Source organism: Pseudomonas mucidolens (genome assembly GCF_900106045.1).
Lineage (GTDB): Bacteria > Pseudomonadota > Gammaproteobacteria > Pseudomonadales > Pseudomonadaceae > Aquipseudomonas > Aquipseudomonas mucidolens.
This window is the reverse complement of the sequence record NZ_LT629802.1, coordinates 2115882-2173552: the sequence shown is the minus strand read 5'-3', so window position 1 is coordinate 2173552 and position 57671 is coordinate 2115882. Positions and strand designations below refer to the sequence as shown.

Sequence of the window (57671 nt, the reverse complement as noted above, 5' to 3'; positions counted from 1 at the left end):
CAGCCTCGGCGATGACGCCTGGCGCTGGATGCTCGCCTCGTCAGCAATCCCGGCAGGTCTGATCCTGATCGCCCGCATCGGCACACCCGAGTCGCCGCGCTGGCTGGTCAATCAAGGCCGGATCGCGGAAGCGCGGGCCATTGTCAAAAAGCACCTGGGCGCCCACGTCGAGCTCGACGAAACGCCCGCCACCGAAACCCGCTCTGGCTACGCGGTGCTGTTCAGCCGTGAATACCGCAAGCGCACGGCGTTCAACTGCCTGTTCTTTGTTTGCATCGTGATGCCGTATTTCGCCATTTACACTTTTTTGCCTTCGATCCTGCAAAAACTCGGATTGGCGGAAGGTTTCGGTACTGAACTGATGCTCAACATGCTGCTGATCCTCGGCGCGTTGTTCCTGCTGGCGGTGCTGCCGAGCAGTGCGGCGTGGTTGATGGTGGCGGTGTTCGGGCTGTTCACCCTGGTGTTGTCGGCAGTGAGCAATCTGGTCGGGGTGTTTCCAGCCGAGAGTTTCCCGACAGACGTTCGCGCGAGCGGCATCGGGTTGGCGACCGCGGTGAGTCGTTTAGGGTCAGCCGTCAGCACCTTTCTACTGCCGATAAGCGTGGCGGGAATAGGGTTGAGCCCCACGATGGGCATTCTCGCGGCGATATTGGCACTGGGCGCGCTGCTGTCCTGGGCATGGGCGCCGGAGACCAAATCGTTGACACTGAGCCAGGCGTGCAAGGTGCAGAGTCCGGTGAAAGCGAGCGCAGAGGTAGCGGTGAACAACCCGGCGGTGATCTGAAGGATCGCCGGGATCAACCGTGAGAGCGAGCCTGCTCGCGAAGGTGGAGGCGCAGTCAATATTCACGTTGGCTGCACTGGCCTCTTCGCGAGCAGGCTCGTTCCCACAAGGAATACTGCTGTATCAGGGCTTGCTCACCAACCCCAGCCATTGCGTAAACAGGCGCACCTTCGACAAACCCTGTTTGTCCTTCGCCACTTCCAGCCAGTAGCCATACGGCCCGATGACTTCCATCGGCGTGATCGGTAACAAACTGCCGTTGGCCAGTTCCTTTTCGATCATCTGCCGGTCAATCACCGCCAATCCACCGCCCGCCAGTGCGGTGTGGATCACTTGATCCAATGTGCTGAATTCGAGCCCTTGTTCCGCATCGACATCATTACGACCCACGGCCGCCAGCCAATTTTCCCAGACCCTCAAGCGTTTGCCCTCGTGCAGAATGTGCAGCAATGGAAAGTGCCGTAGGTCAGGCGGCAGACCGTTCTCGAACAACTCCGCACTGGCCACGGCGATGTGCCGCTCCATCACCAGCAGCTGACTATTGCAATGGGTGGAGCCTTCAACGCCGAAGCGGATGTGGCAGTCGACATCGGCGAGGCTGTCGTGGTGAGCCTGATGGCTCACACTCAGGCTGATGTCCGGGTAGCGCTGACAGAACACGCGCAGGTGCGCGGACAACCAGCGCGTCGCCCAGGTCGGTGGCGCCAGAATGCGCAGTCGCTGGCGCAGATTGGGCACACGCACGGCTTGCAACGCGCGTTCGATATGGTCGAACGCCTGCGCCAGATGGGGGGAGAGGGCGAGGCCAGTTTCGGTCAGCGACAGGCCTTGAGGAGTGCGAATGAATAGCGCAGCGCCGAGATAGTCTTCAAGCTGCTTGATCTGACGGCTGACCGCGCCCTGAGTGACGTTCAGACCTAGCGCAGCCTGGCTGAAACTGCGATGCCGGGCGACCTCCTCGAAGACGCGCAGCATATTGAGCGAGGGCAGTTGTCGCATGTCGGACTCATTATTGTTTTGGGTATTGGAGTGTCCATCTGACTATTGGCAAAGAACGGATGCAAGTGTGGTCTGGGTGGACGCCATCGCGGGCACGGCCACTCCCACAGGTTCGGTGATTGCTGTGGGAGCGGGTTTGCCCGCGATGGCGTCCTTGCCGGCGACCAAAAGATCCGGTCAGAAGTAATACGCCACGTTCACATACACCTGATTTTCCCAATGATCGGTCCCGCCAGCCCCCAGGCTCTGGGCGTAACTGCTGCCACCGATGTACGGGTCATTCTTGCCGAACATCCACTCCGTCGCGACGTACAACTGACTGACCATGAAGGAACTGCCGAGGATCATCCGTTCCGAGGTCTTGAACGCCTTGGCGGATTTGTCGAAGGCGCTGTAGTTGGCGTACAGCTTGACCCCGCTGACCTGGTTGAACAGGTATTTGCCGGTGACGTCGTAGCTCAGGTCCGCGACGTACAGGTTGCCCCGACTGGCGACGTTATAGGTGCCGTCATAACCGCCCAGCGTGACCAGTTCGTCGGTGCCGGGATTGCGCGGCGACATCTGTTGTCGTGCCACTTGCAACTGCACGCCCCACGGCCCGTTCTTGCCCAGGTAATGCACAGCGACGGCGTTGCGCCGGCCGTCGTTGTTGGTGTCACGGTTTTCCAGCGATGAACTGAGCCCGGAGACGCCGACCTCCGATTTCCAGAGGCCCAGGTCCAGTGCCTTGGCGACCCGCAGCACCACGGTGTTGCGCTCCTGGTTGTCGCTGCCATCGGCGACGTAGCTGTCGGCTTCAGACACTACGCTGGAGAAGGTCACGCCGTTGGTGGTGCCTTTGCCTTGCCAGGCCGGACGCAGGTAGTAACCGGCCTGAATGTTCCAGTCGCCGCTTTGCTGGATGTACTTGACGCCAACCTGTTGCAGGTCTTCCAGGCCGATGACGTTACCCAGGGTTTCGTAAAAGGTGCTGCCGAAATAGGGCTGCAGGCCAAAGGGCACGGTGTTCAAGCCTACCTGCACTTGTTGCTCGGGGTTGAACTTGTAGCCCACCCACGCCAGTTTGGCGAACTGGATGTCGCCATAGTTCTTGGTGTACCGGTAGGGATAGGAGCGTCCGTAGAAACGGTATTGGGCCTCACCGATCCACGTGTCGGATGTGTATTTGGCGCTCAGCCAGAACGTGTCGAGACCGAAATTCTGGATGTTGCGGTCGGGGTCGTAGTCCCAGCGCCCGCGAATGGCGCCGCCAAGGTCAAGGTTGTCGGTGACTTGCACCGCCATGGCGGGCTCGGCAAAGATGCAGAACAAAGCGGCCAGGGACAATGTGAAGCGCGAGGTAGCAGGTAACGGCATGGGGCGGCTCTCGGTTATTTTTATTAGAGATGCCGTTCAGTCTTGCGATCAGCGCTGTCTTGAACAAACGATAAAAACTGACAGTGAACCTTCGCCAAATGCATGTTACTGGCTGAAACCTGTAGAACAATGTACCTCAAGCATGGGATGCTTGGCGCCCCAGCCCTTCATTCGAGAGCCCCTGATGAAACGCAAAATGCCCGGCCTCAACGCGCTCAAAGCCTTTGAAGTGGCCGGCAGCACGGGCAGCTTCACGCGCGCCGCAGAGTTGCTGAATGTCACCCAGAGCGCCGTCAGCCGCCAGGTGCGGCAGCTCGAGGAACAGCTCGACGAGACTTTGCTGGAGCGTCGTCATCACCATCTCGAATTGACCAGCGCCGGGCGGATCCTGCTGCGGGCGTTGCATCAATCGTTCGACAAGATCGAGCTGACGGTGCGCAGCATTCAGCAGAAAACCCACTCCAATCGCTTGCACCTCAACGCGCCGCCGACGTTCACCAATCGCTGGTTGATGCCCCGGCTCGGGCGCCTGCGCGAAAAGCACCCGGAACTGGAGTTGAGCATTACCACGCGTTTGCAGGACAGCCTGGCGGAAACCAGCACGCTCGATTGCGCGATCCGCTTCGGTGATGGCGAATGGGACGGGCTGGACAGCTCACTGCTGATTCAGGAGCGGCACATCGCCGTGTGCGCCCCAACCTTGTATGCCCGCGAGTTGAGCGAGCAGGGCATCGATCTCAATCGCCTGACATTGCTGCACGTGCTGGCGCGGGAAGACCAGCGTTACCTGACCTGGAAGCACTGGCTTGACGCGGCGAAGATCAGCGGCGTCGACACCCAGGGCGGTTATGAATTCGACCTGCTCGACTTGGCGATTCGCGCGGCGACCGATGGCCTCGGCATCACGATCGCGGACTGGCACATGGTCGCCCCGGAACTGTCCAGCGGACTGTTGACCCAGGTTCTGAACGTGCATGTCGAAGGGCATCAGTCCTACTGGCTGGTGACCCGGCCCGAGCAGATGCAGCTGCCGCAGTTGCAGGTCTTCAGCCAGTGGCTGCAGGAGGAAATATGGTTGGCGCAACGGCAACTTGAGCCTTCGACCGCAGCGGTCTGACCACCTTCACTGCCGCAGGGAACATCGGGGGTCTTCAGCAGTAATCTTCATTTTTCGAATGTTACAGCGCTTAATAAATCGTTTGTTCAACGCCCATCAGACGCCAAGACTGCGAGCACTGGATAAAAACAACGATGGGCGATGCACATGCGAATCGAGCGAAATTTTGTCAACGGTCACTTCACTGAACCTGCCAGCGACGCCATGATCGCCGTCTACAACCCGGCGACGGAACACCTGCTGGGACACGTTTCAGCGGCAACCGCCGCTGAAGCGACAGCCGCTGTCGAAGCCGCCGCTGCCGCGCAAAAAACCTGGGGTAAACTCACCAGCATCGAACGCGCTGATCACCTGCGTTCGTTCGCCGATGCCCTCGACACCTGCGCGGAACACATCGGCGCGGCGCTGGCTGCCGAATCCGGCAAGAGCGTTGCCGATGCCAGCAACGAAGCGCGCTACGCCGCGGATATCACCCGTTATCATGCGGAGTGGGCGCGGCGCATCGAGGGCGAGATCATCCCCAGCGACAGCCCTGACGAAAACCTGTTTCTGCACCGCGAGCCGATAGGCGTGGTGGCTTGCCTGATTCCATTCAACTATCCGGTCTACACCCTGTTGCGCAAAATCGCCCCGGCCTTGATTGCCGGCAATACCGTCGTGGTACGCCCGAGTAACAACACGCCGACCTCGGCCTTCGAGATCGCCAAGGCGGTTCAGTTGTCCGGTTTGCCCGCCGGCGTCATCAACATTCTGACCATGGACCATGCCACCGCCGCGGCGGTATGCACGCACCCATCGGTGGGTTTGATCACCCTGACCGGCAGTGTCAACGCCGGGCGCATCGTGCTCGACTATTGCAAAGCCAACATTGCCAAACCTTCGCTGGAACTGGGCGGCAAGACTCCGGCGATCATTGAAGCCGACGCGGATCTGGAGGCCGCCGCCAGCGCGATCGTCGCCTCCAAGACCACGCATTGCGGCCAGTTGTGCACCGCGGTCGAACGGGTCTACGTGCAGGAAAGCGTCTATGAGGCCTTTCTCGCCTTGCTCAAAAGCAAGATCAGCATGGTGAAGTTCGGCGATCGCGCGACCGACGCCAGCCTGATGGGCCCGCTGGTCAATGCCAGTTCGCGGCAGAACATCCACGCTATGGTCGAGCATGCAGTCGCGGCCGGAGCGGTACTCGAAACCGGCGGATTCATTCCCCAAGGCAAAGGGCATTTCTATCCCCCAACCTTACTCAGCGGCTGCCGGCAGGACATGGAAATCATCCAGGAAGAAATTTTCGGCCCGGTGCTGCCCGTGCTCAAGTACCGCGATATCGATGAAGCCCTGGCCATGGCCAACGATCATCAGTTCGGTCTGTCGTCAGTCCTCTATACCGAAAACTACCGCACCATAATGAAAGTCGCCAACGCCATCGAAGCCGGTGAGTTGTACGTCAATCGTACGCCTGCGGATCCCTACCAGGGTTTCCATGCCGGCTGGAAGCGCTCGGGCCTGGGCGGCGATGACGGCAAACACGGCATGCTCGAATTCACCCAGACCCGCCTGGTGGTCATGAAGTACTGATTCACCGCTGACACGTTTCGCGCTGCACCCATAAAAACAATTATCAGGGGCACCCGGCCCACCGGGTTGCCCGAGGTCCCCCAGATGTCCAAGCATGCCTCCAACGCTGCCGCTGTTCAGGGTTCGAACACGGCTTCAATAAGTCACAGTGACAAGGGAAGTCGCTATCTGCAGTTGATGCTGCTGGTACTCGCCGCCGGCGCGATCTACCCGATCCTTTACCTGCGTCAGGTCTACCAGACCACCATGCTCGAGGTGTTCCAGATCAACCACAGCGAGCTGGGTTATCTGTACTCGATGCTCGGCACGATTTTCCTCCTGAGTTATTTGCCCAGCGGCTGGCTGGCCGACCGCATTGCTCCGCGTTTTCTGATTTTCTTTTCGCTGGTTGCCACTGGCGTTCTGGGGCTTTGGTACTCGACGGCACCGTCGATGACAGGGTTGATGATCATCTTCGGTTGTTGGGGGCTGACCACCGGCCTGACCTTCTGGGCCTCGGTGCTCAAGCGCGTGAAAATGATCGCCCATCATACCGAGCAAGGCCGTTTCTTCGGCATCCTCGATGGCGGACGCGGGCTGGTTGAAGCCTTGCTGGCTACCGTCGCCCTCGGTCTTTTCGCCTTCGCTACCGAAACCCGTGGCGAATCCACCGCCGAAGGGTTCACACACGTGGTCTACCTCTACGCCTTCACCTGTATCGCCATCGGCTGTGTGCTGGTGCTGATCAAAGACCCGAAGTCCATGGAGGACACGGCGGCGGTAGAGCAGGGTAAATACAACCTGATCAGCGACCTGGCGACGCTGGTGAAAATCCCCGAGCTGTGGCTGGTGACGGCCATCGTGTTTTGCGGCTATCACATCTTCTGGGCCACTTACAGTTTCTCCGATTACCTGCAGGGCGGCGGCATGACCGCAGTCATGGCCGGCACCATCACCACCATTAAATTGTGGATGCGCCCGATCGGCGGCATCTGCGGTGGCTGGCTGGGTGACAAGTTCTCGAACATCTCGGTGTTGATCGTGGCGTTATTCCTGGCGACGTTGGCGATGGTTGGGCTGATTGTCTTTCCTGCACTCAACAGCATGGGGCTGCTGATTGGCACTGTGATCTTCATTGGCCTGATGACCTACGCCATTCGCGGCCTGTACTGGGCGATTCTCGACACTTGCCGTATTCCCCTGCGCATCACCGGCCTGGCGATCGGCATTGTCTCGGTGGTGGGTTACTTGCCCGACGCCTTCATTCCCTTGATCAACGGCTACCTGACCGAGCATTACCCCGGTGCCTATGGCTACAAGCTCTATTTCGGTTACATCGCCTGCGTCGGCCTGCTGGGAACCCTGGCGGCCCTGACCCTGCGCGCGCGAATCAAGCGTCAATCCTTGAACACGTCCACTTTGAACCCGACAGGTGCCTGAGATGAAAATCGTCGCCCTTGAAACCCACATCGTCGCCGTACCGCCCCCGCACATCGGCGGCATGTACTGGCTGTTCGTCAAGCTCAAGACCGATTGCGGCATCGAGGGCGTGGGCGAGATCTACGCCGCGACCTTTGGTCCTAAAGCCATGCTGCCGATCATCGAAGATGTGTTCGAGCGCTACCTGCTCAACCACGACCCCCACCACATCGAGCGCTTTTTCCGCCAGGCGTATTCGAGCGGTTTTACCCAGCGTCCGGACCTGACCATGATGGGTGTGGTCAGCGGCCTTGAAATGGCTTGCTGGGACATCATCGGCAAAGCGGCGAACAAGCCGGTGTACGAATTGCTTGGCGGTAAAGTCAACGAGCGCCTGCGGTCCTACACCTACCTGTATCCGGTCAACAGCCGTGGTGAATACGACTACGACGACCCCGACCTGGCCGCCGAATGCGCCATCGACAACATGAACAAGGGCTTCACCGCTGTGAAGTTCGACCCGGCCGGTCCCTACACCGCGTACTCCGGTCACCAGATTTCGCTAGAGGTGCTGGAACGCTGCGAAACCTTCTGCCGCAAGATTCGCGAAGCCGTTGGCGACAAGTGCGACCTGCTGTTCGGCACCCATGGGCAGATGGTGCCGTCTTCGGCTATCCGCCTGGCCAAGCGCCTGGAAAAATACGACCCGCTGTGGTTTGAAGAACCGGTGCCGCCAGGTCAGGAAGACGCCATGGCGCAAGTCGCGGCCAAGACCAGCATACCGATTGCCACGGGCGAGCGGCTGACCACCAAGTACGAATTCTTCAAGTTGCTGCAGGCGGGCGGCGCGTCGATTCTGCAAATGAACGTTGCCCGCTGTGGCGGCCTGCTGGAGGCAAAAAAGATCGCCAGCATGGCCGAGGCCTACTACGCACAGATCGCGCCGCATCTCTACAACGGGCCGATTGGCGCGGCCGCCAGTTTTCAGTTGGCCACCTGCACACCGAACTTCCTGATCCAGGAAAGCATCATGACTTGGGGTGGGTTCCACGCCGACATCCTGACCAAACCGCTTCAGTGGGAGGACGGCTACATCATTCCGTCCAGTGAACCTGGGCTTGGCGTTGAGTTGAACATGGACGTTGTGCGCCAGCATTCGCCTTATACCGGCGAGCGCCTGCACCTGCAGATGGCGTCCGCCCCGGCCGACGTCAAAGACACATCGCCGGCCCGAGGCTGACGAAGGGGCCGCTGCCACAGTGACGGCGTTACGTCCTGGGTGAACAGTACAGGGCGGTTTTTTTTGAACAACGACTTACGCGGTAACCGTGCATGACATACGACTACATCATCGCTGGCGCTGGCGCCGCAGGTTGCATCCTTGCCAACAGGCTCTCGGCGTCGGGCAAGTACTCGGTGCTGCTGCTGGAGGCGGGCGGCAAGGACAATTCGCTGTGGTTCAGGATCCCGGTCGGCTTCGCCAAAATGTATTACAACCCGACCTTCAACTGGATGTATTACAGTAAGCCGCAAAAGCAACTCAATGACCGCGAGATCTACGCGCCGCGCGGCAAAGTGCAGGGCGGCTCGGGCTCGATCAATGCCATGATCTACGTGCGTGGACAGGCCCATGACTTCGATGACTGGGCGGCCAATGGCAATGAGGGGTGGAGTTTCAAAGACGTCCTGCCGTATTTTCGCAAACTGGAAAATCACCCGTTGGGCGACACTGAATACCACGGTGGCAGCGGCCCGATCAGCATCACACCGATGAAGGGCCAGACACATCCGATCTGCGACGTGTTCCTCAAAGGCTGCGATGAACTCGGTTACCCGCACAGTGAAGACTTCAATGGACCTAAATTCGAAGGCTCGGGCCTCTACGACGTCAACACCAAGAACGGTCAGCGCTGTTCCAGCAGCTTTGCGCATTTGCACCCGGCACTTGGCCGGCCGAACCTCACGGTCGAGCACTACGCACTGGTAGATCGGGTGGTGTTCGAGGATGGCCGGGCGACCGGCGTGTGTGTCACCCAGCACGGTGTGGTGCACACGTTCACCGCGAGCAAGGAAGTCATCCTGTGCGCGGGTGCCGTGGACACGCCGAAACTCCTGCAATTGTCCGGCGTGGCTGATCAGGCCCTGTTGGCCCGACACAACATTGCGTTGGTCAAACACCTGCCGGCCGTCGGCAAGAATCTGCAAGACCACTTATGCGCCAGCTACTACTACAAGGCCAATATTCCGACGCTCAATGATCAACTGAGTTCGTTGTTCGGCCAGTTCAAACTGGGGCTCAAGTACCTGTTTACGCGCAAGGGCGCATTGGCCATGAGCGTGAATCAGGCTGGCGGATTCTTTCGCGGCAACGAACAGCAGGCCCACCCGAATCTGCAGCTCTATTTCAACCCGCTGTCTTACCAGATCCCGAAGAACAACAAGGCCAGCCTCAAGCCGGAGCCGTACTCAGGCTTTCTGCTGTGCTTCAACCCGTGCCGCCCGACCAGTCGCGGCACGATTGAAATTGCGTCAAAAAATCCGCGCGACGCCGCGCTGATCGACCCTAATTACCTGAGTACGCAAAAGGATATCGATGAAGTGATTCAGGGCAGTCGCCTGATGCGCAAGATCATGCAGGCGCCAGCATTGAAAAGTATCACTGTCGAAGAAGTGCTGCCGGGCCCGGCCGTCGACACCGATGAAAAGATGTTGCAGTATTTTCGTGAGAACAGCGGGTCGATCTATCACCTGTGCGGGTCGTGCTCGATGGGCTCGGACGAAGAGCATTCGGTCGTCGATAATCGTCTGAAAGTGCACGGCATCGATGGATTGCGGATCGTTGATGCATCCATTTTTCCAAACGTAACTTCCGGCAATACTCACGCTGCAGTATTGATGGTGGCGGAGAAGGGGGCCGACCTGATTCTGCAAGATGGCTGAGAGAAACTTTCAACCTGAGCGCCTGGGTTGCTCTGGCGGCCAGTTCGGTATCAGTCGCTGCCAAAGGCAGTTGTAGCGTGCTCGAGAACTTTTGCGTATTGAAAGGCTATAGCGCTCTGGAGACCATTGAGTCGGTCAATGGACTCAATGGAGACGGCTGAGAGTTTCGTGGGAAAAGTATCGAATTTCCGCAGTCGTGAGATCAGTGATTTGTGAAGCTTATCAACATATCTGACATGCGTTACTGGGGGGTAATGCTAATCACAAAGTACCCTTTACGATGATGCGTGCTGCGAACGCGCTAGGCGTGAGTGTCTATCGTCCAAATTTCCGAGGAATAGGGGAATCATCAGGTAAATATGATGGTGGAGTTCTTGAAACTCAGGACATCATAGATCTGACCAAACTGCTGCGCGAAAGGGAGGGGCGGCTACCCTTCATTTTGATGGGGTTTTCCTTTGGTGCCTTTATTGCTGCACGGGTAGAACAGGCCTTGACGCAGGAATCTCTACCCAGTCATGACGTCATTCTCTGTGGCCTTCCGAGTGGCGAGGTACCAGGCAAGCGACAATACGCAACCCCGGTAGTCAATGGAGCATGCTTGATACACGGGGAGTTGGACGAGAACGCTCCACTGTCGCAAGCTTTTCGGTGGGCTGAGCGGAGTAACGCGTCGATTAGAGTTGTACCTGGTGCGGATCATTTTTTCACTGGACGGCTGGATATGCTTGCAGCGTTGGTCTCGGAAAGGATCAGGTCAAAGATGTAAGCGTCACTGAGCTTATGAATGTGGTCAGCTTTTCAAGTTTAAAACAGGTCATATGCGCTCGGCTCTGCCTCTGCGAGCTGGGTACATAAGACCGGATACTTAAGAAAATCTCGTCTTTATCGATGAGCATTTGGATTAATTGGAGCCGTGGCGAGTATCCGCTGTGCACGGATTAACACTGGCGCGTCGACCATCTGCCCATCGATTTGAAAGGCGCCGCGACCGTGTGTGCTGGCATCAACGACCCGTTGTGCCCAAGCCATCATTTCCGCAGTCGGAGCCATTGCCCGATGGATCACTGAGATTTGCTTGGGGTGGATACACATAGCGCCAGCGAAGCCCATGTCATAGGCGTGGCAGATAGCTTCGTGCAAACCCTCGAAGTCATCGATGCTTGGGTAAACACCGTCCAGCGGCGCTAGCAATTTGGATTCCCGTGAATGGAGCAACAGATCAACGCGTGCTTGGTCGAGTACGAACTGAGCTGAGGGTGAGTCAATCTTGAGGTTCAGATCCAACCCATAATCCAATGCACCAAACGCCAATCGTTGAACGCACTGTCCTGCAGCAATTTCAGCGAGTTTTAAAATCCCGCGCGCACTTTCGATGATCGGCCATATCGGTTTGTCTATGACGGCAACCGCGGCGACCTGCGCCCCACTTTCGGCCTTCGGCAGCAAAACTCCGGCGACGCCCGATTGCTGCTGACAAAAGGCGATGTCAGCGGCATGTTCAGAGTGCTCCGGAGCATTAATACGCACCCAGACTGATGCTTGTGTTTCGGTTTGCAGAAATGCGACGAGATTATCCCTTGCCTGACGCTTGAGGGACTCTTCGACGGCGTCTTCAAAATCAACGATAACTACATCGGCACCCGCGGCCAATGCTTTGGAAAAACGTTCAGGGCGGCTGCCAGGCACAAAGAGTGCGGAACGAATGGTGGAACCGGACATGGAAGGCTTCCTTTTTTTGTCATTTAGCGGTTGGATTGCTTCATCGGCCTCTGTTACCAACTCGTTGGCGAGGTTTCATCGGACACACCGCGTCTGCCTTTTCGCCAACAAGTTGACTGCTAAAAGAGATCGTCGTAGAGCTGTTCTCAGATAACCCCAGCTGCCTGCAATCGCGCCTGATCGTCGTCAGAGAAGCCCAACTCAGCGAGTATGGCCGTGTTGTGTTCTCCCAACCCCGGCACCGAGTCCATGCGCGGGCTGAAGGACGTATTCCGCCCAGGTGGTAAGAGCGCGGGTAATCTGCCGGCGGGGCTATCGATTTCACGCCAGCTGTCGCGAGCTTTGAGTTGAGGGTGATCCCATACGCCTTGCATATCGTTGACCCGGGCGCTGGCGATTTGGGCGGTTTCCAATCTGGCCACCACCTCATCGACTGTCAGTTGTGAAAAACCCTGAACAATAATCCGGCGTAGCTCATCACGATTTGCAGACCGTTTGAAATTCGCCGAGAAGCGTTCATCAGTTGCCAGTTCTGAATCCAGCAGCACTTTTTCGCAGAACAGCGCCCATTCACGCTCGTTCTGCAACCCAAGCATCACGGTATCGCCTCCTTTGGTAGGGAAGGGGCCGTAAGGGTAAATCGTTGCATGTGACGCGCCTGCACGAGGCGGTGGCGCCGCTCCCTCGAACCCGTAGTACATCGGGTAACCCATCCACTCCACCAGGCTCTCGAGCATGCTCACATCAATGCGACTGCCAACCCCGGTTTTATCGCGCAGCATCAACGCGGACAAAATTCCGGTGTAGGCATACATGCCTGCAGCGATGTCAGCGATGGAGCAACCAGCCTTAGCCATCTCATCTTCACCCGGCCCGCCTGTGACAGAGAGAAACCCGCCCTCGCTTTGAATCAACAGGTCGTAGGCTTTTTTCTTCTCGTAGGGGCCGCCTTCGCCATAGCCTGAAATGTCACACACAATCAAGCGAGGAAAACGCTCCTGCAACGCTTCGAATGATAAGCCCATCCGCGCCGCGGCACCCGGTGCCAAGTTCTGAACCAGTACGTCGGCTTTTCCAAGAAGTCCCACAAGGATGTCTCCAGCCTCGTCCTGTTTCAGGTCAAGGGTAAGGCTTTCCTTGGAGCGATTGGCCCAGACAAAATGCGATGCCAGACCGTTTACCCGTTCATCATAGCCTCGGGCAAAGTCACCGCTGCCAGGGCGTTCGATCTTCACCACGCGAGCGCCAAGGTCGGCCAGTTGCCGGGTACAGAACGGTGCAGCAATCGCGTGTTCGAGGCTGATAACAGTGATGCCGTCCAGTGGACGCAAGTTATGCTGATTGGTCATTTTTTGTACCTCGGATGGTGCCACGCCTGTAGGAGCAGCCTTCGGTGGCCCGATCGATCTTCGGTCGGCCACCGCCTAGGGCAGCGCTTACATGGGCTGTCTTCTAATTCAGGTTGGTCAGGGATTTGGCATCGCGCAGCTGCCATACCTGTTCGATCAACGCGTTGCCCTGGTCGACTGTTCGCGCTCCGGAGAAGGCCAGGAGGCGCTGGAATTTGTCTTCCAGTTCAGGTCGAGACAGAGTGTTGCCTGGATCGCCCTTGGGTTCGTCAATGGCGGCTGACAGCGTGCGACCATCTGTAGTGGTGACGATTACTCGGCCCAGCCAACGAACTGGATAGGCGCCGTCAACTTCGCTGTCGAGTTCCATGCTGACCTTTTCGCGAAACGCGGCAACGGCGGGGTCGGTCAACGCCTGTTGCTCAAACTCGATAAGTTGCGCGCTTCCATGCACAGCGATTAAACCCAGCACGGCGCCCATCGAAAACTTGGCCTGATGCACGGTTTGTGGAACAACTACGCGACCTAGCACGTCGATGGCTGCTTGGTGAACCAGTGTTCTGACACTCGCGATTTGCTCGTGATGCAGGTCTTCGCGTTGCATCAGGTGCAGGAGGGCATCGGCCGCAGGATGGGTGTGACGGCAAGACGCGTGGAATTTGAACGAGGTTTCAGCCAACGCCCAACGCGAACCTAAGCGATCAGATAATTTTTCAGGGACAGAGTCACGGGACATTCCGGCGGCCATGCCTTGATCTCCCTCGAGAATATTACGTGCGCCGGTCAGACCATCGAGGGTCATATAGGCCGCGAGTAAACCATCCGCTGCTGCCTTAGCCGTGTGCAATTGCTTGGAGTCAGCGGCATCGCGCAAAAACTCCCACAGCCCGGCAGCTTGAGTCCCAGCGCTGCCCAGGACGTTGATAAATTTCTCTGTATCGAAATCAAGTAACTTACCAACGGCGACTGCAGCTGCCAGCGTGCCGACGGTGGCAGTGGTGTGAAACACCGTATAATGCGAACGGCCCAAGAACTCGCCAATGCGGATTCCCGCTTCATAACCGGCAACTGAGGCCAACAGCAGGTCACGTCCGGACTTACCCACGTCTTGAGCGGCTGCCAATACTGCGGGAAAAACCACTGTAGCCGGATGAAGCACCGAACTGTTGTGCAGATCGTCCTGCTCGACCAGATGCGACGACGCAGCGTTCACCAGAGCGGCGAAATACGCAGACGTTCCAAGGCCATTGACCAGGATTTTCGATGGGCCATCGCTTGGCCCCATACGCTGCGCATAGCGCTCGAACAGCGGAATCGGATGCGAGCCTTGACTGGCCAGTGCAGAGCCAAGCCAATCGAGAAACAGATCTTCCGTCCGGTCTAGAACAGCGCTGGGGATGTCGTCGTATTTCAGCTCGGCCAGAAAGCCGGCCAGGGCTTGGGTATGGCTCATTATCATGTCCTCAGAAGCTGCGTGGCAGTTCGAGCAAGTGCTCGGCGACGTACGAAAGAATCAGGTTGGTAGAGATCGGCGCCACTTGATAAAGGCGCGTTTCGCGGAACTTGCGCTCGACGTCATATTCGCAAGCAAACCCAAAGCCCCCGTGGGTTTGCAGGCAGGCATTAGCCGCTTTCCAGGAGGCTTTTGCCGCCAGATACTTGGCCATGTTGGCGCTTGCGCCGGCGTTGACACCGCTGTCGTATTCCTCACAAGCACGCCAGCGCATCAGGTCGGCGGCTTCAATTTCGATATGGGCTTCGGCGATGGGGAACTGCACGCCCTGGTTCTGTCCGATTGGACGACCAAACACGACGCGGTCGCGGGCATAAGCGCTGGCCTTTTCGATGAACCAGCGACCGTCACCAATGCACTCGGCGGCGATCAAGGTGCGCTCGGCGTTCAGGCCATCGAGGATGTACCTGAAGCCTTTGCCTTCTTCGCCAATCAAACTGCTGGCAGGAATCTCCAGGTTGTCGAAGAACAACTCGTTGGTCTCGTGGTTGACCATGTTGGCGATCGGTTGCACGGTGAGGCCATTACCAATGGCTTCACGCAGATCGACCAGGAAGATCGACATGCCTTCGGATTTCTTCTTCACTTCTGCCAATGGTGTGGTACGCGCAAGCAGGATCATCAGATCGGAATGCTGAATGCGCGAGATCCAAACCTTCTGCCCGTTGATCACATACTTGTCACCGCGCTTGATCGCAGTGGTCTTGATCTTGGTGGTATCGGTGCCGGTGGTGGGCTCGGTCACGCCCATGGATTGCAGGCGAAGTTCGCCACTGGCCAGTTTTGGCAGGTAGTAACTTTTCTGCGCCTCGCTGCCGTTACGCAGCAGTGTAAACATGTTGTACATCTGCCCGTGAACAGTGCCAGAGTTACCACCGCAGCGATTGACTTCTTCGAGAATCACCGACGCTTCTGCCAGCCCTAGACCCGATCCGCCGTATTCGGTCGGGATCATCGCTGCCAGCCAGCCAGCGTCGGTCAAAGCTTTGACGAAGGTTTCCGGGAAGCCTTTTTCTTCGTCGATTTTACGCCAGTAGGCGGCATCAAATTCGGTGCACAAGGCGCGCACGCCTTCGCGGATGGCATTCAGCTCTTCGTTGTCGTTCGGGTTCATCATTAGATTCTCATGGGGCAGGGCAGGAACACATTTTGAAAAAGGGGTGAAGGTGTTAGTCGAATAGGACTTCAGCGCTTTGAGCGATTCCGGCATGGTTACCGGCCCACAACTGCGCTTTGCCGGGCTCGATAATTCGCCCGCCCACATTGAAAGGCTGAGGTGCGATCAAAGGACGGACACCGCGATAGGAAAGGTGGCGAAGACGCGCATCGGGATTGGCACGTAAAAAAGCGCGTAGGTTCAGGGTAGCGATCATCGGCCCGTAGACTACCAGTCCGGCGTAACCTTCGGTTCCGGTGACATAGGGGTAGTCGTAGTGAATACGGTGGCCGTTGAAGGTCACAGCGGAGTAGCGAAAAAGCAGCGTAGGGGTGGGCTCGATGCTCTCATTCCAGTCACCCTCTTCAAGAGTATGGCCGCTACTTTCCTTGGGAGGATTCGGTTCGCGATAAACGATGTCCTGTTCTTCGCGGATCGCCAGACGACCGTCTTGGGAGTACTCATGGCGCACGGTGACAAATAACAGCGCGCCGGTGCGACCAATCTTTTCTTCGATATGGATGATGGTCGACAAGCGATCGGCATCAGCGCCAACTCGCAATGGCTCTATAAACTCGATACGACCACCGGCCCACATCCGATTGCGGTTATCCGCCGGGGGTAGGAATCCACCCCGTGCTGGGTGACCGTCTGTGCCGAGTCGAGACTCCGCGACTGGCTCTTGAAAGAAACACCACTGCCAAAGCGGCGGAAGGGCCGCGCCGGTAGCTGGAGTGTCTTCACCAAAGGTAGCGGCGATGCGCTTGATCAGGTTTCGGCTCAAGTGATCCTGAGCCTCTTCGGTGCGTCCTAGCCAAGTAGAAAAATCTGCAGCACCCATGCGGGATACCCTCGCCAGTTGTTGTTCTGAGAAGGATCATGCAAGGCGTTCGGTATTCTGAGAATTTGCATTTTCGTATACCAGCGTTCATGTATGCTGAACGCTCAGTGTTTTTCTGGAAACGATCATGCATTTCGATCTGGCTGACTTGCGCTTGTTTATTCACATTGGCGAATCACCTAGCCTTACCCAAGGTGCTCGTCGAGCGTTTTTGTCACCTGCGGCGGCCAGTGCCCGTATCAAAGCGTTGGAGAGCCAGCTCGATACACGTTTGTTGTACCGAGACAGCCGGGGCGTCGAGTTGACGCCCGCCGGACAACGCTTGCTGAAACATGCGCGACTGATTATGCGTCAGGTGGACTATCTGAAATGCGAGTTCACCACCAACGACGCGGACTCGGCCGGGCATATACGGATTTTTGCCAACACTACAGCGGTGACCGAATTTCTTCCGGAAGTGTTAGCAGGTTTTCTGGCGAAGCGGCCTGCGGTGACCGTTGACCTGCAAGAGCGTATGTCGCGAGATATCGTGCGAGGGGTATTAGACGGCAGCACTGATATGGGAATTATCGCAGGGCCGGTGGAGGCTACGGGGCTGCAGGTGATGCATTTCAGTACCGATCGGCTGGTATTGGTGGTGCCAGCGGGACATATGTTGGCTGGGCCGAAACCGGTGGAGTTGAAACAAACGCTGGCGTTCCAGCATATTGGTTTGCATGAAGGTACCACGCTGCTGAGCTTTCTTCGTGACCACGTGGAGCGGCTTGGACAGAACTTTTCTTTACGGATTCAGGTGTCGAGTTTCGAGGCGATCTGCCGGATGGTTGAGGCAGGGGTGGGGATCGGTATTATTCCCGAGTCCGCCGCGCTTCGGCACAGTCGTACCATGAGGCTTGAGATTGTTGAAATTGATGAGCCCTGGGCGATTCGCGAACGAAGTATTTTGGTCAGGGAGCTGGATGCGTTGCCGGGAGCTGTTCGGGCGTTGATTGCGACATTGATGCCTGAGAGTGTTGAGGAGGGAGGACTAACGCCGCCGGATCCATCGTGAATTAGTCACGTACGAAGCTTGTTACTGCAGGTTCCTGCGGGTTAGAGAATCAATTGTCAGCATCCATATGTTGATGAAGGGGTTGGCTGCCGGATCGATCTGGGCTAGCCGATCAGCCACAGCGAGATTCGTAGGAAAGGATCGAAGCTGATTTGGCGTCCAGTAAACGTAGGGAGGGAAAATCGGGAATGGGATGAACGGTCGAGTCATGACAGAACCAGGGATTGGACAGTTTATGAACATCTATGACATAACCTATGATTTAACATAATATACATTATGCGAACCGTCCTATACGGAGCTGGGGGGCTCTGGTGGTCAGATTTGAAGCCTGACGGCGCCTCCTGCTTTCAGCTTGGCGATGCTGATCACTGCGTGCTTGAATGCCGTCCGACAAACGTTGCCTCACCAATTGACGGAGAAATTGCATGTGGCTTTGCACAGAATGGAAAATCGACTGGGACGCTGTAGCTGCTGTCGCAACGGCTGCTGCTGCAATCATCGCACTTATTATCTGGAGCTTTGACAAGGCTCAAAGAAAACGTGAACGGGCCGCAAGCGCGAAGCTCCTAGCTCAGATCATGACAACTCCGGTTGGAGCTACCCAGATAGAAATCGCAAAATTCAGATGCTATGTGGTGCCTTCTGATAGCGACCAAACCTACTTACTGGACGTGCTAAATGATGAAAACGCCCGAAAAGATTTGGCTGCTCAAGCGTCGAAAATCACCATCGATCTACCATCTCAATTCTTAGATAAAGCTGACATCTTCAGCGAGACAGTCAACAACAGGCTTGCGAATGCATTCTCACAAGTGAACCGTCTAAAAAAGATGTCGAGCCTCCTAGCTGATCTACCAGACTCGGCGTTAGAAGAAGAAATTTCCCAGCACCTTATGGCGGTTCTCAACCAAATCAAAGAGGCGGAACAAGCCACTGCAGAAGCTTTCCAGGCTCTCTTAAAGGCCGGAAAATCCTCTTAAAGTTTAGGTCTGCCCTACTCCACTCTAATAGCTAAATAATATAGCTCTACTAAATGTCTGTTTAGTTGAGTTATCGCAGATAGATCCTTCGCGCAATGCCGTTAGCTCATGCCTGTCCAGCGTTTACGCTAACTCCCCTCATCCGCCTTCTTGTCTGTGGTGATGAGTGGCTCGATCCCCCAATCGCCGGGCACGCTCCAATCTTCTCCAAACAGCTCGGCCGGGTGCATCGTTCGTTCGGAGCCGTTGCCGCAAGCCAGGGATTTGCTCGGGCAATAGCGGTCGCATCCCCAGCAGATTCGTTCGGGGTGTTTCGGGTTGATGGGGAAGTTCTTGGCCATGCCGTTCTCCGATCATTGAGAAGCGTTTTTCCAACCTACACCCGCTGTGCAACGCCAGCCTTGATCGATATCAAGAGATCAGCGTCGAACGACTGCCCTCCTCCCCGCATGATCCTGGGTCGTTCAGCCGCGCAGCACGAACGTTGGAAACAACTCGCGCATGGCGGCCCAGGTTTCGGACAGCAAAGTCTGGACTGAAACGGTTGGCAACAGCGGATCAAGCATCCGTTCGGTGCGTACCAGTTGCACGGCAAAGCGCTTGACGCCCAGCTCGCTCAAGCGCCGCCCCAGGATCAACAAGCGTGCCGGATCAATAAGATGCCAATGCACGGTGGTGCGACATTCATAGTCGACGCCGCTGTTCAGCAGGTGCTCAAGGCTATGCCAGTTGGCGTTCCCGCTGCCTCCGACACGGGTGATGGCCTGGCAATCCTCGGGTAGCGCCTTGACGTCGAAACCGACCCAGTCAGCCCCGGTCAGCGCCCTGGCGAACGCGCCCGGCTTGATGCCGGCGCTGTGCAGGCCGATGCGAAAGCCCATCTCTCGCACCTCATCCATGGCGCCGGCCAGACCCTCCTGCAAGGTCGGCTCGCCACCGCTGAACACCACGGCATCCAGCAGGTCCTGACGCCGTTGCAAAAACGCCGTTACCCGCCGCCAATCCACTTCCTCCGTTCCGCGAGGCGGGATCAACTGCGGGTTATGGCAGTAGCGACAACGCCAGGCGCAACCCTGGCAAAACAACACGCACGCGAGTTGGCCCGGATAGTCGATAGTGGTCAGGGGCACCATGCCCCCAACCCGAAGCATTCGACTCATTGGCGCCCTGCCACTGCCGCACTTTCGGTGAAGTGGAGCCGTTCGCGGTGCTCCGACTGTTTGCCCGGATTGAATGCCGATACCGGACGGTGATACCCCATCACCCGGGTCCAGACTTCGCAGCGTTGACGTTGCGCCTGGGGCAGTGTTTGCGATGCATTCATGGTGAAGCTCCTTGGGATTGAGTGGATCGAAATCAATGGACGGTGTCGGATGTCTGTTCTTTCAACAGGAGAACCTCATCGCATTTGGGGCAGAACTCATGCTCGCCATCGAGGTAACCGTGCACCGGACAGATGGAGAACGTCGGGGTCACCGTCAGGTAGGGCAAGCGGAAACGTCCGAGGGCCTTGCGTACCAGTTGCTTGCAGGCCTGGGTCGAGGAAATCCGCTCGGCCATGTACAGATGCAGGACCGTGCCGCCGGTGTACTTGCATTGCAGCTCGTCTTGCAGCTCCAGCGCTTCGAAAGGATCTTCGGTATAGCCCACGGGCAATTGCGAGGAGTTGGTGTAGTACGGCGCCTGGGGATTGCCGGCCTGGAGAATCTCGGGGTAGCGCTTGAGGTCTTCCTTGGCGAAGCGGTAGGTGGTGCCCTCGGCCGGCGTCGCTTCGAGGTTATACAGGTGGCCGGTTTCTTCCTGGAATCGCAGTAAGGTGGCGCGCACATGATCGAGCATTTTCAGCGCAAATTGCCGGCCGGGCTCGGTGTGCATGCCCTCCTCGTCACCGCTGAAGTTGCGCAACATTTCATGCAGGCCGTTGAGCCCGATGGTCGAGAAGTGATTGCGCAAGGTTCCGAGGTAACGCTTGGTGTACGGGTACAATCCGGCATCCATGTGGCGCTGAATGACTTTGCGCTTGACCTCCAGGCTCTCCATCGCCAACTCCATCAGCGTGTCCAGGCGCTTGAGCAAACCGCTGGTGTCGCCCTTGAACACATAGCCCAGGCGTGCGCAGTTGATGGTCACCACGCCAAGTGATCCGGTCTGCTCTGCCGAACCGAACAAACCGCCGCCGCGCTTGAGCAACTCGCGCACATCCAACTGCAAGCGGCAGCACATCGATCGCACCTGGTTGGGCTGCATGTCTGAATTGAGGAAATTCTGGAAATACGGCAGGCCGTAACGCGCGGTCATCTCGAACAGACGGTCGGCGTTTTCACTGTCCCATGGAAAGTCATGGGTGATGTTGTAGGTCGGGATCGGAAAGGTGAACACTCGCCCTTTTGCATCCCCGGCCTGCATCACCTCGATATAGGCGCGGTTGATCAGGTCCATTTCGACTTGCAGGTCACCATAGGCAAACGGCATTTCCTCACCGCCGATGACGGGGATCTGCTCACACAGATCCTGCGGGCAAACCCAGTCGAACGTGAGGTTGGTGAACGGCGTCTGGGTGCCCCAGCGCGAAGGTACGTTGAGGTTGTAGATGAATTCCTGGAGCGCCTGGCGAACCTGCTCGAAGCCAAGCTGGTCCTTGCGTACATAGGGCGCCAGGTAGGTGCCGAACGAGCTGAACGCCTGGGCGCCGGCCCATTCGTTTTGCAGGGTGCCGAGGAAGTTCACCATTTGCCCCAGGGCGCTGCTCAAGTGTTTCGGCGGCCCGGCTTCGACACGCCCTGGCACACCATTCAACCCTTCGTGCAACAGGGTGCGCAACGACCAGCCGGCGCAATAACCGGCGAGCATGTCGAGGTCATGCACATGCAAATCGGCCTCGCGGTGGGCCTGGCCGATCGCTTCGCTGTAGACCTCATCGAGCCAGTAGTTGGCGGTCACCTTGCCCGATACATTCAACACCAGCCCGCCGAGGGAATAGCCTTGGTTGGCATTGGCCTGAACCCGCCAGTCTTCACGGTCCAGGTATTCGTTCATTGACGTGGCAACCTCGACCATGGTCCGGCGGTCGCGGCGCAAGCGTCCGTGCTGTTCGCGGTAGACGATGTAGGCACGCATGGCGAAGAAAAAACCCGCATCCATCAACACCCGTTCGACACGGTCCTGGATCTGCTCGACATGCAGCCTGGGCAACCCTGCCAGGCGCGCGAGTACCGCCTCGAGCAAGCGTTCGACATCAGCCTCGGTGTATTCGCCGGTTGCCTTGCCGGCAGCGATCAATGCCTGACGGATCTTGTCGGCATCGAAGGCAACCAGATCGCCATTGCGTTTATACAGACGGGTATATCCTGTTGCGATCAGCGTGCTCTGCATTTGGCCTCCAGATACTGCATATAGATTTTTATCAAAGTAAAAACACAACATGCAGTAAAGGCTACGGACAAAACGCGGTTCTGCAATTGACCGATATCAAGATTGGGCGGTGAAAAAAATGCCCTGAACACCAGCCAATAAAGTGCGTATCAACCGCCACTCATGTTCATGAATCTGACGATTTGCACCTCTGTGTCCGGGGTGAAATCGTGACGTAACGGTTTGCCCCGTAGCGCCTTTTGCACCGCACTGATCACCGGCTGGTCATCCAGCGGGTAACGCCGCAGCAATTGCCTTAAATCCAGCGCATCGTCTTGCCCCAGACATAACAGCAGCTTGCCTTCAACCGTCATTCGCACTCGATTGCAGCTGCCACAGAAGTTGTGGCTATTGGGTGAAATAAAACCGATCCGCGTCTCGGGATGCTGTTCCAGGCGCACATACCGTGCCGGTCCCCCGCTGTTTTCCGTGCTGTCGAGCAATGGATGGCTCTTCGCTATCAGCGCCCGCACTTCCTCACTGGAACAAAACGCTTCGCCCCGTGAACGGCCGACGTCACCCAAGGGCATTTCTTCGATAAAACTGATGTCGATGCGCTGGTCAATGGCGTATTGCACCAGCGCCGGAACTTCATCGAAGTTGCGCCCCTTCATCACCACGCAGTTGAGCTTGACCCGCTCGAACCCCGCGTTCCGCGCCGCTTCTATACCTCCGAGCACGTGCTCGAGATCGCCGTTGCGGGTGATTGCACGAAACTTCTGCGCATCCAGGCTATCGAGGCTGATGTTCATCCGCTTGACCCCCGCCTCCGCCAACGGTCCAGCCAAACGGCCCAATTGCGAGCCGTTGCTGGTCATCACCAGTTCGCGCAAACCGGGTAAGGCGGCGATGTCGCGGCACAGTCCGAGAATGCCGGGACGGATCAGCGGCTCGCCGCCAGTAAGGCGGATTTTGCGTACACCTTGGCCAACGAACAGCCTCGCCAAGCGCTGCAACTCCTCCAGCGTCAGCACCTGCTGGCGCGGCAGGAAGGTCATGTTTTTCGCCATGCAATACACACAGCGAAAATCACAACGGTCCGTCACCGACAGCCGCAGATAGTCGATCTGCCGTCCAAAACCATCCTGCAAGACAGCGTTCATCACACCTCCCCGTTTACCCCAGGACTCACTGCGCCAGCGGTGAGTCGGCGCCCTGCAAATGGATACCGCGAATATCCGCCGCACCGATCAAGGTTTGCAGGTATTGCACTAAGGCTTTTTGCCAGACGCCTTGCTGCAACTGCGTGCGGATCGCCGTCGACACCACTTCATAGGGCAATGGCATGCCTTCGATCCGTTGATCGACACTGACCACATGCCAGCCATATCGGCTTTCCAGCGGTTTACTGGCCAGCCCCGGTGTCAGGCTGAACAGCTGGCGCTCCAGTTCAGGCACGGTCTGGCCTTTACTGATCTGTCCTAAAGAACCGCCCTGAGCCTTGGACGGGCAGGCCGAATATTTAACCGCCAGTTCAGCAAAGCTGCCGGGAAACTCACCCAGGCGCTGCAGCAGGATTTGCGCCTGTTCGTGCGCCAGATCGCGGGCCTGGGTATCGTCCGGCGCGCACTCAAGCAGGATGTGCCGCACCGCCAGCAACGGTGCGCTGTGGAAACGTCCGCGATTGTTTTCGTAGTAACGGAGACAGGTTTGTTCGTCGCACTGCGGCACGTGCACCTCACGTTCGAGCAGCAGACGCGTGGCGGCCTCTTCTTCGTTCTCGCCCGCGCCGATCTCCATCGACACCCCAAGTTCGGTGATGCGCTGCTGCAACAGCTCGCGGATCACCAGCGCCCTGGCCGCCAGAAACACCGCCTCCTCGCGGCTTTCGGCGGGGTGATATTGCACCTCCTGTGCCATCGCCTCCGGAGTGATCAGCACCTCGTTGACACTGATGATCGGCCACTCTTGTTCGCTGCTGGCGATCAACTGCGCTGGGGCGTCAGCCGCCGCGGGTTCAGCCGGGAGGGCTGCAAACTGCGCCTCCACGACCGGAGTGATGTCCGGAACATCCTCGGCTTTTTTTGAAGAACCGCAGCCACCGCTGCCCCCATTACCGCCGCCACATCCACATCCACTTGACATGCGTGTCTCCTCAGAATTTCTGCCGAACGATTTGATAACGGCGTCCCAGGTACCAGATCGGTGCGCTGATCATGTGTACCAGACGGGTGAATGGGAACAGCACAAACAGGCTCAGGCCGAGGAACACGTGCAGCTTGTAGGTCAGCCCGACCGGGGCGATCGAGGCCGCCGCTTCCATCGGCCGCAACAGCACGGTGTTCTGCGCCCAGTCGGCAAGCATCACCATCACCGAACCATCCATGTGCCCGGTGGACGCCACGATGGTCAGCAGGCCGAGTAGCAGCTGCGCCAGCAGCACCAGCAGAATCAGGATGTCCGAAGGGTTGGAAGTGGCGCGGACCCGAGGGTCGCTCAGCCGCCGATTGATCAGCATCAGCAGGCCGATCAGGCACAACAGGCCGAAGAACCCGCCAGACACCATCGCCAGCAACTGCTTGTTCTCAGTGCTGATCACATGGTGATACACCGACGCGGGCGTCAGCAGCCCGACGAAATGCCCGGCCAGCACGAACAGCACACCCACGTGGAACAAGTTGCTCGCCACACGCATGCCGCGCGGGTTGAGCATCTGGCTCGAACCTGCCTTCCAGCTGTATTGCGACAGATCGAAGCGGGCCCAACTGCCGATCAGGCAGATCGCCAACGCGACATAGGGATAGATCCCGAACAACAACAGATCCCATTTAGACATTGCCTACCTCCTTGGCTGGCACGGCGGCCAGCCCTTCATGCTGAAAATCTACCCAATGCAACGGCACCGCGCTTTCTTCCCGGGCCTTGCCCGGTGCGCTTGGCAGCGCGCCGCAACGGTCTTGCTGCTCGGCCTGGAGAAAGTCCACGGCCTCCTCTTCCCAGATCTTGTCGAGGGCTTCGAGGGAGTCATCGCGTGGTTCCGCGGCGACCTGCGCGCGCAGCTCGGCCACTGCCTGATGGGGCTCGGCCCCGGCAATTTGCAGCAGCGCCCGGAAGCAACTGGCGTAGGCACTTTCACGCTCTTCCAGGCGCGCCGCGAGCAAGGCCAGCAGGTGTGAAACATCCGCAAGGCCCTCGCGGGCCTCGATGTCTTCGCGGGTGGACAGAAACTCCAGATAGAGCGGGATGTAGTCCGGCAGCTCCTTGACGCCGATGGCAAAACCGGCCTCTTCGTACTGCGCCATCATGTCGACCATGGCCTGGCCTCGATCGCGGGACTCGCCGTGTACATGCTCGAACAACAGCAGCGACAACGAGCGCCCCCGACCGAACAGCGCACCGTAGTGCTCCTGCCCGTCCATCAGGTCATTGGTGCAGATCAGCGCCATCAGCTCGAACAGCGCACCGCTCTGTTTCGGGCTGATTTCCCGGGACTGGATGATCGCCTGCTCCAGTTCGTCGCGACCGCTGATCAGCGTTTCGGTCGGGTAATCGAGCAGCAGCGAAATCACTTTGAGAATTTGCATGCTTAGTCCTCCCACAACTGGACGGTTTTCAGGATGTCGCGGCGGTTGGCTTTCTTGGCCCCGAACATGTTGGTGTCGGAACTGCCGCTGCAACCGCTGCCGAAACTGAAACCGCAACCGGAGCGTTCGGCAAAGGCGTCGCTCATGGCGTCTTCACGATGAGCGCTCGGTACGACAAAGCGGTCTTCATAGTTGGCGATCGCCAGGTAGCGATACATTTCTTCCACCTGCGCCACGCTCAAGCCGACATCCGCCAGCACTTGCATGTCCTGAACCCCGTCGACCTGCTCGGAGCGTTTGTAGGCGCGCATCGCCAGCAAACGTTTCAGCGCACGCTTCACCGGTTTTTCATCGCCCGCCGTCAGCAGGTTGGCCAGGTACTTCAATGGAATGCGCAGGCTGTCGACGTCGGGAATTACCCCGTTCATACCGACGGTGCCAGCAGTGGCGGCGTTCTGGATCGGCGACAGCGGCGGTACGTACCAGACCATCGGCAAGGTGCGGTATTCCGGGTGCAGTGGCAGCGCGAGCTTCCAGTCCACGGCCATCTTGTAGACCGGCGAACGCTGGGCGGAATCGATCACCGATTGCGGTACACCGTCTTGCAGGGCCTGGCGAATGACCGCCGGGTCGTTTGGATCGAGGAATATCTCCAGTTGTTTCTCGTACAGATCCTGTTCATCGGCGGTGCTCGCCACTTCGCTGATGCGATCGGCGTCATACAGCAGCACACCGAGGTAGCGGATACGCCCGACGCAGGTTTCGGCGCAAACGGTCGGCATCCCGGCCTCGATACGCGGGTAGCAGAAGATGCACTTCTCGGATTTGCCACTCTTCCAGTTGAAGTAGATTTTCTTGTAGGGGCAGCCGCTGATGCACATGCGCCAGCCCCGGCACTTTTCCTGGTCAATCAGGACGATGCCGTCTTCCTCGCGCTTGTAGATCGCCCCGCTTGGGCATGACGCCGCGCACGTCGGGTTGAGGCAGTGTTCGCACAGGCGCGGCAAATACATCATGAAGGTGTTTTCGTACTCGCCGTAAATGTCTGCCTGAATCTTGTCGAAGTTCTTGTCCTTGCGGCGCTTGGCGAATTCGGTGCCAAGGATTTCTTCCCAGTTCGGGCCCCACTCGATTTTTTCCATGCGCTTGCCGGACACTACCGAACGCGGCCGCGCGGTCGGTTGATGCTCGCCCAGGGGCGCGGTGTGCAGGTGCTGGTAATCGAAGTCGAACGGCTCGTAGTAATCGTCCAGGCTCGGCAGGTCGGGGTTGGCGAAGAGGTTGGCGAGCACGCGGAACTTGCCGCCGATGCGTGGGTTGATCGTGCCGTTGGCGTTGCGGATCCAGCCACCCTTCCATTTGTCCTGGTTTTCCCATTCTTTCGGGTAACCAATCCCGGGCTTGCTTTCGACGTTGTTGAACCACGCGTACTCCATGCCTTCGCGACTGGTCCAGACGTTTTTGCAAGTGATCGAACAGGTGTGGCAGCCGATGCACTTGTCCAGGTTCAGGACCATGCCGATTTGTGAGCGAATCTTCATCTCAGTTCTCCTCGATATCGGTCGGCAGTGGACGCGGCAGGTCATCGCCGCTGGAGCCATCGAGCCAGTCGACTTTGGCCATCTTGCGCACCACGACGAATTCATCGCGGTTGCAACCGACCGTGCCGTAATAGTTGAAACCGTAGGCCTGCTGGGCATACCCGCCGATCATGTGGGTCGGCTTGAGGACCACGCGGGTCACCGAGTTGTGGTGTCCGCCGCGGGTCTTGGTGGTTTCCGACCCCGGCACGTTCACGATGCGTTCCTGGGCGTGATACATCATCACCATGCCTTCCTTGACCCGCTGGCTGACCACCGCACGCGCGGTCAGGGCGCCGTTGACGTTGAAGCACTCGATCCAGTCGTTGTCCTCGATCCCGGCACGCTTGGCGTCGATTTCCGAGAGCCACACAATCGGTCCGCCACGGCTCAGGGTGAGCATCAGCAGGTTGTCGCTGTAGGTGCTGTGAATGCCCCACTTCTGGTGCGGGGTGATCCAGTTCAGGACGATCTCGGTTTCGCCATTGCTGCGTTTGCCCTTGACGCCTTCGATGGTGCGGGTGTTGACCGGAGGCCGGTAGCTCATCAACTGCTCGCCGAAGGCCTGCATCCACGAGTGATCCTGGTAGAACTGCTGGCGGCCGGTAATGGTGCGCCACGGGATGTTTTCGTGAACGTTGGTGTAGCCGGCGTTATAGCTCACGTGTTCGTCTTCAAGGCCGGACCAGGTCGGGCTGGAAATGATCTTGCGCGGCTGCGCCTGGATATCGCGAAAGCGTATGGCTTCGTGAGCCTTGGAGATGGCCAGGTGGCTGTGGTCGATCCCGGTGAACTCCGACAGCGCGGCCCAGGCCTTGAGCGCGACCTTGCCGTTGGTTTCCGGGGCCAGGGACAGAATCACCTCGGCCGCGTCGATAGCCGTGTCGATCTTTGGCCGACCCTGGCTGATACCGGCATCGCCTTCGTGGTGATTGAGCTCGCCGAGAAACTCGACTTCCTCGTCGGTGTTCCAGTTAATGCCCTTACCGCCATTGCCGAGTTTTTCCAGCATTGGGCCGAGGGATGTGAACTGCTTGTAGATGTTCGGATAGTCGCGCTCCACCACCGCCATGTTCGGCGCGTTCTTGCCCGGTTGTGGTGCCACGCCGGCACTTTTCCAATCGGTGCCGCCAAACGGCTGGGCCAGTTCGCCGACGCTGTCATGCATCAGCGGTACGGTGACCAGGTCTTTTTCGACCCCCAAGTGGCCGACCGACATGGCCGAGAAGGCCTTGGCGATGCCTTTGTAGATTTCCCAGTCGGAACGCGATTCCCACGCCGGATCAATCGCCGCCGACAGCGGGTGAATGAACGGGTGCATGTCCGAGGTGTTCATGTCGTCTTTTTCGTACCAGGTGGCGGTCGGCAAGACGATGTCGGAATACACGCAAGTCGACGACATGCGAAAGTCCAGTGTGGTCACCAGATCCAGCTTGCCGATGGCGCCATCCTCGACCCATTCGGCCTCGGTAGGTTTGCATTCGGTGCTGTGGCCGATGTCTTCGTTCATGACTCCGTTCTTGGTGCCGAGCAGGTACTTGAGCATGTACTCATGCCCTTTACCGGAAGAACCCAGCAGGTTGGAACGCCAGATAAACATGTTGCGCGGGAAGTTCACCGGGCTGTCCGGTTGCTCGCAGGCGAAGCGCAGGCTGCCGTCCTGCCAGGACTTGACCACGTAGTCCTTGGGGTCCATGCCGGCCGCTGCGGCGTCGCGGCAAATATGCAACGGGTTGGTGTTCAGTTGCGGTGCGCTGGGCAACCAGCCGGCGCGTTCGGCGCGGATGTTGTAGTCCAGCGCGTGTTCCGGGAATTGCGACTTGTCGGCCAGTGGCGAGAGCACGTCGTGCATGCTCATCTTTTCGTGGCGCCATTGCGAACTGTGCCCGTAGAAGAAGCTGGTGCCGTTCATCTGGCGTGGCGGACGGTTCCAGTCGAGGCCGAAGGCCAAAGGCAACCAGCCACATTGTGGACGCAGTTTTTCCTGGCCCACGTAGTGCGCCCAACCGCCACCGGTCTGGCCCACGCAACCGCAGAGCATGAGCATATTGATCAGCCCGCGGTAGTTCATGTCCATGTGGTACCAATGGTTCATCGCCGCGCCGACGATGATCATCGAGCGCCCCTTGGTCTTGTCGGCGTTGTCGGCAAACTCACGGGCAATCTGGATGGCTTTCTCGCGGCTGACGCCGGTGATCGCTTCCTGCCAGGCCGGGGTGCCCGGTACGCTGGCGTCGTCGTAATCCTTGGCTACGTTGCCGCCGCCCAGGCCACGGTCGATGGCCAGGTTCGCCGCCGACAGGTCAAATACCGTGGCGACCTTGGCCACGCTGCCGTCGGCCAGGGTCACGCTGTGCACCGGCACCCGGCGGAACTGCACGGCATCGCCCGCCACGTGCTGGAAATGCTCGTGGGCTTCGCCAGCAAAATACGGGAACGCCACTTCGGCGACGTCGTCGCCGATCAGGCTCAGCTTGAGGTCGATCGCGCGCCCTTCACCACCCTCCTTCGCCAGAATGTTCCACTTGCCCTTCTCGCCCCAGCGATAACCGATGGAACCTTGTGGCGAAACCAGCTCACCGCTCTCGTCGAGGGCGATGGTTTTCCATTCCGGATTATTGTCCTGGCCGAGGTTGCCGGTCAGGTCGCAAGCGCGCAGGAAGCGATCAGGTTGAAAGCCTGCGCCAGGCGCGGTACCGAGCATCGGCTTGAGCATTACCAGCACCGGCAAGTCGGTGAAACGCTTGGCGTATTCGGTGAAATACGCACTCGGCCTGTCCAGGTGAAATTCCTTGAAGATCACGTGGTTGAAGGCCTGGGCCAGCGCGGCGTCGGTGCCCTGCTTGGGGTTGAGCCACAGGTCGGTGAGCTTGGCCACTTCCGAATAGTCGGGGGTGATGGCCACGGTCTTGGTGCCCTTGTAGCGCACTTCGGTAAAGAAGTGCGCGTCCGGGGTGCGCGTCTGCGGGACGTTGGAACCCCAGGCGATGATGTAGTTGGAGTTGTACCAGTCGGCCGATTCCGGCACGTCGGTCTGCTCGCCCCAGACCATTGGCGAAGCCGGTGGCAGGTCGCAGTACCAGTCATAGAAGCTCAGGCACACCCCGCCGATCAATGACAGGTAACGCGAACCGGCCGCGTAGCTGACCATCGACATGGCCGGGATCGGCGAGAAGCCGACGATACGGTCCGGGCCGTACTGCTTGATGGTGTAGACGTTGGAGGCGGCGATGATTTCGTTGACTTCGTCCCAGTTGGAACGGATGAAACCGCCCATGCCGCGCTTGCTCTTGTAGGCGTCGGCCTTGACCTTGTCCTCGACGATACTGGCCCACGCTTCTACCGGCGACAGGGTCAAGCGCGCTTCGCGCCACAATTTGAGCAGTGGCTTGCGGATTTTCGGGTACTTGAGGCGGTTCGCGCTGTAGATGTACCAACTATAGCTGGCGCCACGCGGACAGCCACGCGGTTCATGGTTGGGCAGATCGTTGCGGGTGCGCGGGTAGTCGGTCTGTTGGGTTTCCCAGGTGATCAGGCCGTTTTTGACGTAGATTTTCCACGAGCAAGAGCCGGTGCAGTTCACCCCGTGGGTGGAGCGCACGATCTTGTCGTACTGCCAGCGCGAACGGTAGACGTTCTCCCAGTCGCGAGACTCTTTGCGGGTCTCTCCATGACCGTCGGAAAACTCGTTTTGCTTACGATTGAAGAACCGTAGTTGATCCAGTAAATGACTCACGTTGTAGTCCTCTCAGGCTTGCTGCGGGGTTCTGTGCCCCGCCCACGCAATGGTTGGATTCGGGGGCGTCTCAGCAGGGTGTCGCCGCGCCTTTGCGCGCGTACCACCACCAGGTCACGACGATGCAACTCAGGTAAAAACCGACAAACATGTAGAAGGCCATCTCCGGGCCGCCGGTCTGGGCCATCGAAGTGCCGAAGGATTTGGGGATGAAGAACGCACCGAAGGCGCCGATGGCCGAACTGAAGCCCAGGACCGCGGCCGACTCCTTGCCGGCAGCCTTGAGTGCCTGTTCGCGCACTGCCGGTGGTTTTCCGGCCGCGGCTTTTTCATGCAGGGTGCGGAAGATCACCGGAATCATCCGGAAGGTGGAACCGTTGCCGATACCGGTGGTGATGAACAGCAGCATGAACATCCCGAGGAAACCGTAGAAGTTGCCGCCTGAACCGTTTTGCGGCAGGAAGTGCAAGACGCCGAAGACCATCACGATCATCAGCACGAAGTTCCACAGGGTGACCTTCGCGCCGCCGAGCTTGTCGGCCAGCCATCCTCCCAATGGGCGCACCAGGGCGCCGACCAGCGGGCCGAGAAAGGCGAATTTCAAGGCAATGACATCCGGGAAGGAGGTTTTGATCAACAGCGGAAACGCGGCGGAGAAACCGATAAATGAACCGAATGTCGCCAGGTACAACCAGCACATCAGCCAGTTGTGCTTGCGTTTGAAGATGACTGCCTGCTCGCTGAACGACGCCCGGGCGCTGGACAGGTCATTCATGCCGAACCAGGCCAGCAGCGTCACCAGGACAATGAACGGTACCCAGATGAACCTGGCGTTCTGCAACCACAACTGATTGCCATCCGGCAGCACCTGCGGATTGCCGCCGATAAAGCCGAACACGCCGAAGGTGATCACCAGCGGCACACAGAATTGCATCACCGACACGCCCAGGTTGCCCAGTCCGGCATTGAGGCCCAGGGCTGTTCCCTGCTGGGACTTGGGATAAAAGAAGCTGATGTTGGACATGCTCGAAGCAAAGTTGCCGCCACCAAACCCACAGAGCAAGGCAATGAAGACGAACACGCCGTACGAGGTGCTGGTGTCCTGCACGGCAAAGCCCATCCAGATCGAGGGCAACAGCAGCGACGCGGTGCTCAGCGCGGTCCAGCGACGACCGCCGAAGATCGGCACCATGAAGGAGTAGAAAACGCGCAAGGTCGCGCCGGACAGTCCCGGCAACGCCGCGAGCCAGAACAACTGGTCGGTGCTGAAGGTGAAACCGATGGCGTTCAGGCGCACGATCACCGTGCTCCAGACCATCCACACCGCAAAGGCCAACAGCAGCGCGGGAATCGAGATCCACAAGTTACGCGTGGCGGTCTGTTTGCCGCTACTGCCCCAAAACGCGGGGTCCTCGGGGCGCCAGTCATGAATGACCGGGCCCTTGTCAGGCTTTTGTAGAACGGACATGTTCTTCTCCTTGGGCAATGCTGGAAATCGGGGTCGAGGTCCGCGGTGGCTTTTTACCGAGCAGCGGGTTTTTGCGCATTTCGCTGAAGTACATCCAGGTGAGGGAGACCCAGACCACGCCGTACATCAACATGAAGCAGGAAGAGCGCACGCCGGTGAGGTCCACCAGGGCACCAAACATGATCGGCAGCACGAAACCGCCCAAGCCACCGGCCAGACCGACGATGCCGGACACCGCGCCCATGTTTTGCGGGTAGTCATTGGCGATGTATTTGAAGACCGAGGCCTTGCCGAACGCGAAGGCAATGCCCATGACGAACAGCAGCACGGTGAACAGCACGGGATTGAGGCCGATGTGCAAGTCCAGCGGGCCGTTGATGGTCTGCACTTGCAATTGAGTTTGTGGGTACGAGAGCAGGAACAGGCAAATCCAGCTGACCCACAACACCCACCAGGTCACGCTTTGTGCGCCCCAGCGGTCCGACATCCAGCCGCCGACGGCACGCAGCACACCACCCGGCAGTGAGAAACACGCCGCCAGCAGCGCCGCGCTTTGCAGGCTGAAACCGTATTCCTGCACGTAGTACTTGGTCATCCACAGCGCCAGCGCCACGTAGCCGCCGAAGACAATCGAGTAGTACTGGCAGTAGCGCCACACCGCAGGATCTTTCAGCGAGTGCAGTTGCTCACGCAACGTGGCGCCCGAGGCACTGCGGTGGTCTTTGTTTTCGGCGCTGAGGAACCAGAACAACAGCGCGGTAATGAAGAGAATCGCGCTGAAGACTTTCGGCACCAGTTGCCAACTGCCAGCGGCGATCAATGCAGGCGCGAGAAACTTGGTCACGGCCGCACCGGCATTGCCGGCGCCGAAGATACCCATGGCGAAGCCCTGGTTCTCCTTGTCGAACCATTTGGCGACGTAGGCAATCCCCACCGAGAACGAGCCGCCGGCCAGGCCGACGAACAAGCCCAGGACCAGGAACTGCCAATAAGCGGTGGCGTGACTGATCAGGTACAGCGGCGCCACGCAGGACAGCATCAGCAGGAAGAACACACTGCGTCCGCCAAAACGGTCGGTCAACAATCCCAACGGCAGGCGCACCAGTGAACCCGTCAAGACCGGCGTGGCAGCCAACAGACCGAACTGAGTCTCGTTGAGTTGGAGCAGTTCTTTGATCGGTACCCCGAGCACGGCAAACAGCATCCAGACCATAAAACAGACAGTGAAGGCCAGGGTGCTCATGCCCAGCACCAAGCCTTGTCGTACACGGGGTTGGGTCACAATGCTCTCCAATCAGTTAGCCGTGGCGGCAGACTAGAGAGAGCAACCCCACAAAAACTTGATCCACGTCAACGAAGCCCCAGGGGGCATGGGCCTATGCTTGTGCTGTCTACCTCCAAGGAGGTAGGCCAAAAAAAGCCTGAAACCCTTTGTTTATCAGCGTATTAGCTTTTTCTGGCCAGCGTTCTGTCGACAGGGAAGCCTCGACAACTCTTTAGAGGTAGCGCGCCGAGGATCGGTGGCAAACCTCATTCTGGAGCTGTGCATGCTCTGCTTTCCTGTCTTTTGTACGGACCTACGCTGATGATTCGCTGGTTGCGCAGTTCCTTGCCCGCGCGCGCCGGGCTGGCGGTGATCCTGATCGCCGTGCTCGCCCTCGCCAGCTCGTTGAGCGCTGGCCTGATTGCCTGGTTCAGCCAGGGTGATGCCGCCGCCATCAACACCGCAGGCTCCGTGCGCATGGAGACCTACCACCTGAGCTGGAAACTCGCCACCGGTGCCGCCGGGGAAGAAATCAGCGACATCACCGACAGCCTGCAACGTCGACTCAACAGCCGGTCACTCAAGGCGGTGCTTGAAGATGGCCCGACTACCGCGCTGCAGCTCAGCTACGGGCAAATCCAGCAACAATGGAACGAGGCATTGCGTCCGGCCCTGGAGCGCGGCGATGCACAGGCCTTTCAGGCTCAAGCCCGGCCGTTCGTTGAACAACTGAACCAGTTCGTCAGCCTGCTGCAACGCCAGAGCGAACAGAAACAAGGCTGGCAACAGGTGATCCAGGGCATGGCGCTGTTTACCACGATGATTGTTCTGCTGCTTGGCTTGTACGAGTTGCAGTACGGTGTGGTCACGCCCCTTAAAGAGTTGGTGGATGCGACCCAGCGTTTTCGACGCGGGGATTTCAAGGCCCGGGTCAACCATCAGTCCCAGGATGAACTGGGCCAGTTGGCCACAAGCTTCAACGCGATGGCCGAGACGATTGAAGAGTCCCATCGCACCCTCGAGAGTCAGGTCCGGCAAAAGACCCTGAACCTGCAACAGGCCAACGCTGCCCTGGAGTTGCTGTATCAAAGCAGCCGCAGCCTGGCTACGCGCCTGGCAAATGCCGAAGGACTGGGTGAATTGATTCGGCGTTTCCAGCAACGTCTGCCTGGCCTGCGCCTGTCGCTGTGCCTGCAAGGCGAGACGCAGGCGCCGGCCCAGCAATTGATTGCCCTGCATGGCGCAAACATTCGTGAAGTGTGCGCCAGCAGCGATTGCGCCACGTGCCGCAGACACCACGATGCACCACCGCAGACATTCAGCATCAGCAATCAGGGCAGCGAACTGGGAGAACTCAAAGCGCACTTTATCGACGGCCACACCGCGCAAGCCTGGGAGACTCAGCTGATCCAGGCGCTGGCCAATCTGATCGGCACCTCGCTCTCGCTCAAGCGCCAACGGGAACAGGATCATCGCCTGCTACTGCTGGAAGAGCGCACCATCATCGCCCGCGAGCTGCATGATTCACTGGCCCAGGCCCTGTCTTATATGAAACTGCAGGTCAGCCGCATGCAGACCCTGATGCGCCGGGGTGAACCGGTGCAGACCCTGGAAACCGTCACCGCCGAATTGCGCGAGGGGCTGAACAATGCCTATCGCCAGTTGCGTGAATTGCTCACCACTTTTCGTTTGCAGATTCATGAGGCCGGGTTGGTGCAGGAACTCAAGGACACCGCCGAGGAGTTTTCCCGCCGCGGCGAGTTCCAGGTGCACTTGCACGTCGATGCGCTGGCTTTTCAACTCTCGGCCAGCGAGCAGATCCACATTTTGCAGATTACTCGCGAGGCACTCTCCAACTGCCTGCGCCATGCCCATGCGCAAAACGCCTGGCTGGAACTGCGCCAGGACGGTGAAACCGTGCGGCTCTCGGTCGAAGACGACGGACGCGGCTTCAGCGGCGATGTCGATCAGCGCGAACACCACGGCCTGAACATCATGGATGAACGAGCACGCAGCTTGCGCGGGCACCTGCAGATTTTTTCCAGGGCGCCGCAAGGCACCCGCATCCAGCTGGAATTCCACCCGGAGTTTCTCGGACAGCACACAGAAGGTAGCGTCACATGACTCCCTCCCCCCACCGTAGAATCCTGCTGGTCGACGACCATCCGATGATGCGTCGCGGCATCCGCCAGATGCTCGAACTCGAGGCTGACTTCCTGATCGTCGGCGAAGCCAATCATGGCGAAGAAGCGCTCAAGCTCATCGAGCCGCTACAACCGGATTTGGTGTTGCTCGACAACAACATGCCGCAGATGAATGGCATTGAAACCCTGCGCCGATTACGCGCGATGCACTACACCGGTAAAGTGCTGCTGTTCACGGTGTCCGATGCTGAAGATGATATTCGCGACGCCCTGCGCCTGGATGCCGACGGTTATCTGCTCAAGGATATGGAACCTGAACTGCTGATCCAGTACATCCGCGATGCCCTGGACGGCGCATTGGTCATCAGCCCCGGCCTGACCCAGGTCATGGCTCAGGCACTGCGTTCACCGCCGCGCCAGGCCGTGGTGGAGTTGACCGAACGCGAACGCCAGGTGTTAAAGACCATCGCTGGCGGCTTCAGCAACAAGGTTATCGGGCACAAGCTGGGCATCACCGAAGGGACGGTCAAGGTGCACGTCAAGAACCTGCTGCACAAGCTTGGCCTGCGCTCGCGGGTCGAGGCCGCCGTGTGGGCCATGGAACACCTGCGCAGTACCGGCTGACGGGCATGCCTCCTTGGAGGTAGGCCGGCAGAGGCATAGGTCAACCGGTCGGAGCTGTCTACTATAACCGTCAGCGGAGGTACGCCATGCTGACTCACCCTTCCATTGTTTTAACGTTGCGCGGTCATCATCTGTTCAGCCAGTTGCCGGAGAAAATCTTCGAGGAAGTCTGCGCGCTGGCCGTGCTCAAGCGCCTGCCTTGTCAGCGCACCCTCATGCACCAGGGCGACCCCGCCAAGCGCTTTTTCCTGCTGGTCAGCGGCCAGATCAAGTTGTACCGGCTGACGGGCGAAGGTCAGGAAAACCTGGTGGAAATCATCCAGCCCGGGCAAACCTTTGCCGAAGCCCTGCTGTTCAGCCAGGCCCGCCTGTACCCGGTGAGCGCCACCGCGTTGAAGGACAGTCTGCTCGTCAGCATCGAAGGCAACCATTATCGCAATGCGCTAGAGGACCAGCCGAAAGTCTGCCTGGCGATTCTGGCGAACATGAGCGTTCACTTGCACCTACGGCTGCGCGACATCGATACCTTGACCATGGCGAGCGCGAGCCGTCGGGTGATCAATTTTCTGTTCCAGGAGCGCCATCCGGTCACCGGCCAGATTGTCTTGCAGACCTCCAAGCGATTGGTGGCGTCAAAGCTGGGGATTCAGCCGGAAACCTTTTCGCGGATTTTGCATCGCCTGGTGGACAGCGGCCTGATCGCCATGGAGCGACGCCACATCAGCATCCTCGCCGAAGAGGAACTGGCGGCGTTCCAATAGGTTATGGCGAAGATTAATGGTCTGAAGGGGGCGGGTTAATAGCCATTGGCAACAGTGATCCCAGCTCCCACAATCGCGATCCCGGAGCTGCTGCCCAGCCGCGTGGCGCCGGCTTCAATCATTGCGACTGCCGTTGGGTAGTCACGCACTCCGCCCGAGGCCTTGACCCCGACGCCCTCGCCTACCACTTTGCGCATCAGCGCCACGTCCTCGAGCGTTGCTCCACGGTGGCTGAATCCGGTGGATGTTTTGACGAATGCCACCCCCAGGTCACGGCAGATTTCACAGGCCTGGATCTTCTGTTCATCGGTCAGCAGGCAGGTTTCCAGGATGACCTTCAAAGGCACGCTGCCGCAGGCCTGTTGCACCAACGCAATGTCGTCCCGCACCAGGTCCAGCAGAGCGTCTTTCAGCCAGCCGATATTGAGCACCATGTCGATCTCCCGTGCCCCAGCTTCGATGGCGCGCCGGGCTTCAAAAGCCTTGGTGTCGCTCAAGCCGGCGCCCAGCGGGAAGCCGACCACCGCGCAAATCACTACTGCAGCGTCGGTCAGGCAGGCCGCCGCATACGGCACCTGCGCCGAATTCAGGCACACCGAATAGAAGCCATGTTCCAAGGCTTCTTCACACAGCGTGCGAACTTGCTGCCGGGAAGCATCCGGTGCCAGCAGGGTGTGATCGATGTAGCTGGCCAATGCTGTGGGTTGAAGGTTCTTCATTTAGCGTGCCCTTGCCTGTATGTTGCCAATGATCATGCGTCACCGTACCGGGTGAGCACACAGATTCGTTACAATAATCACAATTAATGTTACTTATATAACATCATTAATCAAGCCCTGGAATGCCTGTGGACAGTAAAAAAGCCGAGCGACTCAAGCTTATCCAGCAAGCCCTGCAGGACCAGAGCGCCATTCACCTGCGGGAAATGGCGGCCCTGCTGGATGTTTCCGAGATGACCTTGCGCCGTGACCTGAACCACTTCAGTGAGCATCTGCGCCTTTTAGGCGGCTATATCACGCGCGTAGGCAGTGACGCTGGCGACTATCGTGTGGCCGATCAAGACACCCGGCATGTCGAAGAGAAACGCCGCATCGGCAAGCTCGCCGCACGCCTGATCCAGCCCGGTGACACGGTTTTTTTCGACTGCGGCACCACCACGCCGTTTGTGATTGATTTCCTCCCCGACGAGCTGGAATTCACCGCCGTGTGCAGCTCCCTGAACGTATTGCTCAAGCTGTACAACAAACCCAACTGCCACATCGTGATGTGTGGCGGCACCTTTCACCGCCAGAACCAAGTGTTTGAAAGCGGTGCCGAAAGCGCCATCCTCGATAGTGTGCGGCTGACCTGGGCCTTCGTCTCCGCCGCCGGGGTCAGCCAGGCGTTGGGCGTGACCTGCTTCAACTTCAATGAAGTCGAGGTCAAGCAAAAGGTCCTGCGCCAGGCCCGTCAGCGGGTGTTGCTGGCCGATTTCAGCAAGTTCGACACGGTGCGCACCGCTCACTTCGCCGCGCTGGAAGACTTCCAGTACGTGGTCAGCGACAAAAAAATCCCGCGCTTGTACCAGGACGCGATCAAGGCCAACGGCGCACAATTGCTGGTTTAGCCCGCTAATGCCAGGCGCTCCGGGACACTCAGGTAGCCAGTGGTCACGCTGAACGCGGTGCTGGCTCCGGCCGCCAGCGAGCGCAGATTGCCCTTGGCCTTCTCGGCGTTGTAACCCTCCGGCTCACAGGTGGCCGGCAAGACAAACGCCGCCACCTGTTGATCGGGGTTATGCAGGATCCAGCGTGCCGCATGCTCGAACTGTTCGGGCCGATAGCGCGTATAGAACGCGGTCCCGTCGGGGTGATCCAGCAGAAAATGGGCCTGGCCCTCGGCGTCCGTGCCCACCTCGTCGAAGAAAAACACAATCTCCGGGTCATACAGCGCCGGCTGTTCGAGCCTCGCCAACTGCGCCGGGTGCTCGGCCAGTTGCGCCATATAGGCGCTCCACGCCGGGGTCGGCTTGACATGGTCCGGCACACTGCTGCGCAAGCGCAGACGCTGCATGCCAAACGGTTCGACGAAACGGCCGCCCTCGACGTATGCGTAATTCATGTGGGCCATGTACATCAGGTCCATGGGCTTGCCGGCGAGATTGGTCACGTTCATGCCGATATCGAACAGCGCGCAACCCGTGCGCAGCGTCACGCTGGGTTGCGCCCGATAACGATCGCCGAAACCCTGGGCATATTCATATTCGCCGCCCAGGCGCAGGAAACCTGCACCGACCTCCAGCCAGGCGCTGTCCATTGCCGCGCACGGCATCTCTCCGTGCAAGGCGTGATCATCCGCGGGCGCCGGGCAGCCGTTACGCAGCAGGCCGCTGTGGAACATGAAGCAGCCGTAGGTGCCGATCACCGTTGGGCTCGGCCTGGGCTGGTCGAACAGGTTGCTCATGGTCAAGTCGCAACCGTCGAATACCGCCGACCAGATCATCTGCCCCTGATATGGCAACACCACCAGCCGGCCCCGGCTGTTTTCCAAGCTCAGGGCCAATACGCCGGACGGATAGGTCCAGGCGCTGACCTTGAAGTCCGCCGACTGCAACAGTAGCTTTTGCTGTTCGCCAAACAGCGCTCGATACAGCGGGATACGCGTATTCATGAGGCGACCGCCGTCGCGCCTGCGGGCATTGTGTGGGAATGACGCAGGCATTTGAGGGCATACATCACGATCACGATAAAGCACAGCAGCGGCACGCTATACGCCAACTGCATGTTGCCGCCCGTGGCATCCGACAGCAGCCCCTGGAAGATCGGAATCACCCCGCCGCCGACAATGCTCATCACCAACAGTGAGCCGCCCACGCCGGTGTCCTCACCCAAGCCGTCGATCGTCAGGCCGTAGATGGTTGGCCAGCACGGCCCGAGGAAAATGCTCACTCCGACCGCCGCGTACACCGCCGAGATATTCGGCACCAGGATGGTGTAGGCCAGCAACACGATGCACAGCACCCCGTAAATCGCCAGGACCCTGGCCGGGTGCAGCCGACGCATCAGCAGATTGGCGATCAACTTGCCGACAAAGTAGGCGGCGAAGGTGGTCAACAGGAACCAGGAAGCACTGCGCTCATTCATGCCGCCCATTTGCATCGCCAGGCGTATGGTGAAACTCCACACGCCGACCTGGGCGCCGACGTAGAGAAACTGCGCCAGTACGCCAAAGGTGAAACGCGGGTTACGCCACAACCGGCCGAGGCTTTGACCCAGGCTGCCGCGCTTGTGGTCGACTTTCTGGTTGCCCTTGCAGGCCGGGAAGCGCGTGATGGCGACCAGGATGAACATCAATATCAGCACCGCGATCATCCATTTATAGGGCAATAACGTCGACTGGATCATTTGCAGTTGTTGCACGGCCGCTTCTGACGCGCTCATTTGGGCCAGTTGTTCGGTGGTAGCGTCGGTCTCCTTGAACATCACGAAGCTGCCGACATACACCCCGGTCATCGCCCCGAACGGGTGGAAGGTCTGGGAGATATTCAGACGCCGGGTCCCGGTTTCCCGTGGGCCCATCAGCGTCGAGTAGGTATTACAGGCGGTTTCCAGGAACGACAGGCCCGCGGCGATCACAAAAAGCGCCAATAGAAACATGCCGTACTTGGCCGTGGAAGCCGCCGGAAAAAACAGCAGGCAACCCAGCATGTACAGCAACAGACCAATCAGGATGGTGCTTTTATAGCTGAACCGTCGCACCACCATCGCCGCCGGAATCGCCACGAAAAAGTAGCCCAGGTAAAACGCTGACTGCACGAATGCCGTCTGGAAATCGCTGAGCATGAACGCTTTCTTGAAATGCGCGATTAACACGTCATTCATGCTCGCCGCCGCGGCCCACAGCGCAAAAATGCTGCACAGCAGGATAAAGGCGAACCAGGGCGTGCGATTCAGGTAGAAGCCATCGGGTGTTTGTTGCAGCGCAGGTTTGTTCATTATTGTTCTCCGGGCTGGGTTGGGGTGTTACGACTGTTGCTGGAAACGCGCGAAGGTTTCGAGGTCGGGGTAAGACGTCTGTGTGCCGAGGCCCGTGACCGAGTGCGCGGAATAGGCCACGGCTTGTTGCATGGCTTGGCGAATGTCGCCGTCACGGCTCCAGTGCCGGACAAAGCAACCGATAAACGCATCCCCGGCGCCAGTGGTATCCCGGGCCTCTACGCACAGGCCGTCGACCTGGAACTCGCCCTCCTCGCCCACGTACAGCGCGCCGGCCTGGCCGAGGGTGACGATGACGTGGCGAATCCCGCTGGCCACCAGCGTGCGTGCGGCCGCGCGGGCCGCTTGCACCGAGTCGACGACCTGCCCGGTGATCAGGGCCAGCTCCGATTCGTTGGGGACCAGGAAATCCAGCTGCGCCAAGTGCTCAGCACTCAGGCCGGACAGGGCCGGGGCGGGATTGAGCAATACCGGGATGCCATGCTTGCGGCCAAACTCGATGGCGTAATAGACCGTGGCCAGGTTGATCTCAAGTTGCAGCACGATCAGCGAACAATCGCGCAGATCGGCGGTTGCGGCGTCGATATCGACCGGCAGCAAATGCGCGTTGGCGCCTTTGACAATCAGAATGCTGTTGTGGGAGTCCGCCTGGACGAAAATCGGCGCCACACCACTGGAAACGCCGGGCACCCGCTGCACATAGCGGGTGTCGATGCCGAAGCGCTGGAAATTGGCCAGGGTGTTGTCGGCGAACATGTCGTCACCGACTTTGCTCAGCATCAGCACGTCGCCGCCCAGCTTGGCCGCAGCCACCGCCTGATTGGCGCCCTTGCCGCCACAACCAAGGGCAAAGCCCGGCGCTTCAAGGGTTTCACCCTGGGCCGGCATGCGCTCGATGTAGGTGATCAGGTCCACCATATTGCTGCCGATGACTGCGATCTTGCTCATTGCTATCCACCTTGTTGCAGGCACGGCCGGACGGCTCGTGACGCTATTGTTTTGTTATTTAAATAACATTTTGTGTGAATACTCAATCTTTTTTTTGATGAAGGGAGCGCAAAACACCCGGAACACCATTCGTCGGAGTGAAGGGCAATCCTTTCCAACTATCGCTGCCGGGAAAATTACTAATTCCTAAACCCACTGTGATCGATGGAGACTTCAGATGACTGACTACCCACGCCCGCCCTTCCCCGCCCAGGCCCAGACCGTTCCCGGTTCGCAAAGGAAGATGGAGCCCTACCCGGACTGCGGCGAACAGAGTTATCGCGGGTCTGGACGGCTGGCAAACAAGATTGCGCTGATTACCGGCGCCGACAGCGGCATCGGGCGTGCGGTGGCTATTGCCTTTGCCCGCGAAGGCGCCGATGTGGCCATCGCCTACCTGGATGAACACGACGACGCGCGCGAGACCGCTCGCTGGGTGGAAGAAGCCGGCCGCCAGTGCTTGCTGCTGCCGGGGGATATCGCTGAAAAGGCCACGTGCCAGGCGCTTGTCGACAAGACCGTGGAGCAGTTTGGGCGTATCGACGTGCTGGTGAACAACGCGGCCTTTCAGATGAGTCACGAAACCTTCGAGGAAATTTCCGACGAGGAATGGGTCAAGACCTTCGATATCAACATCACCGCGATGTTTCGCATTTGCAAGGCCGCGCTGCCGCATATGAAAGCCGGAGGATCGATCATCAACACCAGTTCGGTGAATTCGGACATGCCCAAGCCAACGCTGTTGGCCTACGCGACCACCAAGGGCGCCATCGCCAACTTCACCGGCGGGCTGGCGCAGATGCTCGGCAGCAAGGGGATCCGGGTCAACAGCGTGGCGCCGGGACCGATCTGGACTCCGTTGATCGTTTCGACCATGCCGGATGAAGAGGTGCAGAACTTCGGCAGTCAGACGCCGCTGGGCCGTCCGGGACAACCGGTGGAGGTGGCGCCGATTTATGTGTTGCTGGCTTCGGATGAGGGCAGCTACATCTCGGGTGCGCGGTATTCGGTGACCGGCGGCAAGCCGATTCTTTAAGGGTTGGATCCGCCCCTCACCCTAGCCCTCTCCCAGAGGGAGAGGGAACTGAGCGAAGTGTGCGCAGAAAATCAGCGACTTGTAGCACCGCGTCGATTATGGATTTCAAGCGAGGTCCAAGTCGCTGTAACTCGCCAATATCCCCCAATCGTTGCGAACCGCGCGAAGTATGCCGAGAAAGTCAACGACCTGGGACGCTGTGCCCATTTTGGATTCCCGGCTGCAGGGCCAGGTCGATGTCACTCGCCAATATCCCCCAATCGGCCCCCTCTCCCTCCGGGAGAGGGCTGGGGTGAGGGCGGGATCCACGCCGATCCTGTGCGTCAAAGATCAAACCGATCCACTGCCCGTCGCCGCTCATTGTCATCGCGCACGTCATAACTGGCCGTGGTCTGGATATTGGTGTGATGCGCCAGCTTCTGCGCAATCGACAAATCATGTTCCTCGATTACTCGGGTAATAAACGAGCGGCGGAAATCATGCGGCATGATCTTCACGCCTACCTGCGCGCCACGCTGACGCGCGATGTAGTAGATCGCGTGCTTGGTGATGCGCTCGCGGGTGATGTGGCTGCCCCGACGAATGCGGTTGAACAGGAAGCTGTCGTCCACCTCGCCCTCTTTCAACTGTTCGCGGCGAAACGCCAGCCACGCCTCTAACTTGGCAAAGGCCCAGGCTGGAGCGTACTTGATCAGTTGCTTGTTGCCCTTGCCGATGACATTCAGGCTGCGCTCCTGGAAGTTGACCTGGGCCAGTTCGAGGTTGACCGACTCCGATTTACGCATCCCCGAGCCATACAGAATGCCAATCACCGCTGCATCACGCAGCCCTTGAGGACGCGGGTCGGCGGTGCAGACTTCCATCAATTCCCGAATCAGACTGCGCCGCAGGTTGCGACCTTGGCTCAAGCGCGTGCCCGGCGTGGCCTTGACCGAACGCATCTTCAACAGATGGTCCTGGCTGATCAAACTCATGCGCCAGGCTTCGTTCATCACCCCGCGCACAGCGTTGACGTAGAGTGATGAAGTGTTCGGCGCATAACCGTCTTCGCGCAAGACCGCCACCAACGCCATCACGTGTTCTGGCTGCAGCAGGTGCCAGTCGATGTCTTCCAGGTTTATTTCTTCGTAACCCAGGCGGTCGGCGGCGTCTTGCAGCACGTAGCGCATGGTCAATTGGCTGGAAGGCGCAAGGCGCGAAAGATAGAGCGTCAGGGGATTACGGGAAATCTCGGTCAAAATAGATCAGCCTTCGGATTAAATATCTGGACTAAGCCTCTGTTTAGCTTGGGTATTTGTTATTTAATGAGTCCCGAGTCTAGCGCAGGTCGGGCGTTCGTACCAAACCATGGCCGTTCCAGGGTGTCCTGCACGGTTTCGATAGATCCGTTGTCGCCCGGATGCGTAGCGGCGTACTCGGTCGCGATACGTCTAATTGTTGCGATAAATGACTTACGGATGAAGGCTACATAAAGAAGCGGTTCTCCTCCCTAGTGCTTATCTGAACACTTGCTGTCTGCCCGCCAAATAAACGGGTTTTTCATCGGCCTTTCATATTCGTTCGACATTTTTGCGCTTAATCTTCAACGTACGGCTTGAACATACATCACGATTGGCAGACTAACCCTTTGATTATACTTTACCTTTGACCACTCCAACGTTTACTCAAGACCCCGACGTCCGGCTCGCTCGCCAGTCATCGAGGCTGTCGAGAAATGGCGACACAGCGGTTGTTTTTTATTCGGGCGCTCGCACTTTCAATCATTGACGGTTGTCGTTTCCACGCGCCAAGTTGCTCTAACCCGAGGCATGAATCTTTGAAACCCTACCCTATTCATTGTGTGTCGATCGTTATCCCGGTCTACAACGAAGAACATAGCCTGCCCGAACTGTTGCGTCGCACTAGGGCGGCGTGCAAGCAGTTGGCGTATGAATACGAAATCATCCTGGTGGATGACGGCAGCCGCGACGGCTCGGCGCAATTGCTGGAAGACGCTGCGCTGGTGTCCGGGAGCCATGTGGTGGCGGTGATCCTCAACCGCAATTACGGGCAACATGCGGCAATCATGGCCGGTTTCGAGCAATGCCGGGGCGATGTGGTGATTACGCTTGACGCCGACCTGCAAAACCCACCTGAAGAGATCCCGCGCCTGGTGGAACAAGCTGCCCTGGGCTACGACGTGGTCGCCACGGTGCGCAACAACCGCCAGGACTCAGCCTTTCGCCGCTGGCCGTCGCGCTTGATCAATCTGGCAGTCCAGCGTTCCACGGGCGTGGCGATGAGTGACTACGGCTGCATGCTGCGCGCGTACCGGCGCACCATCGTCGACGCGATGCTGGCCTGTCGTGAACGCAGTACCTTTATTCCGATCCTCGCCAACGGCTTCGCCCGCCACACCACGGAAATTCCCGTGCATCATGCTGAACGGGAGCACGGCGAGTCTAAATACAGTGCCATGCGCCTGATCAGCCTGATGTTCGACCTGCTCACCTGCATGACCACCACACCGTTGCGATTGTTGAGCATTGTCGGCTTCAGCCTTGCCGCGCTGGGCATGCTCTTCGCTTTGTCACTGATTATCCTGCGCCTGGCCTTCGGCGCCGACTGGGCCGGTGACGGTCTGTTTGTGCTGTTCGCCGTGCTGTTTGTGTTCACCGGTGGTCAATTCATCGGCATGGGGCTGTTGGGCGAATACCTGGGGCGCACGTACAGCGATGTGCGCGCGCGCCCACGGTTCTTTATTGAAAAGGTGCTGCGTAACGATCCCGTCGCGCCCGCGCCGGTGGTCATCGTTGATGGCCTGCCCTCCTCGCGTACTTCCACTTCATCTGCCGATCAGGTTTCGTCATGAATCCCAACGTTGTTGTCTTTGCTTATCACGATATTGGCTGTGCCGGCATTGAAGCCCTGCTTGCCGCTGGCTATGACATTGCTGCCGTGTTCACCCATGCCGACGACCCCAAGGAAAACACCTTCTACGCTTCTGTAGCCCAACTGTGCGCGCGCAAGGGCATTGCGGTGCATGCGCCGGAAGATGCCAACCACCCGCTGTGGGTCGAGCGTGTTGCCAAGCTCAAGCCGGATTTCATTTTCTCGTTCTACTACCGCAACCTGTTGAGCGAGGCCCTATTGGCCACCGCGGGTAAAGGCGGGTTCAATCTGCATGGTTCGTTGCTGCCCAAATACCGCGGGCGCGCACCGGCGAACTGGGTGCTGGTCAACGGTGAGCGCGAAACCGGCGTGACGCTGCACCGTATGGTCCAGCGTGCCGATGCCGGGGCCATTGTGGCTCAGCAAAAGGTCGGCATCGAGCGCAGCGACACCGCCCTGAGCCTGCACGCCAAGTTGCGTGATGCCGCGCGTAGCCTGCTGAGCGACGCGCTGCCGCAACTGGCCAAGGGCACGTTGACGGAAACCGCCCAGGACGAGCGCCAGGCCAGCTGTTTCGGTCGTCGCACCGCCGCCGACGGCAAGCTGGAATGGAAAAAACCGGCTGAAGAACTGTTCAACCTGGTCCGTGCCGTGACCCAGCCTTACCCGGGCGCCTTTTGCGCGGTTGGCGAGCACAAGCTGATTGTCTGGAGCGCCGAAGTCGTCAAAGGTAACCACGGCCTGGCGCCGGGCCGTGTGATCAGCGTTGATCCACTGTGCATTGCGTGCGGTGAGGATTCCCTGCTCATCAAGTCCGGTCAGCGCGCTGATAACGGTCTGTACCTGGCCGGGCCGGCGCTGGCCGACGAGTTGGGGCTGGTGGAAGGTTCCATGCTGCGCGGCGCCGAGTCCGGCCGCAAGCCACGCCGTACCCGGGTGTTGATCCTGGGTGTGAACGGCTTTATCGGCAATCACCTGTCCGAACGCCTGCTGCGCGATGACCGCTACGAAGTCTACGGTCTGGACATCGGCTCCGACGCCATCGAGCGTCTGCGCAGCCACCCCCATTTCCACTATGTGGAAGGCGATATCAGCATTCACTCCGAGTGGATCGAGTACCACATCAAGAAATGTGACGTGATCCTGCCGCTGGTGGCCATCGCCACCCCTATCGAATACACCCGTAACCCGCTGCGCGTGTTCGAACTGGACTTCGAAGAAAACCTGAAGCTGGTGCGCTACTGCGTCAAATATGACAAGCGCGTGATCTTCCCCTCGACCTCCGAAGTCTATGGCATGTGCCAGGACCAGAATTTCGATGAAGACACCTCCAACCTGGTGGTCGGGCCGATCAACAAGCAGCGTTGGATCTATTCGGTCTCCAAGCAATTGCTCGACCGGGTGATCTGGGCCTACGGCGTCAAGGGCCTGAAATTCACCCTGTTTCGCCCCTTCAACTGGATGGGCCCGCGTCTGGATCGCCTGGATTCGGCGCGTATCGGCAGCTCCCGGGCCATCACCCAGCTGATCCTCAACCTGGTGGAAGGCACGCCGATCCGCCTGTTCGACGGTGGTGAACAGAAACGCTGTTTTACCGACATTGCCGATGGCATCGAGGCCCTGGCGCGGATCATTGATAACGAAAATGATGCGTGTGACGGTCAGATCATCAACATCGGCAACCCGGACAACGAAGCGAGCATCCGCCAGTTGGGCGAAGAGCTGCTGCGTCAGTTCGAAGCTCATCCACTGCGCGCCAACTTCCCACCGTTCGCCGGTTTCCGTGAGGTGGAAAGCAAGGCTTTCTACGGTAACGGCTACCAGGATGTGGCGCACCGCAAACCGAGTATCGCCAATGCCAAGCGCCTGCTGAACTGGGAACCCACGGTGCCAATGCACGAAACCATCGGCAACACCCTGGATTTTTTCCTGCGTGAAGCGATGCTGGAAATCGCTCAATCCACCGAAGAAGCTCGTTAATGAAGGCAGGTTTGCGCATAGACGTCGACACCTACCGGGGCACCCGTGAAGGTGTGCCGCGGTTGCTGGAGCTGCTGGATGAAGCCGGAATCAAGGCCACGTTCTTTTTCAGCGTCGGTCCGGACAACATGGGGCGTCACTTGTGGCGCCTGATGCGTCCACGGTTCCTGTGGAAGATGCTGCGCTCCAACGCGGCCGGGTTGTACGGCTGGGACATTCTGCTGGCGGGCACTGCGTGGCCAGGTAAGCCCATCGGTCGCGATCTGGGGCATCTGATGCGCCGGGCCAAGGCCGCTGGACACGAGGTTGGGCTGCACGCATGGGACCACCATGGCTGGCAAGCCAACGCCGGACGTTGGAGCGACGTCCAGTTGGTGGAGCAGATCCACCGCGGGGTCGAGACCTTGAGCGAGATCCTCGGCGAGCCGGTCGACTGTTCCGCCGCCGCCGGTTGGCGCGCGGACGAGCGTGTCGTGCAAGCCAAGCAAGCCTTCAACTTTCGTTACAACAGTGATTGCCGGGGTGATAGTCCGTTCCGTCCGATCCTCGCCGATGGCAGCGCCGGCACGCCACAGGTACCGGTCAATCTGCCGACCTTCGACGAAGTCGTCGGCCCGCGCGTGGCGGCCAGGGACTTCAACCGCTTCATTCTCGAGCGATTCACCGAATCGACATTCAACGTCTATACGATCCACGCAGAAGTGGAAGGGATTCTGATGGCCAATGATTTTCGCCAGTTGCTTGCCCAGGCCGGGCAGCGTGGCATTGAGTTTCAGCCTCTGGGTAATCTGTTGCCGGCGCAACCGGCAACCTTGCCCCAGGCGCACCTGACTCGCGGCGTGCTCAGCGGCCGCGAAGGTTGGCTGGGAGTGCAGAAGGCATGATTCGCCGTTGGGCCCTGCCCCTGCTCTTATTGGTCTTTGGTTTGTGCTATCTGGTGCCGATGGCGACTCATGGCTTGTGGATACCCGATGAAACCCGCTACGCGCAGATCAGCCAGGAAATGCTGCTGACCGGCAAATGGGCGTCCCCGCACTTTATGGGGATCCGCTATTTCGAGAAACCGGTGGCCGGGTACTGGATGATCGCCCTGGGCCAGGCGATTTTCGGCCAGAACCTGTTCGGCGTGCGTTTTGCTTCGGCGCTGGCGACAGGCCTGAGCATCCTGCTGGTTTATTTCATGTCCCGACGCTTGTGGAACGATCCGCGCAAGAGCTTGGCCAGCAGTCTGCTGTACATGAGTTTTGTCAGCATCGCCGCGTCGGGCGGCTATGCCAATCTCGATCCGCAGTTCACCTTCTGGGTCAACCTCAGCGTTGTGGCGTTGTGGCTGTGCTTTGACAGCAGCAGTCGGCGCGCCCGATTGGGGGCCTGGACCTTGCTCGGCCTGGCGTGTGCCATGGGGTTCATGACCAAGGGATTTCTGGCGTGGTTGCTGCCTATATTGATTGCCCTGCCCTATATGGTGTGGCAAAAGCGCACGCGCGAGCTGCTGACCCATGGCAGTGTAGCGATTGCGGTGGCGATTGTCGTCAGCCTGCCTTGGGCCTTGATGGTGCATGCCCAGGAACCGGATTACTGGCGCTTTTTTTTCTGGCATGAACACATCCAGCGGTTTGCCGGCGCGGATGCCCAACACGATGCAGCCTGGTGGTACTACTTGCCCTTGCTGGTGGCCTTCAGCCTGCCCTGGGTGGTGTTGCTGCCCGCGACCTTGAAACAGGCCTGGCAGGCAAGGCGTACGCCAAAAAGCGGTTTCCTGCTGTTGTGGCTGCTGATGCCGCTGGCGTTCTTCAGCCTGAGCAAGGGTAAGCTGCCGGCGTACATCCTGCCGTGCCTGTTACCGCTGGCACTGTTGATGGGGAACACGTTGGCCGAAAAACTGGCCGCAGCCCGTGGGCGTACATTGCAAGTCAACGGTTGGCTCAACCTGGTCCTCGGCGTACTGGGCTTGCTGGCCTTGGTCTACTTCCAGATAAAGAAGCCTTTGTATGACCTTCACGAGGAACTGCTGAGCCTGGTGCTGGTGGTTATTGTGCTGGTGGGCTGGATTCTATCCAACCTGTTGCAGGCCACACGTCCTCTGCGCCTGTGGGCTGCCCCGGCCATCGGCAGTTGGCTGCTGGTGGCGTTGGTCCCCGCGGCCCTGCCCCATTCGGTGGTGTACAACAAGACGCCGGACCAACTGATCATTGATCACGTTCCTGAGTTACAGCAGGCCTCGGCGTTGCTGAGCAACGACCTGGGGGCTGCTTCTGCCTTGTCCTGGCGTCTGGGGCGTCCGGAAATCACCTTGTACAACACCGTCGGCGAAGTGAAGTACGGTATCGCGTTTGCGGACACCGCTTATCGGCGCGTGGATATCCCGCAAGTCCTGAAGTGGCTGGCCAAGGCGCGCCAAAAAGGTTCGGTGGGCGTGGTGATGCGGGTCAAGGGCGACTACGCGCGCATGGAGCTGAATCTGTTGCCCAAGGATGCCAAGCGTTATGAACAAGGCAACATGGTCATCCTGATCTTCCCGCAGGCAGTGCCATGATCACCCTGCTTTTGCTGCTGGCCGCGTGCCTGTTGACCTGCCTGGGGCAGGTCTCGCAGAAATTTGCCGTCGACAGCTGGCGCGACCGGCCACACGGTTGGCGCACAAAAGTGGCTTCGCCCTGGCTGTGGTCGGCGCTGCTATGCCTTGGCCTGGGCCTGCTGGTATGGCTGCTGGTACTGCAACGCCTGGAGGTCGGCATCGCCTATCCGATGCTCAGCCTGAACTTTGTCCTGATCACCCTGGTGGCGCGTTTTGTCTTCCATGAGCCGGTGGATCGCCGCCACTGGTGGGGTGTCGCACTGGTCATCGCGGGCGTGGCATTGCTGGGGGCTGAAGTATGAGTCGGGTGCGCGGCTTTGCCCTGGCGCTGGGCAGCGTGACGTTGGTCAGCGCCGCCCAACTGGGCATGCGTTGGAGCATGACCCGCTTGCCGCTGCCCAGCCAATGGCTGAGCACCTTCAACAGCGGCGCTCTGGATCTCGCCGCGCTGGGCGTCGTGAGCCTGGCGATCTTCGCCTACGCTTTGTCGATGCTCTGCTGGCTGGGCGCCTTGCGGCATCTACCGCTTGGTCGTGCTTATTCACTGCTGAGCATCAGTTATGCCCTGGTGTATCTGCTGGCCGCCAGCCTGCCGGTTTTCAACGAGCACTTTTCAGTGTCCAGGACGTTGGGGGTGGCGTTGGTCATCTTCGGCGTCGTGATCATCAACTCCCGTCGCAGCAACGCTACAAGCACCAGGAATACCCCATGAAAATCAGCGTATTTGGTAGTGGTTATGTCGGCCTGGTACAGGCCACCGTACTGGCCGAGGTCGGCCACGATGTCATTTGCATGGACGTCGATGAAGACAAAGTACGCCTGTTGCAGCAAGGACACGTGAGCATTTTCGAGCCGGGACTCGCCAGCCTGGTCAAGGAAAACCTGGAGAGCGCTCGACTGACGTTCACCGCTGACGAAAAGCTTGCGGTGGAACATGGCGACGTGCTGTTTATCGCCGTCGGCACACCCTCGCACGAAGACGGCTCGGCTGACTTGAAATATGTTTTCTCGGTGGGCGATGCTGTGGCCCGTCACCGGGTTCAGCCGGTGATCCTGGTCGAGAAGTCCACCGTGCCGGTGGGTACCGGCGATACCCTGCGTGCGCATATCGAAGACGCCTTGCGTCTGTCCGGGCGCACCTTGACGTTCGATATCGTGTCCAACCCAGAGTTTCTCAAGGAAGGATCAGCGGTGGCCGACTGCCGTCGTCCGGACCGGATCATCATCGGCTGCGAACGTGAGGAGGTCCGCGATGTGATGCGTGATCTGTACGCGCCGTTCAACCGTAACCATGATCGCATTATCTTCATGGACCTGCGCAGCGCCGAACTGACCAAGTATGCCGCCAACTGCATGCTGGCGACCAAGATCAGCTTTATCAACCAGATCGCCGAACTGGCCGAACACTTGGGGGCGGATATCGAGTCGGTGCGTCTGGGCATCGGAGCCGACTCCCGAATCGGTTACCACTTCATCTACCCGGGCTGCGGTTATGGTGGCTCGTGTTTCCCCAAGGACATGCGCGCGCTGATTCACAGCGCTAAACAAGCGCATTGCTCCAGTGACTTGCTGGAGGCGGTGGAAGCCATCAACCAGCGCCAGAAAAGCAAATTGTTCGAGCGGGTCAAGGCGTTCTACAAGGGTGAGCTGCGCGGCAAGACATTTGCCTTGTGGGGCTTGGCGTTCAAGCCCAATACTGATGACATGCGCGACGCACCCAGTCGGGTGCTGATGGAATCGCTGTGGGCCGCAGGCGCCAACGTACGCGCCTTCGACCCGGAAGCCATGCAGGAAACCCAGCGCCTGTACGGCGATGATCCGCGCCTGATGTTGATGGGCACGCCGGAATCGACACTCGGCGGCTCCGACGCGTTGATCATCTGCACCGAGTGGCAGCAGTTCAAGGCGCCGGATTTTGACCTGCTGCAACAGCGCCTCAAAGCCCCGGTGATTTTCGACGGACGCAACCTTTATGACGCCGAGCGACTGGCACGCAAGGGGTTCCACTATTTCCCCATGGGCCGTGGCGCGTCGTGCACCTTGCCGATGCCGCAACAGCAATGGATACCGCGTTTGCTGGAAGCTTAGTCCCTTTGGCGTCCACCTTCAGTGACGCCGCAGGGGATTATCGAGAAGAGTCCTACGCCTGTATCAGTAACGGCCTGTATGAGCGCCCCTTCCGGCGTCTATAGGCCAGCGGTAAACTCACTGTGCACTGTGAGTTACTTAATTACCACCACCTGCATACTTTCGTTCAGCGGCTACAAACAGCTGAAAGCGACTCAAGCCGAGCTATCCAGGGCACATCTATTTTTCAGAGGAATACTCTTGTGTCTGATAAGCAATCGCGTGTCTCCGCATTCCCTGCAACCCTGTGTGGTGAGCGTGTGAATGTCGGTTATATACAGGTTCCCTCCCTGAATCGATTGATGGAGTTGCGCGATGCCCTCGTCGCGCTCAAGGGGCCGTTAGCCAATGACCCGCAGTTGCGGGAAAATGTACAGAAACTGCTGATCAATGCCGAGAATCACGAACGAGTGCTGGGCAAGGTCAGCGTGCCAGCCGGGCCACGGACACCGGTGGGGGAATGAAAGGATTGATCAAGCAAAATTAATGCACTTGACCTGCATTAATATGCATTGGAAATGAGCCAGTCAGGTCGGCACACTGCGTCGGTTCCTCCCCCAAATGCAGGAACATTCGAAGGGCTTTACGGGAAACCGAAAGGCCCTTTTTTTCGCCCGCTTTTTAGATTGGATGTTTTTGCAATGCTCGCTCGCTGGTTACCCGCTGCCATCAATACTCGTCCCGCCGAATGGAGCCGTGCCGCAATTGGCATGGCACTTGGCACCCTGTTCAGTATCTGGGTATGCGCCCAGGTGTTCGGTCCTGAGGTCGCTCTGCACTTGCTGGGTCCGTTGGGTGCATCGGCTGTGCTGTTGTTTGCCGTGTCATCGGGGGCTTTGGCCCAGCCGTGGTCGATTGTCGGCAGTTACTTGTGTGCCAGTGTGGTGGCCTTGCTGGTGGCCCGGGTGTTGGGGCGTTCCTTGGGCAGTGCTTGCCTCGCTGCGGGGATGGCGTTGATCCTGATGTGCTGGCTGCGTTGCCTGCACCCGCCATCCGGTGGCCTGGCAATGACCCTGGTGCTGGCCGATCCGGCGTCCATCGCCCTGGGTTGGCTGGAAGTCGGCCCCGTCATGCTCGGGGCTGGTACGTTACTGCTCACGGCACTGGCTTATAACAACCTGACCCGCACCCGTTATCCCAAGGGTGCCAGCGAACCCGCGCTGGTGCTGGAAACACGTCCCCGGGAAGTCGACCCGAAGATCACCGCGGTCGACCTGGAGCAAGCCCTGGCGCAGATGGAGCAGTTTTTCGACGTCACCCCGACTGAACTGGAACAACTGATCCATATCGCCGAAGACCATGCCCGCCGCCGCAGCATTGGCGAAGTCCTGGCGGAACGCGTGTAGAGCCAGGCTTCAGCGATCGCTCCACTGCATAAATGCAAAGACGACCTGCAGGATTCCGACTTGTAGCGGGCAAATTTGCACTGGTAGGATCCGGAGATGGTTCGTCCGCGAACATTTGGCTATAGAACAATAAAAGCAGGGAGTTACAGATGACTGCTCAGGCTCCATCACAGGCGACGCGCAGCGCCGAATCCGTTCAAGACGAGGTCCTCGCCGAAGTGCGCAACCACATCGGCCACCTCACCCTCAATCGTCCTGCCGGCCTCAATGCCCTCACCCTGGACATGGTTCGCAGCCTCACCGGGCATCTTCGCGCCTGGGCTGAGGATTCGCAGGTGCTTGCCGTGGTGCTGCGCGGCGCGGGCGAAAAGGCGTTCTGCGCCGGTGGCGATATCCGCTCGCTCTACGACAGTTTCAAAAATGGCGACACCCTGCACCAAGACTTTTTCGTCGAGGAGTATGCCCTTGACTTGTTGATTCATCATTACCGTAAACCCGTGCTTGCGCTGATGGACGGATTTGTTCTCGGTGGCGGCATGGGATTGGTCCAGGGCGCGGACCTGCGAGTGGTCACCGAGCGCAGCCGACTGGCGATGCCGGAAGTGGCCATTGGCTATTTCCCGGACGTGGGAGGCAGTTATTTCCTGTCGCGGATTCCCGGCGAGCTGGGCACCTACCTCGGCGTCACCGGGGTACAGATTCGTGCCGCCGACGCCTTGTATTGCGGGCTGGCCGACTGGTATCTGGACAGCGCCAAGCTCGCGCAACTGGACCAAAACCTCGATCGCCTGCAATGGCAGGACTCGCCTCTCAAGGATCTTCAGGGCGTCTTGGCCAAGCTCGGACAGCAGCAGTTACCTGATGCGCCGTTGGCTGTGTTGCGTCCGGCGATCGATCATTTCTTTGCGCTGCCCGATGTGCCGAGCATTGTCGAGCAACTGCAGGCGGTGACCGTGGCCGACAGCCATGAATGGGCGTTGAGCACCGCACAGTTGATGCAGACCCGCTCACCGCTGGCCATGGCTGTCACCCTCGACATGCTACGCCGTGGACGCCATCTGGCGTTGGAAGCGTGCTTTGCCCTGGAACTGCACCTGGACCGCCAGTGGTTCGCCCGTGGCGACCTGATCGAAGGCGTGCGTGCCCTGTTGATCGATAAGGACAAATCCCCACGCTGGAATCCGTCGAGCGTGCGGGCACTCAGTGCCGAGCACGTCGACAGCTTCTTCAGCGACTTCCAGTAAAACGGGAACTATGTAATGCAAGATATTGAATTTACAGAAGAACAAGTCATGATCCGCGACATGGCCCGTGACTTCGCCCGTGGCGAAATCGCGCCCCATGCCCAAGCCTGGGAAAAAGCCGGCTGGATCGACGATGCCTTGGTGGCAAAGATGGGCGAACTAGGCCTGCTGGGCATGGTAGTGCCGGAGGAATGGGGCGGCACCTATGTTGACTATGTTGCCTACGCGCTGGCGGTGGAAGAAATTTCCGCCGGTGATGGCGCCACGGGCGCATTGATGAGTATCCATAATTCAGTGGGTTGCGGCCCACTTCTCAACTACGGCACACAAGTGCAGAAAGAAACCTGGCTGGCCGAACTTGCCAGTGGCCAGGCCATCGGTTGCTTTTGCCTGACCGAACCCCAGGCGGGTTCCGAAGCCCATAACCTGCGGACTCGCGCCGAACTGCGCGACGGCCAGTGGGTGATCAACGGCGCCAAGCAGTTTGTCAGCAATGGCAAGCGGGCCAAATTGGCCATTGTGTTTGCCGTGACCGACCCCGAGTTGGGTAAAAAGGGGCTCTCCGCGTTCCTGGTACCGACCGACACACCGGGCTTCACCGTGGACCGCACCGAGCACAAAATGGGCATCCGCGCCTCGGACACCTGCGCCGTCACCCTCAATCAATGCACGGTACCCGAAGCCAACCTGTTGGGCGAACGCGGCAAAGGCCTGGCGATCGCCTTGTCCAACCTGGAAGGCGGCCGCATCGGGATTGCCGCGCAGGCGTTGGGTATCGCTCGCGCAGCCTTTGAAGCAGCGTTGGCCTATGCCCGTGACCGGGTGCAATTTGACAGGGCAATCATCGAGCACCAAAGCGTTGCCAACCTGTTGGCCGACATGCAGACCCGCCTGAATGCGGCACGCCTGCTGATCCTACATGCCGCACGTCTACGCAGTGCCGGCAAACCCTGCCTGTCGGAAGCCTCCCAGGCCAAGCTGTTCGCGTCCGAGATGGCTGAAAAAGTCTGTTCTTCAGCGATGCAGATCCATGGCGGATACGGCTACCTGGAGGATTACCCGGTTGAGCGCTATTACCGCGACGCACGCATCACCCAGATTTATGAAGGCACCAGCGAGATTCAGCGAATGGTGATCGCCAGGGAACTGCGGCACTATCAGCTGTAGGCGCTGCGGACTGACCTGAGCAAGGGCTGCCCAGTAGCCCTTGCTGACGCCGAAAACTCGCTACACGCCAGGCGTCTGGGCCTTGCCTGCGCTTGCCATTCGTCGTAACTGTCAATTCTGACAGCTAGACACTGTACCTGGTACTGACGTCTCCTTTGCCTTGCGTGCGCATACGTTCGCACCTAAGCGAATTTCCTCTGCAAGGAGCGTCCCCATGTCCTTTCCACTAACGCCTCAACTGTCTGACGGACAAGCGAATCAGCCTTCCTCCGGCCAGGCACCCGCCACACCCCAGGTATCTCGCCGGATCGAAGATCTGGATCCGCCCTACTCGGCTTACCCTGCCGTCGACCTGACAGCGGCCCTTTATCCTGAAGCCGGCATCTGGGGGATGGGCATACGCCACGTTGACTCGCACGCCCGTTGGGTCTTCGAGAAGTGGTTCAACTGGAATCTCAACGATTACTATGCCATCCACCTCAATGACCCGAACAATCCTGCAGCGGCGGATATCACCCAGGATGATCGCGCCCGTTATGAGCTGTTCGTTCCCAAAGAACATGTGCCCGAAGGCGAGATCAGCGTTTTCGGTCGACTCCTGCGGGTCGCTAGCAACCAGGAAAGCACCTCGCCCCCACAGATCTATTTGATCAAGAGCACCCGCCCTGGCGGGACCGATCGAGACCCTGGATGCGAGTGGCATACAGGGTTGGTCATGAACGTTGAAGGCTTTCCGGAAGGCGCCATCGTCAATCCGGAGAATACCCGTGACGGCGTATGGTGCTTGATCGAACGTTATGAACATGTGCGCAAGAACGACGTGATCGAACTGTCCTGGGACGGTATTTTCGTCCAGCACACCGTCAGTCCCGCTGAAGCCGCCGAGGCAGGTGCCATCCGGGTTTTTGTCAGCAAGGCGATTATTGATCAAGGCGGTCAACTCGGCGAACTGACTCTGCGTTTTCGCGTGCGGGACGTGGTGGGGAATTTTTCTGGAGAGAAGTATCAGTACTCCAAAGCCTATACGCTGAACAGTGAGCTGGATCCGAGCCTGCTGAGCCCGCC

At 58.9% G+C, this 57671-nt stretch carries 50 protein-coding genes (2 of these 50 cut by a window edge); 26 read left to right on the top strand and 24 right to left on the bottom strand.

The window, feature by feature from the left end; translation table 11 throughout:
• Positions 1–787 carry the 3' portion of an MFS transporter gene (locus BLU75_RS10140; RefSeq protein WP_084376710.1) on the top strand. The gene continues 500 nt to the left of window position 1, outside the view, so only the last 787 of its 1287 coding nucleotides appear in the window; its start codon lies beyond the left edge, outside the window; it ends in the stop codon at positions 785–787.
• Positions 788–910: 123 nt separating this feature from the next.
• On the opposite strand, the gene BLU75_RS10135 is transcribed toward BLU75_RS10140, so the two are convergent.
• Positions 911–1786, bottom strand: a complete 876-nt coding sequence (locus tag BLU75_RS10135; RefSeq protein ID WP_084376711.1) for a LysR substrate-binding domain-containing protein — start codon at positions 1784–1786, stop codon at positions 911–913.
• Between the two features lie 177 nt (positions 1787–1963).
• Positions 1964–3142, bottom strand: a complete 1179-nt coding sequence (locus BLU75_RS10130; protein WP_084376712.1) for a hypothetical protein — start codon at positions 3140–3142, stop codon at positions 1964–1966.
• A 184-nt stretch (positions 3143–3326) separates the two neighbouring features.
• Here BLU75_RS10130 and BLU75_RS10125 point away from each other — a divergent pair, with 184 nt between their 5' ends.
• The 6 genes from BLU75_RS10125 to BLU75_RS28285 all read left to right on the top strand — a co-directional run bounded on the left by BLU75_RS10125 (position 3327) and on the right by BLU75_RS28285 (position 10938).
• Positions 3327–4259 (top strand): LysR substrate-binding domain-containing protein, encoded by a 933-nt coding sequence (locus BLU75_RS10125; protein ID WP_084376713.1) that lies wholly within the window; start codon positions 3327–3329, stop codon positions 4257–4259.
• A 147-nt stretch (positions 4260–4406) separates the two neighbouring features.
• The gene (gene aldA, locus BLU75_RS10120; protein WP_084376849.1) at positions 4407–5831 is read left to right on the top strand and encodes an aldehyde dehydrogenase; all 1425 of its coding nucleotides are present in this window, start codon (positions 4407–4409) and stop codon (positions 5829–5831) included.
• Positions 5832–5915: 84 nt separating this feature from the next.
• Positions 5916–7250 carry an MFS transporter gene (locus tag BLU75_RS10115; RefSeq protein WP_084376714.1) on the top strand — a complete coding sequence of 445 codons (1335 nt, stop codon included), beginning with the start codon at positions 5916–5918 and terminating at the stop codon, positions 7248–7250.
• A gap of 1 nt (position 7251) precedes the next feature.
• Entirely contained in the window at positions 7252–8469 is a 1218-nt protein-coding gene (locus BLU75_RS10110; RefSeq protein WP_084376715.1) for a mandelate racemase/muconate lactonizing enzyme family protein, read from the top strand.
• Positions 8470–8561: 92 nt separating this feature from the next.
• The gene (locus BLU75_RS10105; protein WP_084376716.1) at positions 8562–10169 is read left to right on the top strand and encodes a GMC family oxidoreductase; all 1608 of its coding nucleotides are present in this window, start codon (positions 8562–8564) and stop codon (positions 10167–10169) included.
• 280 nt (positions 10170–10449) lie between these two features.
• On the top strand, positions 10450–10938 hold the full coding sequence (locus BLU75_RS28285; RefSeq protein ID WP_084376717.1) for an alpha/beta hydrolase: 489 nt from the start codon (positions 10450–10452) through the stop codon (positions 10936–10938).
• A 116-nt stretch (positions 10939–11054) separates the two neighbouring features.
• Here the strand turns inward: BLU75_RS28285 and BLU75_RS10095 are convergent, their stop codons facing one another.
• From BLU75_RS10095 to BLU75_RS10075, 5 genes are all read right to left on the bottom strand, one after another.
• Positions 11055–11891 (bottom strand): HpcH/HpaI aldolase/citrate lyase family protein, encoded by an 837-nt coding sequence (locus BLU75_RS10095; protein ID WP_084376718.1) that lies wholly within the window; start codon positions 11889–11891, stop codon positions 11055–11057.
• Positions 11892–12037: 146 nt separating this feature from the next.
• Positions 12038–13240, bottom strand: a complete 1203-nt coding sequence (locus BLU75_RS10090) for a CaiB/BaiF CoA transferase family protein (RefSeq protein WP_084376719.1) — start codon at positions 13238–13240, stop codon at positions 12038–12040.
• A 103-nt stretch (positions 13241–13343) separates the two neighbouring features.
• The gene (locus BLU75_RS10085; protein ID WP_084376720.1) at positions 13344–14693 is read right to left on the bottom strand and encodes an MmgE/PrpD family protein; all 1350 of its coding nucleotides are present in this window, start codon (positions 14691–14693) and stop codon (positions 13344–13346) included.
• A gap of 10 nt (positions 14694–14703) precedes the next feature.
• A complete protein-coding gene (locus BLU75_RS10080; RefSeq protein ID WP_084376850.1) occupies positions 14704–15867 on the bottom strand; it encodes an acyl-CoA dehydrogenase family protein in 1164 nt (387 codons plus the stop codon).
• A gap of 55 nt (positions 15868–15922) precedes the next feature.
• Positions 15923–16750: an HTD2 family dehydratase gene (locus BLU75_RS10075; RefSeq protein ID WP_084376721.1), complete on the bottom strand. Its 828-nt coding sequence runs from the start codon at positions 16748–16750 to the stop codon at positions 15923–15925.
• A 127-nt stretch (positions 16751–16877) separates the two neighbouring features.
• On the opposite strand from BLU75_RS10075, the gene BLU75_RS10070 reads away from it, so the two are divergent.
• Both BLU75_RS10070 and BLU75_RS10060 read left to right on the top strand, forming a co-directional pair.
• Complete coding sequence (locus tag BLU75_RS10070; RefSeq protein ID WP_084376722.1) at positions 16878–17801, top strand: LysR family transcriptional regulator; 924 nt, start codon at positions 16878–16880, stop codon at positions 17799–17801.
• Positions 17802–18229: 428 nt separating this feature from the next.
• The gene (locus tag BLU75_RS10060; protein ID WP_084376724.1) at positions 18230–18784 is read left to right on the top strand and encodes a hypothetical protein; all 555 of its coding nucleotides are present in this window, start codon (positions 18230–18232) and stop codon (positions 18782–18784) included.
• 128 nt (positions 18785–18912) lie between these two features.
• On the opposite strand, the gene BLU75_RS10055 is transcribed toward BLU75_RS10060, so the two are convergent.
• The 12 genes from BLU75_RS10055 to BLU75_RS10000 all read right to left on the bottom strand — a co-directional run bounded on the left by BLU75_RS10055 (position 18913) and on the right by BLU75_RS10000 (position 33785).
• A complete protein-coding gene (locus tag BLU75_RS10055) occupies positions 18913–19125 on the bottom strand; it encodes a DUF3079 domain-containing protein (protein WP_084376725.1) in 213 nt (70 codons plus the stop codon).
• Positions 19126–19248: 123 nt separating this feature from the next.
• Entirely contained in the window at positions 19249–19944 is a 696-nt protein-coding gene (locus BLU75_RS10050) for an anaerobic ribonucleoside-triphosphate reductase activating protein (RefSeq protein WP_231982637.1), read from the bottom strand.
• On the bottom strand, positions 19941–20108 hold the full coding sequence (gene nrdD, locus BLU75_RS28105; protein WP_084376727.1) for an anaerobic ribonucleoside-triphosphate reductase: 168 nt from the start codon (positions 20106–20108) through the stop codon (positions 19941–19943). The genes BLU75_RS10050 and nrdD overlap by 4 nt, the downstream gene beginning before the upstream one ends.
• A gap of 32 nt (positions 20109–20140) precedes the next feature.
• Positions 20141–22156 (bottom strand): ribonucleoside triphosphate reductase, encoded by a 2016-nt coding sequence (locus tag BLU75_RS10040; protein WP_084376728.1) that lies wholly within the window; start codon positions 22154–22156, stop codon positions 20141–20143.
• Positions 22157–22305: 149 nt separating this feature from the next.
• The gene (gene moaA / locus BLU75_RS10035) at positions 22306–23298 is read right to left on the bottom strand and encodes a GTP 3',8-cyclase MoaA (RefSeq protein WP_084376729.1); all 993 of its coding nucleotides are present in this window, start codon (positions 23296–23298) and stop codon (positions 22306–22308) included.
• Between the two features lie 25 nt (positions 23299–23323).
• Positions 23324–24280 carry a peptidylprolyl isomerase gene (locus BLU75_RS10030; RefSeq protein ID WP_090221443.1) on the bottom strand — a complete coding sequence of 319 codons (957 nt, stop codon included), beginning with the start codon at positions 24278–24280 and terminating at the stop codon, positions 23324–23326.
• Between the two features lie 10 nt (positions 24281–24290).
• Positions 24291–24971, bottom strand: coding sequence for a respiratory nitrate reductase subunit gamma (gene narI / locus BLU75_RS10025; RefSeq protein ID WP_084376731.1), 681 nt, complete (start codon positions 24969–24971; stop codon positions 24291–24293).
• Positions 24964–25719 carry a nitrate reductase molybdenum cofactor assembly chaperone gene (narJ, locus tag BLU75_RS10020; RefSeq protein ID WP_084376732.1) on the bottom strand — a complete coding sequence of 252 codons (756 nt, stop codon included), beginning with the start codon at positions 25717–25719 and terminating at the stop codon, positions 24964–24966. The genes narI and narJ overlap by 8 nt, the downstream gene beginning before the upstream one ends.
• A 2-nt stretch (positions 25720–25721) precedes the next feature.
• Positions 25722–27260 carry a nitrate reductase subunit beta gene (narH, locus tag BLU75_RS10015; protein ID WP_084376733.1) on the bottom strand — a complete coding sequence of 513 codons (1539 nt, stop codon included), beginning with the start codon at positions 27258–27260 and terminating at the stop codon, positions 25722–25724.
• 1 nt (position 27261) lies between these two features.
• Positions 27262–31035 (bottom strand): nitrate reductase subunit alpha, encoded by a 3774-nt coding sequence (locus BLU75_RS10010; RefSeq protein WP_084376734.1) that lies wholly within the window; start codon positions 31033–31035, stop codon positions 27262–27264.
• A 70-nt stretch (positions 31036–31105) separates the two neighbouring features.
• Positions 31106–32503, bottom strand: a complete 1398-nt coding sequence (locus tag BLU75_RS10005) for a NarK family nitrate/nitrite MFS transporter (RefSeq protein ID WP_090221442.1) — start codon at positions 32501–32503, stop codon at positions 31106–31108.
• Entirely contained in the window at positions 32481–33785 is a 1305-nt protein-coding gene (locus tag BLU75_RS10000; protein WP_084376736.1) for an MFS transporter, read from the bottom strand. Before BLU75_RS10000 ends, BLU75_RS10005 begins: the two co-directional genes overlap by 23 nt.
• A 303-nt stretch (positions 33786–34088) precedes the next feature.
• On the opposite strand from BLU75_RS10000, the gene BLU75_RS09995 reads away from it, so the two are divergent.
• From BLU75_RS09995 to BLU75_RS09985, 3 genes are all read left to right on the top strand, one after another.
• Entirely contained in the window at positions 34089–35891 is a 1803-nt protein-coding gene (locus BLU75_RS09995) for a HAMP domain-containing protein (RefSeq protein ID WP_084376737.1), read from the top strand.
• Positions 35888–36535 carry a two-component system response regulator NarL gene (narL, locus tag BLU75_RS09990; RefSeq protein WP_084376738.1) on the top strand — a complete coding sequence of 216 codons (648 nt, stop codon included), beginning with the start codon at positions 35888–35890 and terminating at the stop codon, positions 36533–36535. Before BLU75_RS09995 ends, narL begins: the two co-directional genes overlap by 4 nt.
• A gap of 86 nt (positions 36536–36621) precedes the next feature.
• Positions 36622–37296, top strand: coding sequence for a Crp/Fnr family transcriptional regulator (locus tag BLU75_RS09985; protein ID WP_084376739.1), 675 nt, complete (start codon positions 36622–36624; stop codon positions 37294–37296).
• Positions 37297–37331: 35 nt separating this feature from the next.
• Here the strand turns inward: BLU75_RS09985 and deoC are convergent, their stop codons facing one another.
• Positions 37332–38015, bottom strand: coding sequence for a deoxyribose-phosphate aldolase (gene deoC / locus BLU75_RS09980; protein WP_084376740.1), 684 nt, complete (start codon positions 38013–38015; stop codon positions 37332–37334).
• A 128-nt stretch (positions 38016–38143) separates the two neighbouring features.
• Here deoC and deoR point away from each other — a divergent pair, with 128 nt between their 5' ends.
• Positions 38144–38902 (top strand): DNA-binding transcriptional repressor DeoR, encoded by a 759-nt coding sequence (gene deoR / locus BLU75_RS09975; RefSeq protein ID WP_084376741.1) that lies wholly within the window; start codon positions 38144–38146, stop codon positions 38900–38902.
• On the opposite strand, the gene BLU75_RS09970 is transcribed toward deoR, so the two are convergent.
• From BLU75_RS09970 to rbsK, 3 genes are read right to left on the bottom strand one after another with little or no spacing between them, the layout of a single operon-like run.
• Positions 38899–39945, bottom strand: coding sequence for an aldose 1-epimerase family protein (locus BLU75_RS09970; RefSeq protein WP_084376742.1), 1047 nt, complete (start codon positions 39943–39945; stop codon positions 38899–38901). The two genes, deoR and BLU75_RS09970, sit on opposite strands and share 4 nt — an antisense overlap.
• Positions 39942–41270: an L-fucose:H+ symporter permease gene (gene fucP / locus BLU75_RS09965; protein WP_084376743.1), complete on the bottom strand. Its 1329-nt coding sequence runs from the start codon at positions 41268–41270 to the stop codon at positions 39942–39944. Before fucP ends, BLU75_RS09970 begins: the two co-directional genes overlap by 4 nt.
• Positions 41271–41297: 27 nt before the next feature.
• On the bottom strand, positions 41298–42218 hold the full coding sequence (gene rbsK / locus BLU75_RS09960) for a ribokinase (RefSeq protein WP_084376744.1): 921 nt from the start codon (positions 42216–42218) through the stop codon (positions 41298–41300).
• Positions 42219–42435: 217 nt separating this feature from the next.
• Here rbsK and BLU75_RS09955 point away from each other — a divergent pair, with 217 nt between their 5' ends.
• Positions 42436–43293, top strand: a complete 858-nt coding sequence (locus tag BLU75_RS09955) for an SDR family oxidoreductase (RefSeq protein WP_084376745.1) — start codon at positions 42436–42438, stop codon at positions 43291–43293.
• 323 nt (positions 43294–43616) lie between these two features.
• Here BLU75_RS09955 and BLU75_RS09950 read toward each other — a convergent pair whose 3' ends face one another.
• Positions 43617–44531 (bottom strand): site-specific integrase, encoded by a 915-nt coding sequence (locus BLU75_RS09950; protein ID WP_084376746.1) that lies wholly within the window; start codon positions 44529–44531, stop codon positions 43617–43619.
• Between the two features lie 578 nt (positions 44532–45109).
• On the opposite strand from BLU75_RS09950, the gene arnC reads away from it, so the two are divergent.
• The 12 genes from arnC to BLU75_RS09890 all read left to right on the top strand — a co-directional run.
• Positions 45110–46144 (top strand): undecaprenyl-phosphate 4-deoxy-4-formamido-L-arabinose transferase, encoded by a 1035-nt coding sequence (arnC, locus tag BLU75_RS09945; RefSeq protein WP_084376747.1) that lies wholly within the window; start codon positions 45110–45112, stop codon positions 46142–46144.
• On the top strand, positions 46141–48144 hold the full coding sequence (gene arnA, locus BLU75_RS09940) for a bifunctional UDP-4-amino-4-deoxy-L-arabinose formyltransferase/UDP-glucuronic acid oxidase ArnA (protein ID WP_084376748.1): 2004 nt from the start codon (positions 46141–46143) through the stop codon (positions 48142–48144). The genes arnC and arnA overlap by 4 nt, the downstream gene beginning before the upstream one ends.
• Positions 48144–49028: a 4-deoxy-4-formamido-L-arabinose-phosphoundecaprenol deformylase gene (arnD, locus tag BLU75_RS09935; RefSeq protein WP_084376749.1), complete on the top strand. Its 885-nt coding sequence runs from the start codon at positions 48144–48146 to the stop codon at positions 49026–49028. The genes arnA and arnD overlap by 1 nt, the downstream gene beginning before the upstream one ends.
• Positions 49025–50680: a lipid IV(A) 4-amino-4-deoxy-L-arabinosyltransferase gene (arnT, locus tag BLU75_RS09930; protein WP_084376750.1), complete on the top strand. Its 1656-nt coding sequence runs from the start codon at positions 49025–49027 to the stop codon at positions 50678–50680. The genes arnD and arnT overlap by 4 nt, the downstream gene beginning before the upstream one ends.
• On the top strand, positions 50677–51024 hold the full coding sequence (arnE, locus tag BLU75_RS09925; RefSeq protein WP_084376751.1) for a 4-amino-4-deoxy-L-arabinose-phosphoundecaprenol flippase subunit ArnE: 348 nt from the start codon (positions 50677–50679) through the stop codon (positions 51022–51024). The genes arnT and arnE overlap by 4 nt, the downstream gene beginning before the upstream one ends.
• A complete protein-coding gene (arnF, locus tag BLU75_RS09920) occupies positions 51021–51434 on the top strand; it encodes a 4-amino-4-deoxy-L-arabinose-phosphoundecaprenol flippase subunit ArnF (protein WP_084376752.1) in 414 nt (137 codons plus the stop codon). The genes arnE and arnF overlap by 4 nt, the downstream gene beginning before the upstream one ends.
• Positions 51431–52810 (top strand): UDP-glucose dehydrogenase family protein, encoded by a 1380-nt coding sequence (locus tag BLU75_RS09915; RefSeq protein WP_090221441.1) that lies wholly within the window; start codon positions 51431–51433, stop codon positions 52808–52810. Before arnF ends, BLU75_RS09915 begins: the two co-directional genes overlap by 4 nt.
• Before the next feature lie 242 nt (positions 52811–53052).
• On the top strand, positions 53053–53313 hold the full coding sequence (locus tag BLU75_RS27830; protein ID WP_231982636.1) for a type VI secretion system contractile sheath small subunit: 261 nt from the start codon (positions 53053–53055) through the stop codon (positions 53311–53313).
• Positions 53314–53490: 177 nt separating this feature from the next.
• Complete coding sequence (locus BLU75_RS09905; RefSeq protein WP_084376754.1) at positions 53491–54195, top strand: HPP family protein; 705 nt, start codon at positions 53491–53493, stop codon at positions 54193–54195.
• Positions 54196–54344: 149 nt separating this feature from the next.
• Positions 54345–55439, top strand: a complete 1095-nt coding sequence (locus tag BLU75_RS09900) for an enoyl-CoA hydratase/isomerase family protein (protein WP_084376755.1) — start codon at positions 54345–54347, stop codon at positions 55437–55439.
• A gap of 15 nt (positions 55440–55454) precedes the next feature.
• The gene (locus tag BLU75_RS09895) at positions 55455–56606 is read left to right on the top strand and encodes an acyl-CoA dehydrogenase family protein (protein WP_084376756.1); all 1152 of its coding nucleotides are present in this window, start codon (positions 55455–55457) and stop codon (positions 56604–56606) included.
• Positions 56607–56820: 214 nt separating this feature from the next.
• Positions 56821–57671: the start of a hypothetical protein gene (locus tag BLU75_RS09890; protein WP_084376757.1), read on the top strand. It continues 1156 nt past the right edge of the window; the window shows 851 of its 2007 coding nt (coding positions 1–851); the start codon lies at positions 56821–56823; its stop codon lies off the right edge, out of view.

What these genes read in the sequence shown, in the direction of transcription:
- BLU75_RS28285 (WP_084376717.1), top strand. Translation starts at nt 10,450, where the DNA reads ATGATGCGTGCTGCGAACGCGCTAGGCGTGAGTGTCTATCGTCCAAAT.
- nrdD (WP_084376727.1), bottom strand. Translation starts at nt 20,108, where the DNA reads ATGAATGCATCGCAAACACTGCCCCAGGCGCAACGTCAACGCTGCGAA.
- BLU75_RS10060 (WP_084376724.1), top strand. Translation starts at nt 18,230, where the DNA reads ATGTGGCTTTGCACAGAATGGAAAATCGACTGGGACGCTGTAGCTGCT.
- aldA (WP_084376849.1), top strand. Translation starts at nt 4,407, where the DNA reads ATGCGAATCGAGCGAAATTTTGTCAACGGTCACTTCACTGAACCTGCC.
- arnF (WP_084376752.1), top strand. Translation starts at nt 51,021, where the DNA reads ATGAGTCGGGTGCGCGGCTTTGCCCTGGCGCTGGGCAGCGTGACGTTG.
- BLU75_RS09900 (WP_084376755.1), top strand. Translation starts at nt 54,345, where the DNA reads ATGACTGCTCAGGCTCCATCACAGGCGACGCGCAGCGCCGAATCCGTT.
- arnA (WP_084376748.1), top strand. Translation starts at nt 46,141, where the DNA reads ATGAATCCCAACGTTGTTGTCTTTGCTTATCACGATATTGGCTGTGCC.
- BLU75_RS10130 (WP_084376712.1), bottom strand. Translation starts at nt 3,142, where the DNA reads ATGCCGTTACCTGCTACCTCGCGCTTCACATTGTCCCTGGCCGCTTTG.
- BLU75_RS10125 (WP_084376713.1), top strand. Translation starts at nt 3,327, where the DNA reads ATGAAACGCAAAATGCCCGGCCTCAACGCGCTCAAAGCCTTTGAAGTG.
- BLU75_RS09955 (WP_084376745.1), top strand. Translation starts at nt 42,436, where the DNA reads ATGACTGACTACCCACGCCCGCCCTTCCCCGCCCAGGCCCAGACCGTT.
- BLU75_RS10105 (WP_084376716.1), top strand. Translation starts at nt 8,562, where the DNA reads ATGACATACGACTACATCATCGCTGGCGCTGGCGCCGCAGGTTGCATC.
- narJ (WP_084376732.1), bottom strand. Translation starts at nt 25,719, where the DNA reads ATGCAAATTCTCAAAGTGATTTCGCTGCTGCTCGATTACCCGACCGAA.
- BLU75_RS10085 (WP_084376720.1), bottom strand. Translation starts at nt 14,693, where the DNA reads ATGAGCCATACCCAAGCCCTGGCCGGCTTTCTGGCCGAGCTGAAATAC.
- BLU75_RS10050 (WP_231982637.1), bottom strand. Translation starts at nt 19,944, where the DNA reads ATGAGTCGAATGCTTCGGGTTGGGGGCATGGTGCCCCTGACCACTATC.
- BLU75_RS10090 (WP_084376719.1), bottom strand. Translation starts at nt 13,240, where the DNA reads ATGACCAATCAGCATAACTTGCGTCCACTGGACGGCATCACTGTTATC.
- BLU75_RS10040 (WP_084376728.1), bottom strand. Translation starts at nt 22,156, where the DNA reads ATGCAGAGCACGCTGATCGCAACAGGATATACCCGTCTGTATAAACGC.
- arnE (WP_084376751.1), top strand. Translation starts at nt 50,677, where the DNA reads ATGATCACCCTGCTTTTGCTGCTGGCCGCGTGCCTGTTGACCTGCCTG.
- BLU75_RS10095 (WP_084376718.1), bottom strand. Translation starts at nt 11,891, where the DNA reads ATGTCCGGTTCCACCATTCGTTCCGCACTCTTTGTGCCTGGCAGCCGC.
- BLU75_RS10135 (WP_084376711.1), bottom strand. Translation starts at nt 1,786, where the DNA reads ATGCGACAACTGCCCTCGCTCAATATGCTGCGCGTCTTCGAGGAGGTC.
- BLU75_RS09895 (WP_084376756.1), top strand. Translation starts at nt 55,455, where the DNA reads ATGCAAGATATTGAATTTACAGAAGAACAAGTCATGATCCGCGACATG.
- fucP (WP_084376743.1), bottom strand. Translation starts at nt 41,270, where the DNA reads ATGAACAAACCTGCGCTGCAACAAACACCCGATGGCTTCTACCTGAAT.
- arnD (WP_084376749.1), top strand. Translation starts at nt 48,144, where the DNA reads ATGAAGGCAGGTTTGCGCATAGACGTCGACACCTACCGGGGCACCCGT.
- narI (WP_084376731.1), bottom strand. Translation starts at nt 24,971, where the DNA reads ATGTCTAAATGGGATCTGTTGTTGTTCGGGATCTATCCCTATGTCGCG.
- narH (WP_084376733.1), bottom strand. Translation starts at nt 27,260, where the DNA reads ATGAAGATTCGCTCACAAATCGGCATGGTCCTGAACCTGGACAAGTGC.
- BLU75_RS10110 (WP_084376715.1), top strand. Translation starts at nt 7,252, where the DNA reads ATGAAAATCGTCGCCCTTGAAACCCACATCGTCGCCGTACCGCCCCCG.
- BLU75_RS09970 (WP_084376742.1), bottom strand. Translation starts at nt 39,945, where the DNA reads ATGAATACGCGTATCCCGCTGTATCGAGCGCTGTTTGGCGAACAGCAA.
- BLU75_RS09905 (WP_084376754.1), top strand. Translation starts at nt 53,491, where the DNA reads ATGCTCGCTCGCTGGTTACCCGCTGCCATCAATACTCGTCCCGCCGAA.
- rbsK (WP_084376744.1), bottom strand. Translation starts at nt 42,218, where the DNA reads ATGAGCAAGATCGCAGTCATCGGCAGCAATATGGTGGACCTGATCACC.
- BLU75_RS10070 (WP_084376722.1), top strand. Translation starts at nt 16,878, where the DNA reads ATGCATTTCGATCTGGCTGACTTGCGCTTGTTTATTCACATTGGCGAA.
- BLU75_RS10055 (WP_084376725.1), bottom strand. Translation starts at nt 19,125, where the DNA reads ATGGCCAAGAACTTCCCCATCAACCCGAAACACCCCGAACGAATCTGC.
- BLU75_RS09985 (WP_084376739.1), top strand. Translation starts at nt 36,622, where the DNA reads ATGCTGACTCACCCTTCCATTGTTTTAACGTTGCGCGGTCATCATCTG.
- BLU75_RS10030 (WP_090221443.1), bottom strand. Translation starts at nt 24,280, where the DNA reads ATGTCAAGTGGATGTGGATGTGGCGGCGGTAATGGGGGCAGCGGTGGC.
- BLU75_RS10075 (WP_084376721.1), bottom strand. Translation starts at nt 16,750, where the DNA reads ATGGGTGCTGCAGATTTTTCTACTTGGCTAGGACGCACCGAAGAGGCT.
- moaA (WP_084376729.1), bottom strand. Translation starts at nt 23,298, where the DNA reads ATGAACGCTGTCTTGCAGGATGGTTTTGGACGGCAGATCGACTATCTG.
- BLU75_RS10005 (WP_090221442.1), bottom strand. Translation starts at nt 32,503, where the DNA reads ATGTCCGTTCTACAAAAGCCTGACAAGGGCCCGGTCATTCATGACTGG.
- BLU75_RS10080 (WP_084376850.1), bottom strand. Translation starts at nt 15,867, where the DNA reads ATGAACCCGAACGACAACGAAGAGCTGAATGCCATCCGCGAAGGCGTG.
- BLU75_RS10115 (WP_084376714.1), top strand. Translation starts at nt 5,916, where the DNA reads ATGTCCAAGCATGCCTCCAACGCTGCCGCTGTTCAGGGTTCGAACACG.
- BLU75_RS09915 (WP_090221441.1), top strand. Translation starts at nt 51,431, where the DNA reads ATGAAAATCAGCGTATTTGGTAGTGGTTATGTCGGCCTGGTACAGGCC.
- arnT (WP_084376750.1), top strand. Translation starts at nt 49,025, where the DNA reads ATGATTCGCCGTTGGGCCCTGCCCCTGCTCTTATTGGTCTTTGGTTTG.
- deoC (WP_084376740.1), bottom strand. Translation starts at nt 38,015, where the DNA reads ATGAAGAACCTTCAACCCACAGCATTGGCCAGCTACATCGATCACACC.
- narL (WP_084376738.1), top strand. Translation starts at nt 35,888, where the DNA reads ATGACTCCCTCCCCCCACCGTAGAATCCTGCTGGTCGACGACCATCCG.
- BLU75_RS09995 (WP_084376737.1), top strand. Translation starts at nt 34,089, where the DNA reads ATGATTCGCTGGTTGCGCAGTTCCTTGCCCGCGCGCGCCGGGCTGGCG.